The following is a 55670-nucleotide window of genomic DNA, read 5'->3' as shown; positions in this document are numbered from 1 at the left end:
ACGGCAGCGTGGACACCCTGCCCAAGCACGGCGCCCCCGTGCTCCACGACGGCGTGGAGGTCGGCTCCGTCGGCAGCTCCGCCCGGCACCACGAGCTCGGCCCGATCGCGCTGGCCGTGGTCAAGCGGACCGTGCCGGTGGACGCCACGCTGCAGGCCGAGGGAGTGGCGGCGACCCAGGAGGTCATCGTGCCGCCGGACGCCGGGCGTAACGTCACCATCGACCCGGCCCTGCGCCGCCGTATCCGCTGAGATCGCGCCGGCCACCGGAGCCGTGGTCCGGCCCGGCTCAGATCTCCAGGATCAGGGTGATCGGGCCGTCGTTGGTCAGGCCGACCTTCATGTCGGCGCCGAACACCCCGGTCTCCACGTGGGCTCCCAGCGTGCGCAGCTCGGCGCAGACGGCCTCCACCAGCGGCTCGGCGACCGGTCCGGGCGCCGCGGCCTGCCAGGTGGGGCGGCGGCCCTTGCGGGTGTCGCCGTACAGGGTGAACTGGCTGACCACGAGCAGGGGCGCGCCGACGTCCGAGCAGGACTTCTCGCCGGACAGGATCCGCAGGCCCCAGAGCTTGGCGGCGAGCCTGGCCGCCTCCGCCGGGGTGTCGGTGTGGGTCACCCCGACCAGCACCAGCAGTCCGGGCTCGTCGATCGCCCCGACCGTCGAACCGTCCACAGTGACCGAAGCGGAACTCACCCGCTGAACAACCGCACGCATGCCTCCCATCATCTCGTGGTCCCCGACCTCCTAGAATCCTCGCGAAAGGAGACAAAAGTGTCTGCTGAGTCGTTGCTTGTTGAGGTCGTCCGTTCGGGGTTCGTGGAATCCACCCATCGGGCGCGGATGCTGGCCGTCGGTGCCGACGGCTCCCCGGTGCGAGTGCACGGGGCGGTGGATGCTCTGGTGTCTCCCCGCTCGTCGATGAAGCCGTTGCAGGCGCTCGGCATGGTGCGTTCCGGGCTCGCCCTGGAGGGGGAGCTGCTCGCGCTGTCGTGTGCCAGTCACTCGGGGGAGCCGTTCCACGTCGAGGGGGCACGGAAGATCCTTTCCGGTGCGGGGCTGGACGAGGACGCCCTGCGCTGCCCGGAGGACCTGCCCGGGGACGTCGTCTCCCGTGACGAGGTGCTGCGCTCGGGCGGCGGGCGGGCCAGGATCTACATGAACTGCTCGGGCAAGCACGCGGCGATGCTCGCCACCTGCGCGGTCAACGGCTGGCCGCTGGAGACCTACCTCGACCCGGCGCACCCGCTGCAGAGGGCCATCCGCGACACGGTCGAGGAGCTGACCGGCGAGCGCGTCGCCGCCACGGGGGTGGACGGCTGCGGCGCCCCGCTGTTCTTCGTGTCGATGGTGGGTGTCACCCGCGCGTTCCGCTCTCTGGTCCAGGCCGAGCCGGGCACCCCCGAGCGCCGCATCGCCGACGCCTTCCGTGCCCACCCCGAGTGGACGTCCGGCACGACCCGCCCCGAGGCCCAGTTGATGCGCGCGGTCCCCGGTCTGATGGTCAAGGCGGGCGCCGAGGCGTTCGACGCCTTCGCCTCCGCCGACGGCCGCGCCGGGACCGTCAAGATCGAGGACGGCGGCCAGCGGGCCCGGGTCCCCGTCACGGTCGAGGCGCTGCGCGCCCTCGGCCTGGGGACGGCGGAGCTCGACGAGCTCGCGGTCGGCGTGCTGCTCGGCGGCGGCCGTCCCGTCGGTGAGGTCCGCCTGCGCTGAGGCGTGGCCGCCTGAGGCGACCCGTACGGAGTCCGGCCCGCCTCAGGCGGCCACGGTCGTCTCGGCGGACGGTGCCGTGGTCTTCACGCTCCCGGCTCCGGCCGTGGGCTTCTTGAGCACCAGCACGCTGAGGACGATCGCGGCGGCCAGGAGTCCGGCGCCGATGCCGAACGCCAGCTGGAAGCCGCCGGTCAGCGCGGACGCCATGCGCTGTCCCTCGGCTGCCAGGTGCTCCGTACGGGAGGCCGCCAGGGTGGACAGGGTCGCCACGCCGAGAGCCGCGCCGATCTGCTGGGTGGTGTTGTACAGGCCGGAGGCGACCCCGGCATCCTCGGGCCGGGCGCCCGACATGCCCAGCGCGGTGAGCGCGGGCATCGCCAGGCCGCCTCCGCCGGTCAGCAGCATCACCGGCAGCAGGTCCACGGCGTACACGCCGTCCACCGGCACGCGGACGAGCAGCAGGCGCCCCGCCAGCAGCAGCACCAGGCCGGTCAGCAGGACCGTCCGCTCGCCGAAGCGGGTGATGAGGCGCGCGGAGAAGCCGAGCGAGACCACGCCGATGGCAAGGGCGGCCGGGAGCATCGCCAGACCGGTCGCGGACGCCCCGTAGCCGAGCACGTTCTGCATGTAGAGGGCGATGAGGATCTGGAAGCTGAACATGGCGGCCAGCATCAACATCTGGATCAGGTTGGCTCCCCAGACATTGCGGGAGCGGAACACGCGCAGCGGCAGCAGCGGGTGCGCCGCGGTGGCCTGGCGGGCGACGGCCCCGGCGATCAGTGTGAGGGCGAGGGCGGTAAGGCCGAGGGTGCGTCCCGATGTCCAGCCGTACTGCTCGGTCTGGACGATGGCGTAGACGCCGAGCATCACCCCACCGGTGATCAGGGCGGCACCGAGGGCGTCGGCCCCCTTGCCGAGCCCGATCCCGCGGTCGCCGTCCAGGACGAATACGGCCAGCAGCGCGGTGGCCACGCCGATCGGCAGGTTGATGAGGAACACCCAGTGCCAGCTGAGCGCGTCGGTGAGGACGCCGCCGAGGACCTGGCCGATCGAGGCGCCGACGGAGCCGGTGAAGGCGAAGGCGCCGATCGCCTTGGCGCGCTCGCGTGGCTCGGTGAACAGTGTGACGATCATCCCCAGGCTGACCGCCGAGGTCATCGCTCCCCCGACGCCCTGCAGGAACCGGGCCGCGATCAGCGTCTCGGGGCTGCCCGCCACTCCGCACAGCAGCGAGGCGACGATGAAGACGGCAAGGCCCGTGACGAACACGCGTTTACGGCCGACCAGGTCGCCGAGCCGCCCGGCCAGGAGCAGCAGGCCGCCGAAGGCGAGCATGTAGGCGTTGACGGTCCAGGTCAGGCCGGAGGGGGAGAAGCGCAGATCCTGCTGGATGGCCGGCAGTGCCACGGTGACGATGCTGCCGTCCAGGACGATCATCAGCATTCCGGCGCAGAGTACGGCGAGGGCGAGCCGACGGGACCGGGGCGCGGGAGTGGGGGCAGGGGGCATGGGGGCGACTCCTGTCGAGAGGGACAACAGGAGAGACCGTAGCAGATAGTTTTTTAGTAGACGATCTCCTTCGGGCCTATTTTTTCCGCTGGCGCGCCCGCCGGACCGGTTGTGGGTTCTCGGCGGGGACGGACAGATGCCCTGCGGCCAGGCGGTTCATGGCCCGGAGGAAGATCTCGCGTTCGTCCTCGGGGAGTGCCGCCAGCACCTCCCTGTGCACGCGGTCCGCGATCTTCTGGCTCTGTTCGGCGACCCGGGCGCCGTCCTCGGTGACCGCGATGATCCGGGCCCGCCGGTCCTTGTCGGAAGGGCGGCGCTCGGCGAGGCCGGCCTTCTCCAGGGCGTCGACCGTCACCACCATCGTGGTCTTGTCCATGTCGCCGAGCTCGGCGAGCTGGATCTGGGTGCGCTCCTCCTCCAGGGCGTGGACCAGCACGCAGTGCATGCGCGCGGTGAGCCCGATCTCGGCGAGTGCCGCCGCCATCCGGGTCCTCAGGACATGGCTGGTGTGGTCCAGCAGGAACGACAGGTCCGGTTCGGTGCGTGCGGATGCCATGGCGGTCATGTCCGCCAGGGTAACAACTCGATCCCTGGCGGATTATCTGACAGAGGCCGTCTGCGGAGGTGTCGGACGGTCCGTGCCCGTGTCTGTCGCCCGGCTCCGCGTCAGGGCGGTCTCCGGCACGCTCCGGGAACGCTAGAGCGAGCGGAAGTGGCGGGTGGAGGAGATCGCGCCCGAGGTCGTCATGGTGAACGTCCGCATCGAGCCGGCGAACTTGGACAGGTCCCATTCGGCGGGGCCCTGATACCAGTACAGGTTGTCGGCATGCCGGCCGTCGTCGGTGACCGAGGAGACCACGCGTGCCCAGCGCTCGACGTTGTCGAAGATCACGGCATAGGGCAGGTAGCGGGAGAACAGCTCCACCCGCTGGGCGGCGGGGATGTTCTCGCCGACGTCATCGGAGGCCAGATAGTCCCGGAAGCCGAGAGTGTGGGCGAGGGCTCCCGCGCCCTCGGCGGTCTTGGCCGGCATGTAATGGCCGCCGACGGCCATGGCGGCGCCCGCGATGATCAGGGCCAGGCCGAGCAGGCCGTACGTGGTGAACCAGGCCAGTGCGACGGTGGCGAGGACCCCGGCCGCGGTGAACACCACGCCGAGGGTCGTCCAGTGGGTACGGACGGTGTCGGGGCGGCGGGCGAACCAGCCCTGGGTGACCACGTCGCGGTAGAGCGCGTCGCGGACCTTCCCGAGGTTGGCCGCGAACGAGCCCTGGAGCTGGGAGAGCAGGGCCGTGTCGCGGCCGTCGAAGATGGCGTCGTAGAGCGCGCGCTCGTACGGCAGCAGCGAACCGACCGGGGCGCCGGGCAGCCGGACCAGGGCCCAGTCGGGGGAGTCGTAGGTCTGCCGGGGCTGCTCGTCGATCCGGATGTAGCCCCGGACCGCCAGGTCCACGATCGTGGCGGTCACGTCGATCACGTCGGCCTGCTCGTCTATGAGCGTGCCGATCTGACCGGGGCGCACGCCGTTCGGCGGGGCGAAGTAGCCGTTCTCGGCCACGGCGGGCGAGCCGGGCCCGTTGCCGACCACGCGGGCGTCGCGGCCTCGCGTCCAGTAGAGCAGGCCGAGGCCGCCGAGCATCAGGACCAGCAGGCCCGCCAGCGCGCCGCCGGTGACGGTGTTCAGGGTGAAGGCGTTGGAGAGCTCGAAGCGGCGTTCCAGGATCGGGCCGCCCTTGGTGGCGCCCGCCGGGTAGCCGATGATCACGGTGAGCACCTCGCCCGGGCCCAGTTCCTGCTGCTCGAACTCCGCGGTGGTCCCGGTGTGGTCCGGTGACGCGGCGGTGCAGCCGATCGCGGAGCTCAGCACGCCCGCGAAGCAGGACAGGCTCTGGAGCCGGCCCGGACCGGTCACCGTGACCTTGGCCTGGGCGACCGGGACGGACCAGGCCCCCACGGCGTACCACCGCAGTTCCTGGGCGTCGGCCAGCGGGGTCACCGCGCCCTTGACGTCGTACTCCAGCTTGGCGTTGCCCGAGCCCTTCAGCGTGAGCGAGTCGCCCTGCAGCGTGGCGTCGCCCTTGAGGTTGACGATCTGGTAGACGCGGTCGCTGCCGTCGTCGTAGCGGGTGCGGTCGATCAGCTTCCGCGTCGGAGGGCTGCCTTCGAAGGTGACGCTCTCCGTGACGTGCAGCACGCCGTCCTGCCGTAGTTCGAGCGTGACGTTGTCATCGATCACCTGGTCCGCCCGGATGGCCGCCGTGCTCGCCGTACCGGCTGCGAGGGCCGGGGAGGCGCCCAGGGTCAGCGCCAGGGTGGCAACCGCGGCCACGACCCCGGCCGCTCGATGCAAAACAGATCCCGCCATGGCTCGGGAGCCTATCGAGAACCACCGGCTCTGACTGCCACCTCTTACCGTTATTTTCGGTCAATAAGCGGGTATAGGCGGATATCCGCTAGATTGCCGCCCGGAGATCAACACTCTGGAGAAGGCGGTCACATGCGCCCACGCGGATCGAGTCCTCTGATCTTTGGTGTCTTCGGTCTCCTGGCCATGACGTTCGCCGCGATCGTGGTGATCGCCGGTCTGGCCGGTGGGGAGGAGGCGGAGGTTCCGGCCGCCCCGGGGGCCGGTCCCGTGGCGACCAGAAATGCTGGACCACCGCCGGCCGAGGAAGCGGAGGTAACGCCGCCGAATTTCCGGCCGCCACCCTCGCTGCACCTCGGCTCGATGGGTGACTCCGAGATCGCGCTGGCCGCCCAGAAGAGCCTGAGCGTCGACCTCCGCAACATGCGGCGCTCCGACACCACCACCCGGCTCAAGCGCAATCCGCTGTACGGCACCGGCACCATGCGCCCCACCTCCTGCCGCGCTCCCCAGCCCTCCACCCGGCCCGCTGACATGTTCGCCTACCTCAACGCCGTCACCGGCTGCCTGGACCGGGCCTGGGCAGGGAAGTTCTCCCAGGCCGGAGCGGCCTTCCTGGAGCCGCGCCGCGTCTTCTGGTCGCGCCCGGGCCGCGGTCCCTGCGGCACCTACCCGGCCAGCGGCGCCGCCGCCTACTACTGCCCGTCCAACCGGGGCATGTACATCGGCCTGACCCACCTCATTCAGCAGTCCGACCGGGTCGACCCGGCCGAAAACCACGTCCCCTACCTGGCCGTGCTCGCCCACGAGTACGGACATCACGTGCAGGAGATGGCGGGGATCGGTGGTGCCTGGTGGTGGGAGGTCTACGACAGGTCCAAGGCCGCCCAGGAGTCCCACTCCCGCCGGAGCGAGCTTCAGGCGCAGTGCCTGGCCGGGGTCTTCGTCCGCACCGTCCGGACCTCGCTCGGCGTCACCGGCGCCCGCTGGAACGAGGTGCTGCAGATAGATTACGGACGGGGCGACGACCAGGGCCGCGGGGGCCCGCGAGACCACGGCACCGGCGACCACTACGCCGCCTGGCTCCACCAGGGATGGAAGTACGCCAGGGTCGGTTACTGCAACACCTGGGCCGTTCCCGCCTCACAGGTCAGCTGACCTCCGCGAAATCCCGCGATCCGTGGGCCGGCCGCCTCCGTCTGGGTAAAATGCCGACTTGCTCAAGACGATTCGGCAGCCGAGAACTCCCTCCGAGGTGGCATGCGCGGGCCCGTGTCTGGACGACCCCGAGTGAGCACGGTTGCTGTCCTTGTAGTGATTTGTTGCCTTATTTCGGGATGCTCCGTGACGGCCAGCGGGTCCGCGCCGACGGGCGACGGCAGGGGGGTCCGCCGGGGCCAGGGCTCCGCCCCGCTGGTCATGATCGTTGGAGACAGTTTCACCGTGGGGTCGGGCCCGGTCCAGCGGTGGGACACCTACGCCGCGAAGACCGCGCGCGAGCTGGGCTGGCAGCTCGTCACCGCGGGGGCGGCGGGGACGGGCTTCGTCAATCCCGGCCCGGTGAAACGGACCTTCCGGGACTCCTTCGCCAGAGAGCTCTCCTGGCGCCCGGCCCCCGACCTGCTGATCATCTCCGGCGGGCACAACGACCGCCGCACCGCCTCCGGAACGGTGAACCGGGCCGCCAAGCGCCTGCTCGAACTCGTCCGCACCCGCTGGCCGAACACCAGGGTCATCGTGGTCGGCCCCATCTGGATGACCAGGGCTCCCCGGTGGGCCTACGGGGTCAGGGACGCCATCGCGGCCGCCGCCCAGGAGGAGGGAGTGACCTTCCTGGACCCGCTCGGTGAGCGCTGGAGCCGCAGGCTGGTCCTGCCCGACGGCGTCCACCCCACCCTCGCCGGACACGCACGGCTCGCCCACTGGCTGGTCGCGGCGCTGCACGGGCAGGGGATCGGCCCGGAGGCCCGGTGACCTTTCCGGCCGTCCGGCGGCTCGCGGTCCTGCCCCTCCCCGCAGGCCGGCCCCGCCTGTAGTCGGTCTCAACCGAGTTTCAACTCCCGCGCAAGTCGGTTCCCCCAAGCTGACGGCGTAGGGAGAGGAGAGATCATGACGATCGGAAACGACCTGCGCCGCGCGGTCAGAGGACAGGTGCTGGTCGCGGGCGACGAGGGATTCGAGCAGGCCAGGCGGGCGTGGAACCTCGCCGTGGACCAGCCGGTCAGGGCCGTGGTGGAGGCCGAGGACGCCGACGACGTGGCCGCGCTGGCCGGCTACGCCCGACGCGCCGGGCTGACCGTGGCCGCCCAGCCGAGCGGCCACGGCGCGTCCGGTGATGTCGAGGGCGTGGTCCTGCTGCGCACCGGACGGCTCGGCGGCGTGGACGTCCGGCCCGAGACGCGGACGGTCCGCGTGGGGGCGGGCGTGAAATGGGGCGAGGTACTGGCCGCGGCGAGCCCGCACCACCTGACCGGGCTGGTGGGCAGTTCGCCCGCGCTCAGCGTGGTCGGCTACACCCTCGGCGGCGGCCTGAGCTGGTTCGGGCGCAGACACGGCTTCGCCGCCGACAGCGTCCGCGCATTCGACGTCGTCGACGCCGAGGGTGCCCGGACCACGGTGAACGCCGACTCCGACGCCGAGCTGTTCTGGGCGCTGCGTGGCGGTGGTGGCGACTTCGCCCTGGTGACCGCCGTCGAGTTCGACCTGTACCCGGCGCCACACCTGTACGGCGGGCGCGTCATATGGCCGGCGGAGCGGGCCCCGGAGGTGCTGGCCGTGTTCCGGGAGATCACCGCCGAGGCGCCCGAGGAGCTCACCGCCTGGTTCAATCTGCTGAACTTCCCCCCGCTCCCCGTCCTCCCCAAGTTTCTGCGCGGGCTGGCCGCGGTAACGGTGGACGTCACGTATCTGGGCCAGACCGACGAGGCCCAGACGCTACTGCGCCGTCTCGACAAGATCGACGGTGTGATCATGGATACCCGTGGTCCGCTCCGGCCCGCCGAGCTGGGAGGCGTCTGCGCCGAGCCGGTCGATCCGGGTCCCGACATGTTCCGCGGGGAACTGCTGACCGGGCTGGACGAGGCGGTGGCGGCGGCGCTGCTGTCCGGGCCCATCGATCCGCTGGTCAGCGTGCAGGTACGCCACCTGGGCGGGGCGCTGGCGCGCCCGGCGGCGGGCGGCGGCGCCTGCGGGCACCTTGCCGAGCCGTACCTGCTCGGCATGCTCGGCGTCCCGTCCGGCCCCGAGGTCGCGGCCGCCATCAGGGAGCGTCATGACGCCTTCACCGGCCTGCTCGCGCCTTACGCCGGCGGGCGTAAGCCGTACACCTATCTCGGCGCCGAGGAGAGTGCCGCGGCGGCCTTCCCCGGCGACGTCCTGGCCCGGTTGCGCGACGTCAAGCGCGCCCGTGATCCGCACGGCGTGTTCCGGAGCAACCATCCGGTCCTCGGCTAGCTCACGGGTGGGGGGACGGGCGGCGGCTCCGGCCGCCGCCCGCCGTACGGGGTCAGGAGATGGTGGGGGTGGGCGGGTTGCCGGTGCCGTTCCAGGTGCCGAGGAAGCCGTAGGTGGTCGTGCCGCCGGCGGGGATGGTGCCGTTCCAGGCGACGTTGGTGAAGGTGAAGGCGGTGCCGGAGGTGGTGAGGTTGGCGTTCCAGACCTGGGAGACGCTGACGCCTGAGGGGTAGGTCAGGACGCTCTTCCAGCTGGTGACGGCGGTGGTGCACTTGACGGTGACGTCGCCCTGGAAGCCGCCCGGCCAGGAGTTGGTCAGTGTGTAGGTGGAGGTGCAGCCGCTGCCGCCGGACTGGCCGGGGGTGGTGGTGAAGGTGGTGGCGCTGGAGGCGGGGGAGGTGTTGCCGGCGGCGTCGCGGGCGACGACGGTGGCGGTGTAGGTGGTGGAGGGGGTGAGGCCGGTCAGGGTGATGGAGTTGGTGGTGGAGGAGCCGAGTCTGGTGCTGCCGGAGTAGATGTCGTAGCCGGTGACGCCCCGGTTGTCGGTGGAGGCGGTCCAGGTGAGGGTCGCGCCGGAGGAGGTGATGGCCGAGACGGTGGGCTTACCGGGCTGGGTCGGCGGAGTGGTGTCGGGCGTGCCGCCGCCGCCGTAGATCGTGGCCTGGACGGAGGTCTGCGCGATGCCGTTCGCGCCGTTGAAGAGCCGCTGGCCCCAGGAGGTCAGGCTGGCGGCGTTGAAGTTGTTCACCTGGTCGAGATACTCGACGCCGCCGCCGTTGCCGCTCCAGGACCAGCCGAGGTAGCCGAGGCCCCTGGCCTGCGACTGGGCCATGATCGCGTCCTCGTCGGGGTTGCCGTCGGAGTGCTCGAACCCGAACTCGCCGACCACCAGGGGAAGACCCGCGGTCTGGAAGCGCTGCATGTAGTCGCTGACCTTGGCGGCGGTGTCGAACACCCCGTACATGTGGATGGAGAAGACGGTGTTGCGCTGCGAGTCGGCGGCGAAGACCGTGGCCGCGTTGTCCCGCATGGTGAAGCTCCAGTCCTGGCCCCAGTTGGGCGCGTCCACCATGATCAGGTGCTGGAAGCCGTTGCTGCGCAGCCGGGTGATCGCGGCGGAGGTGGCCTGGGTCCAGCCCGGGGTGGTCGCGTTGTTGCCGAAGGGCTCGTTGCCGATGTTGAGGACGACGTAGTCCTCCTGGCCGACGATCGCGCTCTTCACGCTGATCCAGTAGCTGACGGCCTGGTCGAGAGTGTAAGCGCCGCTCTGCTCGCCGTACCCGGTGGTGTCGTGGTTCTCCAGCACGCAGATGAGCTTGTTCTGCTTGCACAGTGAGACGACGTTCGCCACGTCGGAGACGCCGTTGGCGGTCCAGCGACCGCCGCTCAGCACCACGCGCACGGTGTTCGCGCCGAGGGACTTGATCCCCGCGAAGGAGGCGGTCTGGGTCGCGTACCAGGCGTGCGGGTGGCTGGTGCCGCGCATGACGAACGGGGTGCCGTTCGCCTCAACGATCTTCGTGCCGCTCACGTGCAGACCGGTGGCGGCGTGGGCGGCGGGCATCGAGATGAAGAACGACAGGAAGAGCGCGATGAGCATCGCGAATCGTGTTCTCATGATCTACCTCGGTCATGGGGGGGAAGGGGGCCGGCCGGGCGGAGGGGTCGTCGCGCCCGGCCGGGGCAGAGGGGGAGAGGAGGGGGCAGGTCAGCTCGCGGTGCAGGTCACCGGAGCGGGTACGCCGTTGGTGCCGTTCTGGTTCGCGGTGAAGCCGAAGGCCGCCGAGGCGTTCGGGGCGAGGCCGCCGTTCCAGTCCACGTTCCTGACCGACACGTCCGCTCCCGTCTGGGTGTGTGCGCCGTTCCAGAGCTGGCTGATCGTCTGGCCGTTGGGGAATCTCCAGGTCACGGTCCAGCCCCTGATGGCCGAGGTGCCCTCGTTCTTGACGGTCACCTCCGCCTGGAAGGCGCCCTGCCAGGAGTTGGTCACCGTGTACGTGGCGGTGCAGCCGCCGGCCGGGGCGGCGGTCGTGGTGAAGGCGGTGCTCTCGGAGGCCTCGGAGGAGTTGCCCGCCGCGTCCCTGGCCACCACGTAGACGGTGTAGGCGGTCTGCGGGCTGAGGCCGGTGAGGTCGAAGGTGTTGGTCGGGGCGGTCCCGACCTTGGCCGTGCCCCGGTAGACGTCGTATCCGCTCACGCCCACGTTGTCGGTGGAGGCCGTCCAGGTCAGCCTGGCGCTGCTCCCGGTGATGGCGGAGACGGCGGGCTTGCCGGGCCTGCTCGGCGCGATCCGGTCCTCCACCGGGGGCGGCTCGTCACCCGGGGGGTTGCCCCAGATCTTCGTCGTGCCGGCGTAGAGGGTCATGTTCGAGACGCGGACCGGCGTCGCACCGGGGGTGGTGGCCACGTCCCTGTACGACCAGTCGTTGGACGGGTCCCACGTGCCCGAGCTGGCGATGCGGAACTGGACCTCGCGCCGGTGCTGTGACTGGCCCGCGGGGGCGATCGCGGTGCCGGAGCAGTCGACGGTGATGTAGTAGGTCTTGCCGGACAGCAAGGTCGGCCCGGTCGGTGCCTTGCACTGGTTGTAGGCGGACGAGACGGTGATCTGGTTCGCGGTGGTGGTGCCGTCGAGGGTGAAGTAGTAGCGGAACGAGCCGTTGCTGAGCGTGCGCGCCGGCCAGGCGGACTGGTTCCTGATGATCGCCTTGATCTCGGTGAACGTCGAGCCGGAGGCGTTCACCCCGGCCTCCAGGAAGATCTCCGGGCCGTCGGGGGTCTCCGCGACGGGGAAGTTCGCCGCCGGGGCTCCGCCGTACTCCCGGTAGAGCCGGGCGAGCGCGCTGGTGAAGCCGGCGTTGTAGTCGGTGGCGACCTCGTTCATCACGTAGTCGTCGCGTCTGTCGGTGTACTTGTCGTCGGGGTCGGGCGGGCCGCCGACGAGCGCACCGTACAGGGTGTGGCGGGTCTCGACCGGGTTGGTCATCTGGTCGGTCCACGAGCCGTGCGCGGTGCGGTGATGCGGGTTCTTCGGCGGGTTGGCGCCGAAGCCGATCATGTAGGAGGAGTTGCGGGGGTTGTCGCCGAGCGCGTAGTTGATCTGCCTGACCGCGAAGTCGTGATATCTCGTCTTACGCGTCGCGTCGGTGATCGAGTCCGAGTGGACCAGTGCCGCGAACGAGGTGTTGGCCGCGTAGCGCAGCGACCCCCACCGGTCCAGTACGGCCTGGCCGCCCGGCGAGTACTTCACCCGCTGCCCGTTGACCCCGACCGTCCAGTAGTCGAGCCAGCGGTTGGCGTCGTCGAGGTACTTCTGCTTGCCGGTCAGCTTGCTCAGCAGCACGTAGGTGCCGTAGGACTTGTCGTCCCAGGCGATCGTCCACTTGTAGGACTTGGTCGTGGACTGCGGCTCGGTGCCGAGACTGTCGTAGTACGACTCCGCCTTGGCCAGGTAGGAGGCGTCCTGGGTGGCCCGGTACAGCCAGATCGCACCCCAGACCAGCTCGTCGTTGTAGCCGCTCCACGACTGGTAGTACCCGGACGCGTCGGTGATGCAGTCGCTGTACTTCTTCCGCACGGTGTCGGCGAAGGTGTAGAGCTGCTTCGCGTGCGTCACCAGGGTGTTGGCGTACGTCGGATCCGTCGGGCGGAAGACGATCGACGAGGCCGCCATCGCCGCCGCGGTCTCCCCGGCCAGGTCCGAGCCGCCGCAGGAGGCGTCGATCTTGTAGGCGGGCCGCTCCATCTGCATGGCCTCGGCCGGCCCCCACCAGGCGTGGTCCCTGCCGCCGTTGCCGACCTGCCCGTAGAGCACGTTCGCCGACGGGTGGGCCTTGATGAAGTAGTCGTTGACGGATCTCAGGTTGTTCAGCAGGGGGGTGAGCTGACCTGAGGAGGCGTAGGCGTCGCGGTACTCCACCGCGCCCCAGGCCAGCATCGTCGTGCTGGCCGCCATCGGCAGGCCGAACTTGACGTGGTCGCCCGCGTCGTACCAGCCGCCGGTCAGGTCGAGGCCGACGTCCTTGCCGTCGTCGAGCGCGGAGTCGCCGCGCCAGCCGACCCGGTTCCAGCTCGGCAGCTTCCCCGACTGCTGGGCCTCGTAGAACCACAGGGACTTCTGCAGGGCCTCGCCGTAGGCGAACTGCGGTGCCGCGGCGGCCTGGACGGCGGGCACCGGTACGGCCACCAGGGCCAGCAGGGCGAGCGCCGCCAAGGATTTCTTCATGGGGGGTGCCTCTCGGAGGTGGTGCTCGGGGCGTGGCAGCAGGTCAGGGGTACCGCCACGCCCCGAGGTCTCGGGGGAGGGCCTGGCTGATCGGCCGGTCAGCCGATCAGCCGGTCAGGCCGGTCAGGCCGGTCAGGGGAAGAGCCGGCCGTACTCCGCCAGGGCGACGGCCACGTCGACCTGGGCCCAGAACCGGTGGTAGTTGAAGGACGGCGCGGGGCCGGTGCCCTTCAGGAACGCGTCGACCTTCGGCCAGTCCGGGTCGTTCCTGTAGAAGGACCGGATCGACATGAAGGTGGAGCTGGAGTTGATCGCGTCGCCGTTGGGCATCTTGCCGGTCCAGCCGGCCGGGACGTAGACCGGGTCGTTGAGGCGGCGGTAGTCGGCCTTGGTCTCGGACACCGAGACACCCTTGGTGTCCTGGTTGTTCTTCCAGATGCCGTCCAGCAGACCCTTGGCGATGGTCTTGGCCGTGGCGTTACCGGACTTGGCCGCGTAGTACATCAGCACCTTGGCGTAGGAACCCGCCACGCCCACGTCGGTCGTGTAGTCCCTGATGCTGACGTGCAGCCCGGTGTTGGCGCTCGGGTTGGCCGGGTTCCAGGTGTTGGGCTGGCCGGTCCACACCAGGGTCGAGGGGATCTGGTAGGTCCCGTCGGCGTTGACCGTGGTGTTGTCGGTCGCCCACTTGACCCACTTGTCCAGCAGCAGCTTGGCGTCGGCGTTGCCGGTCGCGTAGTAGAGCTCCGCGACCCGCTCCATTGACCAGGCCTGGAAGCCGAACCACTGGTTGGACGGCGGGTCGTGGTAGACCGGCTGCCAGTCGTAGGCCATGCCGTAGAAGGTGGGCGACCCGGACGGCGGGGACGCGTAGTGGCCCTGCCAGCTGTTGGTGGCGCCGCCCGCGATCGCACCCTCGGACGACTGCAGCCAGCGGTAGAACTCCAGCTGCCGCTTGGTGCTGGTGGTCCAGTCCTGTACGGCGGTCGCTCCCTTGGGCTTGAGCACGTCCACGTTGGACAGCGCCCAGGCGGCCATCGGGTTCTGGTATCCGGAGTGGTTGTGGCTGGAGCCGATCCGCCAGGCCCAGCCCGCGGAGCTGTCGTTGGCGCCGCCCCAGGCGTAGTACCAGCTCAGCAGGTAGGCCGCACTGTCCTTGCCGGTGCCGGCCGCACATGAGGTGCTGGTGCAGCCCTGCTTCTTGAAGTACTTGTCGTACATCGCGTAGCGCAGGTAGTCACCCATCTTCGCGGCCTTGGCGACCGAGGAGGCGACCTGCGACGCCTTGCCCTGCTCGGTGGCCCAGGTGTGCGCCCAGTAGGCGACCTGGACGGCGCGGGCGTCGGCGTCGGGGGCGTTGGTGTACTTCCACTGCTTGGCGTAGGAGCTGTCCCCGGTGAACAGGTCGAGGTAGCCGTTCGGGCCGCCGTGCTTGAAGGTGTCACAGGACGGCTGGGGGATGGTCTCGAAGACCGACTCCTCCGGGCCGCGCTGGTAGGTGTTGATGTAGGCGGGCTTGGTGGTGCCGTCGCCGCAGCGGCCGAAGCCGTAGGTGTTGTCCACGTCGAGCAGCCAGTGCATGCCGTAGATGTCACCGGTGCCGTAGGTGCTCTTCAGCTCGTTGGCGAGCGGGTCCACACCGACGGAGACGTTGCCGTCCAGCTTGGACGGGTACTGCCTGATGTCGTCCCACTCACCGGCGTAGGTGGCGGGCTTGGACGGGTTGTAGAAGGAGTTGGTCGGCTGGTCCGCCGTGGAGGGGATGATGTACTTCTCCATCGAGGCCCAGGCGTCGTTGAACCTGGTCCAGTCGCCGGTCACCTTGCCGTAGGCCGCCTCCAGCCACAGGTAGTAGCTGTAGGCCTCGGAGGTGGTCTCGTGCCCGTGGTCCGGAGCCTCGACCATCAGGGTCTCCACCGAGTGGTACGGCACGCCCTGCGGCGAGAAGTAGCCGTTCGCCGGGTTCTTGAGCTTGTTGTACAGCGTGGTGAACCGCTGGATGTACTCGTTGTCGCCGATCTTGACTGCCGTCGCCTTGGCCGAGGTGTGGCCGGGGGCGGTCGAGGTGAACTCCGCGCTGCCCGAGGTCTGGTCGCTGTTCAGGGCGGCGGCGATCCTGACCGTCTGGGCGGTGTTCCAGTTGGTGGGGGTGAAGGTCCGCGTCCCGCCGGTCGTGACGGTCAGGTCGGTGTCACCGCTCGTCCTGGTGGTCGTCACCGTGACGTTCGCGGTCGGGGCCTTGGAGAGCTTGACCGAGAAGTCCGCGGTCCCGCCCTTGGGGACGGGGAGTACGGCCGGGGTGAGGAGCACCGCGGGGGCGGCGTTGGCCTGGACGCTGATCCCGACCGGGGCGGAGGTCGTGGTGGCGCCCTTGTCGTCGGTCGCTCTCGCGGTGAGCGAGTAGTCGCCGGCGGCCACGTTCGTCCAGCTGTAGGTGTACGGCGCGGTGGTGTCGGTGCCCAGCAGGGTCGTGCCGTTGAAGAACTCGACCTTGGTGACCGTGCCGTCGCTGTCGGCGGCGTTCGCGGCGATGTTCACCGTGGCGGGCGCGGTGAAGATGGCCCCCGCCGCCGGGCTGGTGATGCCGACGGTCGGCGGCTGGTTGACGGTGGTCCCGCCGCAGGTGACGCCGTTGATCGTGAAACTGGTCGGCTTGGGGTTGGACCCGGACCAGCTCCCGTTGAACCCGATGTTGGTCGAGGCCCCGGTGCCCAGGCTGCCGTTCCAGTCGAGGTTCTTGGCGGTGACGTTCCGGCCGCTCTGTGACCAGGTGGCGCTCCAGCCCTGGGTGACCTGCTGCGAGGTGTTGGGGAAGGTGAACCCGAGCGTCCAGCCGTTCAGCGGGTCACCCAGGTTCTTGATCGACATGTCGGCGGTGAAGCCCCCCGGCCAGTCGTTGGTCGAGTAGGTGACCTCACAGGAGATGGCCGCGTGTGCGGGTGAGGCTGCCAGCGCGGTGACCGTTCCGGCCGCCAGGCTGAGCAACGCCAGCGCGGCGACCCGTCTCCGGAAGCGTGGGAGCGCTCCCGCTCTGATCGGGAATTGAGGCATCGAAATGGTCCTCCAGGGATGGGGCCGACACAAAACCGCTGGTAGAAGCCTCGTGCCGGGGAGGGCGGGGAAGAGAGGGGGTGGGAGCGCTCCCAAACACGATTCTGGAGACAGTCCCCGAGATGTCAATGGCGTGTGGCCCGGGTTACGCCCGCGTTTCGCCCGCCATGCCGTCAGGCTGCTGCGATCCGCGCGGGCGAATTCCCGGAACTTGAAACTTTCACGATTCAGTTCCTCATCGAGCCGAGCGCTTGCTTTGTTGGTCGCCGGAGCCTCTCCCCGGATCGGGAGCCTCTCCGGGGATCGGGAGTCAGGGGCCGGGAGTCAGAAGCCAGGGGCGGGAAGGCCGGAAGGAGAGCGGAGAGAGGGGGCGGTCGGGAGTCGGAAGTCAGGGGGGAGGGGGATGCCCGGGAGCCGGGAAAAGTGCCTGCCTCAGGAGCCGGAGCAGGTGACGCCGGTCGGCTGACCCTGCGGGCCGTTGGCGGTGAAGCCGATGATGACCGACTGCCCGGCGGGGAGGTTCTTCGCCCAGTCGGGACCCTTCGCCGTCCAGGTGGTCCCGCTGGTCGTGACGGTGGCGTTCCAGGCGCTGGCGAGTGTCACGCCCGACGGCATCGACCAGGTGGCCGTCCAGTTGTTGAGCGCCGAGCCGCCGGTGTTCTTGAGCGTCAGCTCGCCCTGGAAGCCGCCCTGCCAGGAGTTGGTCAGCTTGTACGACGAGGTGCAGGAGGCCGGGCTCACCGTCGGGGTCGGGGTGGGCGTCGGGTTGCCACCGCCACCGCCGACCGGCGGGATCAGGTAGGGCTGCAGGATGTTCTGCTTGTTCTGGTCGATCGTGGTCCAGTCGTCCTTGGCGATGCCGCCGGTGTCACCGGAGTTGGGGTTCCACGCCCAGTAGGTGAACGACATCCCGTTCACCCCGGTGCCCGTGTACTTCATCAGCTCCTGGAGCCAGGTCTTGTCCACGGCCGCCTGGAGGGTGGTGCCGAACTCACCCATCATGATCGGGGCGATGTTCTGCTTGTACAGGTAGCCCCAGTACCTGTCCCAGATCGCGGGCATGTTCGCCGGGTAGTTCGGGGCGTCGAACCACGCCTGGTGGTAGACCGAGGTGGCGTACTCGTGGGGGGAGTAGACCAGCCGGTTCGCCACGTTGAGCCGCACCGGGAACTGGCCGGCCTTGGAGAGGTTGCCGCCCCACCAGCCGCAGTCCTCGTCGTTGCTGGGGTCGTTGTCCCAGATGTTGGACAGGCCGCCGCTCGGGCAGCTCACGCCCTCCACGAAGATCAGCCAGTTGGGGTTGACCGACAGCACCGCGTTGCCCGCCCGCTCGGCGGCCAGCCGCCAGTCGCGCGTGGTGTCGCCGCAGCCCCAGCAGGCGCCGGTGGCGGCCGGGTTGGTGCCCTCGGCGTGCGGCTCGTTGTGCAGGTCGGCGCCGATGACGGTGGTGTTGCCGGCGTAGCGCTGGGCGAGCGCCTTCCAGTCGTTGATCCACGTGCTCTCCGGCGTCGCGCCGACGTACCAGAGGGCCGACTGCCCGGCGGCGGTGGGGCGGTGGCGGTCGAGGATGATCCGCATGCCCTTGCTGCCGGCGTAGTTGATGACCTTGTCGAGGATCTGCAGCGGGGTGTTGCCGACCAGGTCGGGGTTTACGTAGTCGTTGATGCTGGTGGCGACCGCGCCCGGCTTGAGCGCGTCGTTGGAGAACGGCACGCGCAGGGTGTTGTAGCCGAGCGAGGCCATCTTGTCGATCTGGCCCTTCCACGGGTTGCTCGACCACAGCCCGTGGAACGTCTTGTTGTCGGTCTCCATGCCGAACCAGTTGATGCCGGTCAGCCGGACTGTCGCCCCCGTACTGTCAACGATCTTGTTGCCGGAGGTGTGCAGGTAGCCGGTGCCGGTTCCACCCGCCGCAGCCGCGGGGGAGGAGCCGATCGCGACCGCCAGCGCCGAGGCGGTCACGAGCGCCGCGAGCGCCGCCGACCACCTGCGAACACGCAGGACTTTCATCAAGATGCCCTTCGGGGATGGGATCTGGTCGCGGGGTGGGTTCCCCGCGATCGAAAGTTGCGGCCGGTCGCGTCTTTCATGCTTCGGCGCACACGGGGTTACCGTCAACCACCCCGCCGGGCGGTCCGGGTCCGTCGAGGGCGCGCGACCCCCTCTAGCTCGGCCTTGTACGGCTTCCGCCCCCGTCGTGTCCCGTGAAAGTTTCACGTCCCACCCGGCCGTTCGACATCGCCGGAAGCGGAGATCACCCACGTCGAGCCGCCGCTTCCGTGCGTCCCGATTCCGTGCGGCGTTCCGCTCATCCGGCCCGGGCGACCGCCACGAGCTTGAGCTGCGTCTCCAGGGCCAGGCGGAACTCGTCGGACAGCGCGCCCTCGCGGTGCCGGTCGGCGATCTTCCCCTGGATCGAGGTGAGGTCGCGGGAGCAGCAGAGGCTGTTGGCCAGCACCTGCCGCAGGTCCAGCGCCACGTCGGGACGGATCCCGCCCCGGCCCTCCCCTTCGGCCAGCAGCGCGTTGAAGCGCCGCACACTCTGGCTGAGCGTCGGCAGCGACGACCGGACCGTCTTCACCCAGGGAGGTGTGCGCGGGGCGTTCTCGGTCTGGACGACCTGAGGGGTGGCCAGGTCACGGCCCCCCTCCGGGGGCGTGGCCGGCGCGAGGGGCACGGGGGAACCGAGGGCCGGGGCCGGGACCGGGGTGAGGGTGGGGGTGGGGGTGATGGCCGAGGTGGCTCCGAGGGCCGTGCCGGGGTCCGGCCGCCCTCCGGGGGCGGCGGCGAGCTGGTTCCACGCCAGGGCTCCCAGGAACAGCACCGCGACCACCGTGACCGCCGTCCAGCGCAGGAGCAGGGCGGCCGTGGTGCCGTGGGCTCCGGCCAGCGCGGCCGTGAGGCCGTTGGCCATCTCCTGCGCCTTCGGCCGGGCCTCCGGTTCCTGAGACAGACAGCTCCGGCACAGCGCGGCGACCCCGGCGGGCAGCCCCGGAGCGCAGACGGCGGGCGGAGGTCCCACCCGCCGGACGTTCTCGATCTCCTCCCAGGTCCGCTCCGGGTACGGCGTGCTGCCGGTGAGCATCTCGAAGAGCAGCACGCCGAGCGCGTAGACGTCGCTCGCCGGGTCGGCGGTCATGCTGGTCAGCCGCTCGGGCGCCACGTAGGGAGGCGTGCCGTAGTCGGAGGCGTCGTCGTCGCCGTCCTCCCCGATGAACGCCGCGATGCCGAAGTCGAGCAGCTTGGCGCCGTCCGCGGTCAGCAGCACGTTCTCGGCGGTGACGTCGCGGTGGACGATGCCCCGCTCGTGGGCGGTGGCCAGCACGTTGGCCAGCCGGGCGGCGATCAGCGCCGCCTCCGCCCACGGCAGCGGGCCCTCGGAGATCCGGTCGGACAGCGGGCGTCCGTCCAGCAGGCGCATGACCACGTAGGCGGCGAGGCGGCCGTGCGAGGTCACCGTCTCCCCGTAGTCGTACACCTCGATCGCGTCGGGATGGATGAGCCTCGCGGTGGCGCGGGCCTCGCGGCGGATGAGGTCACGGCGCCCGCGGTCGGCGCCGAGTTCGCCGTCCAGCAGCTTGACCGCGACCACCCGCTGCAGGGACTGGTCGAAAGCCCGCCAGATGACGCTCATGCCGCCCCACGCGATCGGCTCGAGCAACAGGTATCTGCGGGTGAGCAGCTCTCCCGCGCGGAGTCCGCCGGGCTCAGGCGGACTCACGGACCACCAGCTCAGTGGGGAGCGTCGGGTTGTTCTTCATGAGTTCGGTCGAGGTCATGGAGAGCAGCAGCAGCCGGGTGGCGAGCGCGGAGAACTCCTCCACGGGCTGGCGGACGGTGGTGAGCGTGGGGGAGGTCCGCCGGGCGATGGGGGCGTCGTCGAAGCCGATCACGGCCACGTCCTCGGGCACCCGGCGCCCGGTGCGGCGCAGGGTCTGGATGGCCGCCGCCGCCATCACGTCGGAGGCGGCGAACACGGCGTCGACGTGCGGCATCCGGCGCAGCAGCCACTGCATACCGTGCACCCCCGAGGAGTGGGTGAAGTCGCCGTAGGCCACCGGCACGCCGGTCATCCCGGCCATGGCGAGCATCTGGACGAAGCCGTCGAGCCGGTCCCGTGCCGCGGGCAGTCCGGGCGGTCCCGCGATGACGCCGATGGCCCGCCGGCCGCCGAGGAGGAAGTGCTCCGCGGCCTGCCTGCCGCCGTCGCGGTTGTCCATGTCGACGTGGGGGAGGTCGATGCCGTCCGGCGGTCGGCCCGCGCTCCGCACGGGAATGCCGGACGCGGCCAGGGTCACCGCGAGGGGATGCCGATCTCGCGCGCCGATCAGCAGGACCCCGTCCACTCCTCCGGCGACGAGTGGTGGCGTGGCGATGGTGGAGGTGGCGGCGGTGGCCGTCATCACCGTGAGCGGCACGCCGTGGCTGATGAGCACCTCCTCCGCCGCGGTGATCATCCTCGCGTAGAAGGGTTCGGTGAACAGTCGATGCGCGGGCTCGCAGACCACGATGGCCACGACCTGGTCGGACCGGCGGCCGGCCCCGCCCCGGGGCGCGCGGTGCCGTACGTAGCCGAGACGCGAGATCGCGTCATGCACCTGTCTGCGGGTCGATGTGCTGACCCGGACTGAACCGGTGATTACCCGGGAGGCGGTGGCAGGGGAGACCCCTGCTTCTGCCGCGACCTGGGCAAGTGTGGGTAGATCAGGCATAACTTCCTCCACACCAAGATTCCGCACAGGTGGGAGCGCTCCCAGTGAACGTAGCACTGTTTCGGAAGTGCCAAAAGATGTTTCCTTAAAATCGCTACATGTAAGTCAAATGCTTCTGACAGTCCAGTCAGGAGCGAGCACCGACATGATGATCGAATCGTGCCACCGGCCGTCCTGGCGCAGGGCGTCGCGGCGCACGCCCTCCTCGACGAAGCCCACCTTGCGGTACACGTGGGCGGCCCGGTCGTTGAAGTCGAACACCTCCAGGCCGACCCGGTGTAGTTCGGTGGTGGCGAAGACGTGGTCGAGCAGCAGGCGGATCGCCTCGGTGCCGTAGCCTCTGCCGAACGCGCGAGGGCCGACCAGGGCGATGCGGAGGTTGCAGGAGAGGTTGTGCGGGTCGAGTTCGTTGAGCACGATCTCGCCCACGTAGGTGTCGTCGTCGGCGGCGCAGATCGCCAGGTCCAGCCGGTCGTCGTGGTCGCCGCGCGAGCCGTACCAGATCTTGGCCGTCTCGTAGTCGATCGTCCCGTGCGAGCCGGTCAGGCGTTTGCTCTCCGGATCGCTGACGAGCTCCCAGAGCCCGTCGACGTGCTCGGGGCCGACGGGGCGGAGCGTCACGCGCTCCCCGGACAGGGTGGGCTTGTTCGTGAACATCACCCGGAGTGTCTATCCGGGCCGGCCGCGCGCGGGCAAGCCCATTGTTTCACCAGGGGCCGTAGGGGCCCTGGTTGCCGCCCTTGCCGATCTCGCTGACGGCCGGCTTCACGTCGGCCAGGTAGATGCCCGAGGCGATGACGGAGGCGATCGTGAAGATGCTCAGCACGCTGACGTACTGCACCGCGGCAGCGAACCCGAACAGCGTCGCCAGGCCGAGAATGATCAGCCAGCGGTTCTTGCTCTGCTTCCCGGTGACCGCGAACGCCCGCGCCGGGGTTCTCAGGGCGTGCAGAAGAGCCCAGGCCGACAGGGCGAACACGCCGATGGCCAGGACCCAGAAGATCAGGTTCAGAACGCCGTGGATCTGGATCATCTTCTCTCCAACACGCTCGCCTCGCTGCTGCCTGCCAGCCTAATGCCGAAAGCACCCTTCGCGTCGTCCTCGATCCCGTGCGTGCTCGCCGTACGGCGCGGGCGGAGGGGGAGGCGGACGGAAGGGAACCCGCCCCGGCGTCGCCGGGGCGGGTTCTCCGCGGGGTGAGCGCCCCACCGGGTCACGTGACGTCCGCACGTGCCGGCCGGAGCCATGCCATGCGGGCGCACCTGAAGGCCCCGGCTCAGGACTTCCGGGTGGAGGTCCTCTTCGGGGCACGGCTGTTCTTCCTGGTGGGCTCGGCCGTCTCGGAGACCTCCTCCAGTTCCAGAGCCGCCTCGCTGCTGGCCTTGGAGACGGCCTTGCGGCCGCGGCTGGCGAACTCCTCGTAGAGCTTGACGGCCCTGCCGGTGAACTGGTCGGCGTAGCCGCGGGCCTTCTCGGGCAGGTCCTTGGCGTAGCCGCGGGCCTTCTCGGGGAGGTTCTTGGCGTAGCCGCGGGCCTTCTCGGGCAGGCTCTTGGCGGCCTCGCGGATCTCCTCGCGGTGTCCCTGCAGCCTATGGATCTGCTCAGGAAGTTCGCGGAGCTTCTCCGCGGCGAGGTCGCCGACGCCGGCGGCGGCATAGAACGGCTTGGAGTCGGCGAGCTTCTTGACTTCGGTAGCGAGAGTCATGGATTCAACCTTCCTTGGATTCCGATGTGACGGGACCGCTGTCCGCGGGGGCCGCGTAGGGCTTCAGCGCGGTGAGATACTCCTCGGGCAGCGGTGCCTCGTCGTCCGGTGAAGAGCCGGTGTCGCCCCCGTGGGACTCCGGCGCGGGATGGGTTTTCCGGGAGGTCTGCGCTTCCGCTTCCGGAGTCCCGTTCTGGTTCTCCTTGCGGAACGACTCGTAGATGTCGATCAGCACCTGGCGCTGGCGCTCCGTGAGGAGGTGGTCGGTCCTGATCGCGGTCAGCACGTCGCTGTCCGGCTCGCGCTCCTCGATGAGCCCCGCCTGGACGTACAGCGCCTGTGAGGAGATGTGCAGTCCCTTGGCGATCTGGTTCAGGATCTCCGCGCTGGGCTTGCGCAGTCCCCGCTCGATCTGGCTGAGGTAGGGGTTGGAGACCCCCGCCGCGCTGGCGAGCTGACGCAGGGAGATCTTCGCCTGCGTGCGCTGCTCGCGGATGTATTCGCCGATCGAGCCGACCTTGGGTAGTGCCATGCCTTCAGTCTGCACCACACTGCTTGCAACTGCAAACAGGGTGATTAACAACTGCAAGCAAAGAATGGGTTAATGCGGGATCAACCAGAGCAGCGGGGCGGAGGCGGTCAGTACGACGGAGAAGGCGACGATGCCGTAGCGGATCCGGCGGGACAGGTCCGGGCCCGGAGTGATGAGGCGCTCGACCCGGGCCATCACCGCCGAGGAGGAGCCGGCCGCGCCCAGCGCTCCGTTCGGGGTCGGCACGGAGCCCGCCGTACCGAAACGGAGCAGGGCGGTGGCCAGGTGGCGGGGGGAGCAGTAGCGGCGGGCGTAGTCGTCGGCGGCCATCTCCACCAGCAGGCTGACCTCGTCCTGCACGGTCGCAATAAGCCGCGACCAGGGCAGCGCCCGGCGCAGCGCGGCGAAGGGGAGCAGCACCAGGTCGTGACGCTCACGGACGTGCGCGGTCTCGTGGGCGAGCACCGCGGTCAGCTCCTCGGAGGAGAGCAGCTTCAGGGTGCCCGCGCTGACGACGACCTGGGAGCGGAGGCCGGGCACGCAGTAGGCGGTGGCGCCCGGGTGGTCGACCACCAGCACCCCGGGGATCTCGGGGTCGTCGCGGGCGATGAGGGTGAGCAGGAGGCGGTGGCGGTGCCGGGCGCGGAGCGTCTGCGCCCCCGCGCTCAGGAGCACCGTGACAAGCACGGCGAGCGCGGTCAGTCCGGCGACGAGGGCCACGATCCTCGGCAGGTCGTAGGGTTCGAGCGGGCCGTCCCCGTTGCCGCTCGCGGAGACGGCGAAGGCACGGAGACCATGCAGCACGCCCTGACCGTAGGGCTCCAGGGCATAGGCGAGCAGCGCGCCGGTTCCGGCCAGGCCCCAGGTGACGCCGAGCGCCTGCCACAGGACGATGGCCACGTGCGGAGCACGGTAGGTCCACCGTGCCCGGGTGAACTGCCAGGCTCCAGCCGCGCAGACCAAGGCGAGTATCGCCAGGGCTGCCGCGGTTATCACTCGTCCTCCAGCTCCGTCAGGGCTCTGCGCAGAATCTCGGCCTCGTTTCCGGAGACGGCCTGGGCGAATCGGGTAAGGGCGGCCGACCGGTCCCCGGTCAGATCGAGTGCTTCAAGCATAAGCTCCGCGATGTATGCGTCGCGGCTCTCCGCCGGTTCGTACCGCCACGCGCGCCCGTCGCGGGTGCGGTGCAGGAACCCTTTGCGGGTCAACCGGTCGAGCACGGTCATCACGGTCGTGGGCGCGAGATCGCGGTCGGCGATGAGACGCCCGACCTCGCGCGCGGTCACCGCGGAGTGCTGTGCCCAGATGACGTCCATGATGCTGCGTTCCAACTCGCCGAGACCCTTCACGGGAACAAGCCTAGCTCCCACACCACGAGGGGTAGTACTACGGGCTGTCGAGTTTCCCGGACCGGTGGAGATTCCCAGTGTTAGACGGCGTTCCGACGCCGGAGGCCCGTCCGGCGAACGGGGTGAGGCCGAGATCCGCCATGGAGCGCAGTCCGGACATGGGCTGGCTTCATCGGGACAAGCCTGACATATCGGAATCAGCGGGGGCGACGGCCGCCCAGGGGAGCGTGAGCTCGCCGAGCCTCCAGCGGGCTGGCCCGCCGAGCGGAGGGCGGTCCACCACGGGCCAGGTCCCGGAGAGCGTCCGCACGGCGGCGACCCACCGCTGGCGGGAGCCGTACGGGCCCAGGGGGGCGTTGACCGCCCACGCGTGGTCGAAGTCGCGCAGGAAGGCATGGACGGGCTCGCCGGGGACGTTGCGGTGGATCAACGTCTTGGGCAGCCGTTCGGCCAGGTCGGAAGGGCGTTCGAAGGCGTCGAACCGGGCGGAGAAGGTCAGCGTCCGGGGACCGGAACCGTCGAGCCCGGCCCAGACCGCGCGGTGACCCACCTCCGAGCAGGTGCCCTCGACGATCGCCCCGCCCGGCGCGATCCGCCTCCGGAGCATCGCCCAGTAGTCCCACGCCTCGGCCTCGCCGTACTGCCTGAGCACGTTGAACGCCCGGACCAGCAGGGGCGGCCGGTTCACCGGCAGCTCGAATCCGCCCAGCGCGAAGGAGAGCCCCGGGCGCTCGTACGGCCTCGCCGCCGCCACCCTGGCCGGGTCGATCTCGATGCCGGCGACCTCGACCGTGGGACAGACCTTCCGCAGCCGCAGGAACAGCTCCAGAGTCGTGGTGTGCGAGGCCCCGTAGCCGAGGTCGACCACCAGCGGACGGTCCGCCGAGCGCAGCAGACGGCCGTGGACGGCGGTGGTCCACCGGTCGGCCCGCCGCAGCCGGTTGTGCCCCGTCGTCCCCCTGGTGATCGCCCCGATCGGTTTCGGCATGTCAGACGCGGTGGATCTTGTGCTGGGCGGCCTGGGCGCGGGGGCGGATGACCAGGCGGTCGATGTTCACGTGGGCGGGGCGGGTGACGCACCAGGCGATGGCGTCGGCCACGTCGTCGGCGGAGAGCGGGTCGGGGACGCCCTGGTAGACGCGGCCGGCGGCGGCGGAGTCGCCACGGAAGCGGTTGAGGGCGAACTCCTCGGTGTGGACCATGCCGGGGGCGACCTCGATGATCCGGACTGGCTCGCCGCACAGCTCCAGCCTGAGCACCTCGGTCATGGATGTCTGGGCGTGCTTGGCCGCGTTGTAGCCGCCGCCGCCCTCGTAGGAGACCAGGCCGGCGACCGAGGTCAGCATCACCAGCACGCCGTCGCCCGACGCGATGAGACGGGGCAGCAGCGCCTGGGTGACGCGGAGCGCGCCCAGCACGTTGACGTCGTACATCTTCTGCCAGTCGGCCACGTCCCCGCTCGCCACCGGCTCCAGGCCGATCGCGCCGCCGGCGTTGTTGACCAGCACGTCGCAGCGGTCCAGGGAGGCGGCGAGCTCGTCGACCGACTCCTGGGAGGTCACGTCCAGGGTCACCGCGCGGATCCCGGGCACCTCGGCGGCCAGCCTGTCCAGCCGGTCCCGGCGCCGCGCGGCGGCCACCACGTCGAAGCCCTCCGCGGCCAGACGGCGGGCCGTCGCCTCGCCGATCCCGCTGCTGGCACCCGTCACCACTGCTGTCCTGTTCATGGCCCTCAATCCTGCCAGGACCTCGTTCTGCCCGGTCCGGTGCGTCCACATGACGGGAATATTACGAAGTCGGGGAGGGTTAAATCCCCCTCGGAGGTGGTGTCGGTGAGGCGACGGCGGGTCAACCGGGTCGCGACGATCAGCATGCACACGTCCCCCCTGGACCAACCGGGGACCGGAGACGCGGGCGGCATGAACGTCTACATCGTGGAGGCGGCCAAACGTCTGGCCACGCTTGGCGTGGAGGTCGAGATCTTCACCCGGCAGACATCCCGTGACCTGCCACCGGTCGCCGAACTCGCCCCCGGCGTCTCGGTCCGCCACGTCACCGCGGGGCCGTACGAGGAGCTCGACAAGGGCGACCTGCCCGGCCAGCTCTGCAGCTTCGTCTCGGGCGTGCTGCGGACCGAGGCCATGTACGACCCGGGCCACTACGACGTGATCCACTCCCACTACTGGCTCTCCGGCCAGGTGGGCTGGCTGGCCAAGGAGCGCTGGGGCGTGCCGCTGGTGCACACCATGCACACGATGGCCAAGGTCAAGAACCTCCTGCTCGCCGAGGACGACAAGCCCGAGCCGACCGCCCGCGTGCTGGGCGAGGAGCAGGTCGTCCAGGTGGCCGACCGGCTGGTGGCCAACACGCCGACCGAGGCCCAGGAGCTCATCGACCTGTACGGCGCCGACCCCGGCCGCGTCCAGGTCGTCAACCCCGGGGTGAACCTCACGGTCTTCCAGCCCGCGTCCAAAGGCGCTGCCCGCCACCGGCTCGCGCTGCCGCAGGACGCCCACGTGCTGCTGTTCGTGGGCCGGGTGCAGCCGCTCAAGGGCCCCGACGTGCTGCTGCGCGCCGCGGCCCGGATGCTCGTCGACGACCCCTCGCTCCGGTCGAGGCTCGTCGTCGCCTGCGTCGGCGGTCCCAGCGGCAACGGCCGGGCCCGGCCCTCCTACCTCACCGACCTGGCCGTCTCCCTGGGCATCCCGGACGTGGTCAGGATCGTCCCCCCGGCACCCCAGCACGAACTGGCCGACTGGTACCGCGCGGCCGACGTGACGGTGGTCCCCTCGCACAACGAGTCGTTCGGCCTGGTCGCCCTGGAGTCCCAGGCCTGCGGCACGCCGGTCGCCGCGGCGTCCGTGGGCGGCCTGCGCACCGCCGTACGCGACGGTGTCTCCGGCGTGCTCGTCGAGGGCCACGACCCGTATGACTGGGCGCGGGTGCTCGGCCGGTTCGTGCACCGGCCGGCCTGGCGGGACTCGCTCTCGGCGGGGGCGGTGGCCCAGGCCGCGGCCTTCGGCTGGTCGGCCACCGCGGCCCGCCTCGCGGACGTATACGCGGAGGCGATGGCGAACGTGCACCGCACCCCGATCGCGGTCTGCTCGTAGGCTGGGCGCATGCGTGAAGTGATCAGGGCGGCGCTGGAGGGCGCGGAGGTCTCCTACGAGGAGCCCAGACCGGGGGCCTTCCTGGCGAAGCTCCCCGGCCAGCACAAGCTCGCGACCATGACATGGCTGATCGTGGGCGACCACGCCCTGCACGTGGAGGCGTTCTTCTGCCGCCAGCCCGACGAGAACCACGCCGAGTTCTACCGCTGGCTGCTGACCAGGAACGGCTCCACGTACGGCGTGCACTTCGCCCTCGACCCGATCGGCGACGTCTACCTCGTCGGCCGTGTCCCGCTGGCGGCGGTCTCCGAAGACGAGATCGACCGGCTGCTCGGCTGCGTGCTCACCTACTCCGACGAGGGCTTCGACCGGGCGCTGGAGCTGGGCTTCGCCTCCTCGATCCGGCGGGAGTGGGAGTGGCGTGCCAAGCGCGGGGAGTCGCTCGCCAACCTCCAGGCATTCGCCCGGTTCGCCGACCCCGGGCGCTGAGGTCGTCCGGTCTGCCGCCCCGGGCACCGGACGGACCGCCCACTAAGCTTGTCCGCATGGCGACTTTGGTGCTGCTGCGGCATGGTGAGAGTGAATGGAACGCCAAGGGCCTGTTCACCGGATGGGTGGACGCGGGGCTCTCGGTCAAGGGCGAGGAGGAGGCGCGGCGCGGCGGACGGTTGCTGCTCGAAGCCGGAGTGCGGCCCGACGTGGTTCACACCTCGGTGCTGAGCCGGGCGATCCAGACGGCCAACCTGGCGCTGGGCGCCGCCGACCTGCTCTGGCTGCCCGTCACCCGCTCCTGGCGGCTCAACGAGCGCCACTACGGCGCGCTGCAGGGCAAGGACAAGGCGCAGACGCGCGCCGAGTTCGGCGACGAGCAGTTCATGCTCTGGCGCCGCTCCTACGACACCCCGCCGCCCCCGCTCGCCGACGACGACGAGTTCTCGCAGATCGGCGACCCGCGCTACGCGTCGCTGCCGGACGAGCTGCTGCCGAGGGCCGAATGCCTCAAGGACGTCGTCGACCGCATGCTGCCGTACTGGTACGACCAGATCGTGCCGGACCTGTCGGCGGGCCGGACCGTCCTGGTCGTCGCGCACGGCAACTCGCTGCGTGCGCTGGTCAAGCACCTCGACGGGATCGGTGACGACGAGATCGCCGGGCTCAACATCCCCACCGGCATCCCGCTCCGTTACGAGCTGGACGACGACTTCCGTCCGGTCACCAAGGGCGGCCTGTACCTCGACCCCGAGGCCGCCAAGGCCGCCATCAAGGCCGTGGCCAACCAGGGCAAGTAGACCGGGCCCGGGTACCGCGACCCGGGTACCGCGAGAGGAAAGGGCCCGCCGGAGCCGGCAGGCCCTTCCTTCTCCCTGATGGCGCGTCTTCGCAGACGGCCCGTCGTCGTGTCCGGCGGGCCCTCATCGGCCCGCCGACCTCACCGGAAGTCGACGTCGTGTGTCCGGGAGCCGGTCACCAGGTAGACCACGTCCTGGGCGACGCGGACCGCGTGGTCGGCGTAGCGCTCGTAGTAGCGGCCGATCAGCGTCACGTCGATGGCCGGCTCGACGCCGTACTTCCAGTCGTCGGCCATCAGGACCTTGAACAGCCTGCGGTGCAGCCGGTCCATCGCGTCGTCGTCCGCCTCCAGCTCCAGGGCGGACTCCACGTCGCGCGAGGCGATGCAGCTGCCCGTCTTGGTGATCAGGCGCTCGGCGATCTGACCCATCTCCAGGATGGTGGAGCGGATCTCCGGGGGGATCGCCGACTCCGGGTGGCGCAGCCGGGTGACCTTGGCCACATGCTCGGCCAGGTCGCCCATCCGCTCCAGGTCGGTGCCCATCCGCAGGGCCACCACGATCGTCCGGAGGTCCCCGGCCACCGGCTGCTGCCGGGCCATCAGATCGAAGATCGACGCCTCGATCTCCGCGAAGATCCGGTCGACCTCCTCGTCCTGGGAGATGACGCTCTCCGCGAGCTGAAGGTCGGCGTCGAGCAGGGCCGTGGTGGCCCGGGAGATCGCCGATCTCACCAGGCGGGTCATCTCGACCAGCCGGTCAGTGAGGGCATCGAGTTCTTCGTGGTAGGCGTCGCGCATGGTCCTTAACGTACGCGCGCGACAGTGAACGAACCTCGACCGTAGAGTGAACTTTGTGGGAAAGGCAATGGTCATGCCCTTTTGAGCAGCCTGAACGGCGAAACCCGCGCCTACCATCGAGGGCGTGAAGCCGACAGGAGGATCACGTGAGTGAGCTGATGGCGAGCTTGGCCGCGCTGGCCGGTTTCGTCGTGGGGGCGCTGGCCGTGCTGGTCGTCCGCCAGAATACGGGCCAGCGGAAGATGATGACACCGGTGGACGATGTCGAGCCCGGTGCGCTGCCGCAGGGGGTCGCCTCGGTGCTGGCCGTACTGCCGTCCTCGGCGGTCGTGCTCGACAAGGAGGACCGGGTGCTGCGGGCCAGTTCGGCCGCACGGGCGTTCGGCCTGGTCAAGGGGGAGCACCTGATGGTGGCCGAGCTGCTCGCGATAGCCAGGCGGGTGCGCAGGGACGGTGAGATCCGCGAGAGCGAGATCGAGATGGCCGGGCACAAGTTCGGCCAGGACTCGACCAACTTCGCGGTCAGAGTCGCTCCTCTGGGGTCCTACGGCCAGGTTCTCGTGCTCGCCGAGGACCAGACCGAGCACCGGCGCGTCGAGGCGGTGCGCCGTGACTTCGTCGCCAACGTGAGCCACGAGCTCAAGACGCCGGTGGGCGCGCTGTCGCTGCTGGCGGAGACCATCCAGGACGCCGCCGACGACCCCGAGGCGGTGACCCGTTTCGCGGGGCGCATGCAGCACGAGGCAGCCCGCCTCACCTACCTGGTCCAGGACCTCATCACGCTCTCCAGGATCCAGGGAGCCGAGCCCATCCCCACTCCCTGCCCGGTCCCGGTCGACGACGCCGTGCACGAGGCCATCGACCGCTGCAACACCACGGCGGCGGCCAAGGACATCACGCTCGTCGCCGGCGGCGCCGAGGGCCTGCAGATATGGGGCGACGACGAGCTTCTCGTCACCGCGCTCCGCAACCTCATCGACAACGCCGTGGCCTACAGCCCCGAGCACACCCGGGTCGTGGTCAGCGCGCGTCCGGCGGGCGCGCACAACGAGTCCGTCGAGATCAGCGTGAGTGACCAGGGGATCGGCATCCCCGAGGGCGCCCAGGAACGGATCTTCGAGCGCTTCTTCCGCGTCGACGCCGCCCGCTCACGTGCGACCGGTGGCACGGGCCTCGGCCTGGCCATCGTCAAGCACGTCGCCGTCGTCCACAACGGTGAGGTCACCGTGTGGAGCAAGGAAGGCTCCGGTTCCACCTTCACCCTCCGCCTGCCCGCCTTCGGCGGCATGGCGGTAGCCGTACCCGGTACCACGATCCCTCTGGAGGCCGCGCAATGACTCGCGTACTTGTTGTCGAGGACGAGGAATCGTTCTCCGACGCCCTGTCATACATGCTGCGCAAGGAGGGTTTCGAGGTCGCGGTCGCGACCACCGGCCCCGAGGCGCTGGACATGTTCGACCGCAACGGGGCCGACCTGGTGCTGCTTGACCTGATGCTGCCCGGCCTGCCCGGAACCGAGGTCTGCCGCTCCCTCCGCCAGCGTTCCAACGTCCCTGTGATCATGCTCACCGCCAAGGACAGCGAGATCGACAAGGTCGTCGGGCTCGAACTCGGCGCGGACGACTACGTGACCAAGCCGTTCTCGTCGAGAGAGCTGGTGGCGCGGATCCGCGCGGTGCTACGCCGTCAGGGCGACGTGGAGGAACTGGAGACGGCCGTACTGAGCGCCGGGCCGGTCCGGATGGATGTGGACCGCCACATCGTCGCGGTCCGCGGTGCGCAGATTCAGCTCCCCCTGAAGGAGTTCGAGCTGCTTGAGGTACTGCTGCGCAACGCCGGCCGGGTGCTCACCCGCGGCCAGCTCATCGACCGGGTCTGGGGTGCCGACTACGTGGGCGACACCAAGACCCTGGACGTGCACGTCAAGCGGCTGCGCTCCAAGGTCGAGTCCGACCCCTCCAACCCGCGCTGCATTCTCACCGTCCGAGGACTGGGATACAAGTTCGACCCCGTCGAGGACTGAGGCTCCCTGGGTGAGGGGCTTTCCGGGTGAGGGGGTACGGCCCGCGGGCCGTACCCCCTCACCTTCCGCGTCCTACTGGTCGCCCTCGGCCTGCTCCGCGGTGGCGGAGGGCGCCGGCGCGGCGCTCGGAGCCTGCGGGAGCTGAGTGAACTCACGGCTACGGGTGACGACCGGGATCGTGAGGGGGACGAGGCCGGCGTTGGCGAACTGCAGCTGCACGTCGATGCTCTCCCCGCCCGCGAGGGGCTTCTGCAGCCCCTCGATCAGGATCGTGGGGGTGGGCTTGCCGATGCTCACCAGCTTCTGGAAGGGGAGGTCGACCGGTTCGGTGACCTTCGCTGTGCCGACGGCCGGGTCGACGCCGACGCCGAGGAGCCGGTCATCCGCCTGGTTGGAGTTCACCAACGAAAGGTAGAGCGGGGTCGCCCCTCCAGCGGGGAGTGTCGCGCCGGAGTCAGGGCCCAGGAAGAACGCCTGGGCGACGTTGATTCCCTTGACCTTGGCGGTGAGCGCCTCAGTGGGGGAATAGGGCGTGTTGGTAATCGCGTCGAATCCGGCACCACAGCCGGCCAGAACCGGGGCGGCTGCGAGGAACGCGGCGGCGGCGATCGCCCAGTGACGGCGGTTGCGGGTCACGGCGTGCATTCTCCTTGTCACACATGAGGTAGGGCAGTACCAACCCTATCCGTGACCTTTGCCAGGTTTTCCGGCGGGCCACTGATCATCGGGAGCCGGGTAACGCAGGTCATGAACCCTTTTCTCCTCCTTGATTCATAGAGTCCGGTCCTTGTCAAGCCCTTAAATGCCGCTTTGACCTGCAGTTATGGTGATTTCACTGTTCCGAGAGGCTGTGGATACGTGGTACTCTTGAGTACAGCGGAAGGGGTACTTGTCACATGACTTTCCAGGTCGGCGACACTGTCGTCTACCCCCACCACGGGGCTGCTCGGATCGAGGCAATTACGACCCGAACCATCAAAGGTGAGGAAAGGACCTACCTGGTTCTCAAGGTCGACAAGGGCGACCTGACCGTCCAGGTGCCGGCTGACAACGCCGAACTCGTGGGTGTTCGCGATGTCGTTGGCCAAGAGGGCCTGGAGCGCGTTTTCGACGTGCTCCGCATGCCTCACACCGAAGAGCCCACGAACTGGTCCCGCCGCTACAAGGCCAACCTGGAGAAGCTGGCGTCCGGTGACGTCAACAAGGTGGCCGAGGTCGTTCGCGACCTGTGGCGACGAGACAAGGAACGCGGGCTCTCCGCAGGAGAGAAGCGAATGCTGGCCAAGGCCCGGCAGATCCTGGTCAGCGAGCTCGCGCTCGCCGAGAAGACCAACGAGGACAAGGCCGAGGCCCTACTCGACGAGGTTCTCAACTCCTGAACACGACATTTCCACGGGTGGGCGTCGGAGTCGACGTCCACCCGTTCGCATCCGGGCGCGAGTTGCATCTCGCGGGCCTGCACTGGCCAGGCGAAACGGGCCTTGACGGGCACTCCGACGGCGACGCCGCCGCTCACGCCGCCTGCAACGCGCTGCTGTCCGCGGCGGGTCTGGGCGACCTCGGCGGGGTATTCGGCACCTCCGATCCTCGCTGGGCAGGGGCCTCCGGCGCCACCCTGCTGGAGGAGACCGCCCGCAGAGTGCGCGCAGCCGGCTTCGAGATCGGCAACGTGGCCGTCCAGGTCATCGGGAGCCGGCCGAAGATGGCACCTCGCCGCGCGGAGGCCGAGAAGGCGCTCAGCGCCGCCGTGGGGGCACCCGTGAGCGTCAGCGCCGCCACGACCGACGGTCTGGGTTTCACCGGACGTGACGAGGGCGTGGCGGCCGTTGCGACCGCGATCGTGGTGAACCAGAACCCGGCTTCAGGCGTCTTCTCATAAGGAACGCGGAAGCGTTCCGGCGGGCGGTGTGGAATGCTCGCCGACACATTCGAGGCGGTGGCCTGTTACTGGCGCGGTACGGGCCACCTCCTTTTTCTGAATGATCTATGAATGTCCTGGGTAACTCCCTGTTGACCATGTCTCGTCACTGGGGGAGCAAGGCATGATTGGATCGATTATCTCCGCGATCATTATCGGAGCCATCATCGGGGCGTTGGCACGCCTCATCATTCCCGGGCGGCAGAAGCTTTCGATAGGTATGACGCTCGTTGTCGGCATCGTCGCCGCGCTCATCGGCACACTCATCGCGGGCCTGCTCGGCCTCGTCAACGCACGAGGCATCAGCTGGTGGGAGCACCTCATCCAACTCGCGCTGGCGGTGATCGGAGTGCTGCTCGTGGTGCAGATGCAGGCGAAGAAGGCGCACTGAGTCGAAATTTTGCCATTACCAGGAATATCCCTGACCTGGAGGGTAGTCATCTCCTCGTGAGAGTGAAGGTCACCTCACGGGGAGGTTGATGACATGACCATCGCATCCGTGCTGGGCGCCATCGTCATCGGCGCCGTCATCGGCGCTCTCGGCCGCCTTCTGCTTCCCGGGCGGCAGCCGATCGGATGGATACTGACCATCATCGTCGGTATCGTCGCCGCCCTCATCGGTACCGCGATCGCCCAGGCCTTCAACGTGGCCACCACCGACGGCATCGACTGGATCGAGCTCGTCATGCAGGTCGTCCTGGCCATGGTCGGTGTCGGCCTCGTCGCCGGCCTCAGGCGGTCCAAGGCCTAGACACCGGAGTGAACCACCCCGGTGACTCCACCGAGGCTCTGCATGCCGGTCGGCGGGGGCACCGGCGATGTCCCCGTCTCCCAGGAAGACCCGCTCGATCTCCGGCCGGAGACCGAGCGGGTTCCGGCCGGATGGCCACGTTCGGACGGCGCCGGCAGTCCGCCGCGCGGCGGCTCACACCTCCGGCGGGGTGGGCGTGCTGCGTACCCGCATCGAGGGCGGGGGCGTCGTGTCCTCGCCGTTCGATCCGGAGCCGCCATCCGTCTCCCCTGCTTGCTCGGCCTGAGGTTCCGGCCTGGCGGTCACCCGCGCGGGGCTCTCCTCGTGATCGGCGGCCTCGGCGCCGTGCACCGGATCCGGTGATGCCCCGCCCGGCGGCTGCTCCGACACCATCTGCTCCGACACCATCTGTTCCGACACCATCTGCTCCGGCGTCGTCTGCTCCGACATCGTCGGGATCGGCTGAGTGTCGACGTCGCGGTCGTCGATCTCGCCCTTCCGCTTCCGATCTCTCTTCCGCGAGGGCCCTGTGCTCCCCCGTGAGGGCTGTACGCCCTTCCGCACGGGCTCCGTACCCTCCCGTGAGGACTCTGCGCCCTTCCGCGCGGGTGCCGCGTCCTCCTGCGAAGGCTCTGCGCCCTTCCTCGCGGGCTCCGTGTCCGCGTCCCAGGTCTCCACCCGCTCGCTGACCCGGCCCTCGGGCCCGGGCCGTCCCTCCCGCACCGCTCCCCCTTGTACGGCGGGGCGGGGCGGATGGACGAGCAGATCTTCCTGACTGGGCCGGACCAGGTCGCCCCAGCGCACGGGCTTCTCCCGCAGGGGAGTGTGTTCAGGAGCGGGTTCAGGAGCAGGAACCGCTTCGGGCGTGGCGGGGTGCTCAGTGGTCGTACGGCGTTCAGAGGATGCGGGGGCGGCAGGGCGCTCGGGAAGCTCGTCGACCTCGGGAGTCTCCGGGGCGGCGGTGGGACCGACCACCGGCACGCCGGGCGGGAGGTCGTGGTGGGGCGCTGACTCCAGGGGAGGGGCGGCCTGGGGGTCGAGCACGACCTCGGCGTGGGAGAGCTGGACGGCCGGGGCAGAGTGTGCCGTCGCCGGAGCGGTGGTCTGGACGGCCTGGGCGGGCTCTGCCGCTGGGCGCGCGGGCCGGCCGCGATGGGCCGGGTACTCCGCGGTCGGCATGTCGGCGTCCGAGAACGGCACGATGTCACGGCCGTGGCTCGCTGTCGCCGCGTCGGCGGCGACCCGCCGGGTGGCGGCATGCTTGATCAGCAGGAGCCAGAGCCACAGGGCCAGGGCCAGCATCGCCCACGGCGCCACGGCCACCACGACAGCCGCCTGCCGTACGTCCACCGTGGCCCGCAGTGCCGTGGTCACCTCGACGGCGGCCGCGGCGACGAGCAGCAGCGTCAGGATCACTCCCGCCTGCAGGCGGACCGGCCACCGGCCGCCCCGCAGCAGCAGGACACTGATCATCGCAATGGCGAACAGCGCGTCGAAGGCCGCCGGATAGAGGTAGGCGAGTCTCTGGTCTGCTTCGCCGGCGACGGCAAAGGCACGCAGGTCCTCAAAGGACAGCACGCACGCGGCGGCGGTGAGCGCGGCCACGCCGACTCCGGCGGCGGCGATCCCGGCGCCGCGCAGGGCGCGGGCGACCCGGTCCGGCTCAACGGGTGGGGGCGGGTTCGAGGACGGGCGGGAGACCGGGTCTGCCGCCGCGGGGGATTTGACGTCCATGGCCTCTTGAGCCTACATAATCGGCACTTAACATGATCGATGGAGCCAGATCTGACCGTGCGCCTCACCGCCGAGCGGGTCTACCTGCACAGTTGATCATTCACGGGTCCCGTGGCACGGTCCATCCCATGGATGATCAGTAACGATATTCACCGTTAATGATGACAAAAGACATCCCAGGGCAACTTCAACGTGTCGCAACCCGGCTTGTGAGGTGAGGCGAGGCGTTAGCCTTTCTTTCGTGAGCCTGCACCTATACGACACCAGCGTACGTACGATCCGTGATTTCGTTCCGGTCGAACCCGGCCGGGCGTCGATCTACCTGTGTGGTGCCACCGTGCAGGCTCCTCCGCATATCGGGCATATCCGCTCCGGCGTCAACTTCGACGTGTTGCGCCGCTGGATGATCCGCTCGGGTTACGAGGTGACCTTCTGCCGGAACGTCACCGACATCGACGACAAGATCATTAGGGTCGCGGCGGCCGAGGGTGTGCCATGGTTCGTCGTCGCCGAGCGCAACCAGCGCGCCTTCAACTGGGCCTACGAGGTGCTCGGCTGCCTTCCGCCGACCGTCGAGCCGAGGGCCACCGGCCACGTGCCCGAGATGATCGAGCTGATGGAGCGGCTGATCGCGGCCGGCCACGCCTACGCCGCCGACGGTGACGTCTACTTCGACGTCATGTCCTACGCCGACCGGTACGGCTCGCTGTCCAACCAGAGGCTCGAGAACATGCGGGCCGCCGGTGACACCGACACCGACTCCTGCAAGCGGGACCCGCGCGACTTCGCCCTGTGGAAGGGCGAGAAGCCCGGCGAGCCGACCTGGCCCACGCCCTGGGGCCGTGGACGTCCCGGCTGGCACCTGGAGTGCTCCGCCATGGCGACGAAGTATCTCGGGCCGACCTTCGACATCCACGGTGGCGGCGTCGACCTGATCTTCCCGCACCATGAGAACGAACTGACCCAGTCGCAGGCGGCCGGTGACGGTTTCGCGCGCTACTGGATGCACAACGGCATGCTCAAGATCGGTGCGGAGAAGATGAGCAAGTCGCTCGGCAACTCCCTGCTGATCCCCGAGGTGATCAAGAAGGTCCGCCCCGTCGAGCTCCGCTACTATCTCGCGGCCCCGCACTACCGCTCGGCGATCGAATACTCCGAGGAGGCGCTGTACGAGGCCGCCTCGGCCTACCAGCGCATCGAGGGCTTCGTCACCCGGGCGGCCGAGGTCATCCACGATGTGGACGCGCACGCCCCGCTGCCCCAGGCGTTCGTGGACGCGCTCGACGACGACCTGGGCACCCCGCAGGCACTCGCCGTGGTGCACGAGGTGGTCCGCGAGGGCAACGTCGCTCTGGCGGACGGCAACAAGGAGCAGGTCGCCAGATTGCTGGCCGAGACGCAGAACATGCTCGACGTGCTCGGTCTGGACCCGCGTTCGGAGCAGTGGCACTCCTCGGGCGGTGACGCGGGAGGCCTGCGCTCGACCATCGACGCGCTGGTCAGCGTGGCTCTGGAGCAGCGTCAGGCGGCCCGCGGCCGTAAGGACTTCGCGGCGGCCGACAGCATCCGCGACCAACTCGCCCGAGCCGGGATTCTCGTGGAGGACACCCCCCAAGGTCCCCGTTGGGAACTGTCGAGGTAAAAGCAGGCCGTACTCTAGACAGCATGGCTGGTGGGGGTAGAGGGTCCGGGCGACCCGCGAAGAAGAAGAGTCCGACCAAGGGCACCGGCGGCAACGTCCGCCGTGGTCTGGAGGGCAAGGGGGCGACCCCGCCGGCGCACATGCGGCACTGGCACAAGGACAAGGCACGCACGGAGCGGATCGATCGCGAGGAGAGGACCGGCGGCCGGTCCTCCTCGGCCTCGCCGCGCACCCCGGTCCGCGCCAGGCGGAGCGAAGACGCCCCCGAATACATCGGTGGCCGCAACCCCGTCGTGGAGGCGCTGCGGGCCGGTGTGCCCGCCAGCACCCTCTACGTCGCCCTGCGTATCGACAACGACGACCGGGTCAAGGAATCCGTCCGGATCGCCGCCGACCGGGGCATCGCGATGCTGGAGGTCGGCAGGGAGAAGCTCGACCGCCTCACCGAAGGGGCGATCCACCAGGGCATGGCCCTGCAGATCCCGCCTTACGAATACGCCCACCCCGAGGACCTGGTCACCATCGCCCAGGACGCCGCCGAGGTGCCGCTGATCGTGGCCCTCGACAGCGTCACCGACCCGCGCAACCTCGGCGCCATCGCCCGCTCCGCCACCGCCTTCGGCGCGCACGGGCTGCTCATCCCCTCCCGCCGTTCGGCGGGGGTCACGGGCGGCGCCTGGAAGACCTCCGCGGGAACGCTGGCCAACATGACGGTCGCCCGCGCGGCCAACCTGACTTCGGCCCTGCGCGACTACCGCGAGGCCGGCCTGTTCGTGATCGGCCTGGACGGCGAGGGCACGGTCGAGCTCGGCGACGCCAACCTCCTCGATGGTCCGTTGGTCGTCGTCGTGGGCTCCGAGGGCAAGGGCCTGTCCCGCCTGGTCCGCGAATCCTGCGACCTGGTCGTCCGCATCCCCATGAGCGCCGCCGCCGAGTCCCTCAACGCGGGCGTCGCCGCCGGCATCGCCCTCTACGAGGTCTCCCGCCACCGCCGTCGTTAGGACGTTGCTCCGTGGTTCCCCACCACGGAGCACGCCCCGCCCGTCCGGCTTACCCTTCTCGATCCGTCACCTCGGTGACGGGCGGGCCATAAGCCGACTAGAATCATCAGACGACCATGCCGACGTAGCTCAATCGGCAGAGCATCTGTCTTGTAAACAGAAGGTCAGGGGTTCGATTCCCCTCGTCGGCTCGCAGGTGAAAGGCCCTCCAGGGTGATCCCGGAGGGCCTTTTCTCGTCCGTACAGCAGCGAAATACAGCAACGAGGTCAGCCGTCGCCGTCCAAACTCTGATTGAGCCGGTCGAGCGCTTTGCGGGTCTCCGGTGAGGGGATCTGCGTGTAGACGTTCATGGTCATGGAGATCTGCGAGTGTCGGAGGATGCGCATCGCGACCCGGGGGTGAACGTCGAGGGCGGCCAGGAGCGAGGCGCAGGTGTGCCGGGTGTCGTGAACGCGGATGCGAGGGACACCGGCCTTACGGCAGTGCGCGTCGAACGCGCGGTTCAGGTTGCGCGGTTCGATGGGGGTGCCGTTCCGCGTGGTGAAGACGAGATCGGAGTCCTGCCACTTTTCACCCGCGGCCTCGCGGGCTTCCCGCTGGGTGCCCTGGCGATGCCGGAGAGCCGTGATGCACAGCCCGAGCAGCGGCAGTGACGCCGTCGAGTCGTCCGTCTTGGTCCTGTCGCGGTGGAGGAGCTGTCCGCTCACGCGTGTGAGCTGGTGGGAGATGTGCAACTCCTCGCTGTTCAGGTCGACGCAGTCCCAGGTCAGGCCGAGCACCTCGCCGCGGCGTAGGCCGAGGCTGAGGATCAGCACGTAGGCCGCATACAGGGGGTCGTCGGCCGTCCTCAGGTGTTCGAGGAACCGCCGGGCCTCGTCGACGCTCCAGACCGGATACTGCCGCTTCTTCTTCGTCTTGCTCGCACTGGGCAGGGTCGTCAACGCCGCCACATTCTTGGAGATCACCTCTTCCTTGATCGCCTGGTTGAGCGCGGCGCGGAGCGTACGGCGGATGCCCGCGATCGTGCTCCGGGACGGGTAGCCCTTGCAGCACTCTCCCTTGGAGCAGCACCGCCGCTTGGCTTCTGGCCGTCTGTGGTCCTTCTTCTGGTCACAGCAGGTGCATAGGGTCGGCAAGGTGTTCAGCCAGGTCTGAACGTCCCGGACCGTGAGCTTGTCGAGCCGCTTCTTGCCCAGGCCGGGGATGATGTAGAGCCGAATGAGCGGCTCATAGGCGACGTAGGTCGTCGGCTCCCGGTTGGGTTCGACCACCTCGGCGAGCCACTGCGTCAAGTACGTGGCGAGCGTCGGGTGTTTGGTCGGCACTGGCCCCTTGCTTGTCAGCTCGTGGAGCTTGAGCCACTTCTCATGGGTCTCCTCGCGGGTCTTGCCGTAGGCCCATTTCCGGGTCTTCTTGCCTTCAGGGGTGACGACCCAGACGTAGCCGGCCCAGCCGTCTTTGTAAGGGAAGACCGAACCCTCACCGTTCGAGCGCTTACCCATCAGGCGGCCTTTCCACAGAGTCGCGTCACATAGTCGTTCAGGGCGGATTCGGGGATGCGGCGACAGCGCACGTTGACCACGATCGAGTCGAGCTCGCCAGAGCGGATGAGTGCGTAGAGCGTCCACCGGCTGACCTGGAGAGCGGCCATCGCCTGCGGAACGGTGAGCAACTTAGGACTCATGGCGGCCTCCCGGATCAACGAGACGGTTTCCGGTAAGAGCGCTTACCAGAAGGGCGTCACCGGCCGAGTGGCCCTGTCCGGCGTACTCCCAGTGGGAGATGACGAGGACGGTGTCCTCGTCGAAGAGGGGAAGGCGGCCGGTGGTGATGGCTTCGCCGCGCATGTGCTCAGTCCGGGCGGCGCGGAGGGTGCCGAGGGTGGTGGAGTAGCGGCGGCTCTTGGTGGAAAAGTGGCCGCGGAAGCCGAGCATGTGAGCCCACTGGACAAGGCGGAGGTCGGCCAGCTCGTCGAGGGCGCCCAGGCGCAGGCACTCGGTGATGAGGCGTCGGGGATGGTCGCGCAGGTTGAAGGCTTCGAGGTCGTCGAGGGGGTTGATCCGCCGGTCCAGGGTGCCGACGCATTCGGCGGCTTTGGTGGCGTACTTGGCGATGTAGGCGGCTACGGCCTGTTCGGTGAGGTCACCGGTCATGGTGATCTCGCGGATGTCGAGTTGAGCGCCCCAGCGCAGCACCCGCGCGGGATCGTCGCCCGCTGCCGGGACGGTGACCGCCACGGCCGAGGCGGCATGCCGTACGGCGTCGGCCAGGGCGTCAGCCGTCGCCCAGGCCGGGGGAGGTGAGGCGGGTCCGTCCGGGCCGTCGAGGCGGATCACGGCGTGGAAGTGGACGACGCCGCGCCGCTGGTACTCGGCGACCTTGGCGAAGGAGATCACGGCCTGCTCGCGGAGTTCGCGGAGCGTCAGCCCGGCGAGTTTGGCGACGCGCCGGCGGAGGGCTTCGGTGAGGCGCCGCCATAGTTCCGGGGACATGGCGTTGAACAGCACGCTTCCGGCGTAGTCGTAGCAGTCCGGGCAGAGCGGTTCGCCAAGGCATCCCTCGTCGGAGCCGTGCCGGGCGGTGCAGGACATGACGCGCCCGTGCGGGCAGGTGGCCGCATCGCGTCGAGCGTGGCAGGGCAGGACGGTGCCGTTCTTCTCTTGCCGGGTGTGGACGGTCCCGAAGGACGGCGCGGTGAGGGTGACGAACAGGCAGGGGTGAGCGGTGACCGAGTCCGGGACACCCTTGCCCCCGACCAGGCCCGCGCGGATGAGTTGGTAGGTGTCGGCCCGGTAGGTCTCGGCGCAGGCCGGGCAGCGCGAGGCCCGCCGGGTCTTGCACGGGACGCGCAGGATGCCGTCCGGTTCGGTGGCGGTGCTGTAGGTGTGCAGGCGTTGGCCGGTGGCGGGGTCGAGGTGGGAGACATGGCCACGGAGATGGATGGGCTGTCGGCAGCCGCCGGTCCGGCGGATCTGCGAGGCCCACCGGGCGTATTGGGGATCATGGAGCCGGGCGATGAGTCCGGCTACCGCGTGGGTGCTTGGCATGATGGGGGTGTCCCTTCCGGGCTCTTGCGGTTCGGTCGTGGGATGGCCCCCGACGTGACGGACGTCTTGGCGGATGTGTGGTCACGCCGGGGGCGCTGAGGGTTCAGCAGAAGCCGAGGCCCTCGCAGTGCTCGCAGGTCTGGCCGTAGCTGTCGACGCCGGTGCCTCCGCAGTGGCAGCACACCCAGCGCTGCGGGGCCAGGACGACGAACGGGGCGCGGTCGTCAGGGCTGTCGGTCACGTGATCCACCTCCCTTCGTCGCGGTCGGGCGCGGTATCGATGAACACGCGCCAGGCGTAGGGGCGTCTGCGGCGAGGTCGGATCGGCGAGATGGAGCCGACCGGGAGGATCGTGCGGATCTTGTTGACGGTGTAGGCGAGTTCGGCGTAGGTGCCGTCGAGGCGGATGCGCATGGGGTCTCCTTCGTTTTCAGGCGGGTTCGGGGCTGTCGCGCAGGGTGCGCAGCAGGTCGGAGGCGAGCTGAGTGGACACCCCGAGCCGGGCGCGCAGGGTGTCGCGGGTGATGGGTGCGCCGTGCCGGGCGTGGTGTTCGTCGGCGACGCGGCGCGCGTAGTCGAGGAGCTCGCCCGTTGCTCCGGTCTCGTTCTGGCCGTTCTCGGCACGGTTCTGGCCGGGTATGGCGGAGCCGGAGGAGGGGAGGAGCGCGGCAGGTTCAGCCGAGGTCTGCGCTACGGCGTCCGGGACGGGAACGAGTGTCGGGGACGGTTCGGATCGGGCTTCGGAGGAGCGTCGTTCCAGCATGGAGACCGCGATCAGGAACGCGCCGGCCGGGGTCGCCGCGGTGATCCACCCCCAGGCCGACGGTTCGGCCTGAGCGAGGTTCGCGGCCAGCGACAAGACGATCCCGCCGACGAGAACGAGGGTCGGCCAGGAGATCCAGCCGTCTCGGACGCGGCCGTTCTTCCTGTCGCGCTGTCGTTCCCGCGCGGCCATGACGCAGGTGAGATCGACGCAGACCGCCACGGCCCAGGCCATCCAGCCGGACTGCCCGTGTTCGATGGCGGTGTCGCGGATGTGGGTGAAGCTGCCCGCCCCGGCGATCGCCGCGAGGATCAGCATCGGTCCGGAGTCGGCCAGCCGTACGGCCAGGCGGGGTGCGGTCGTGGTCACGGTGGGGTCCTCCTTCCAGGGGGTCGCGAGGGGTGTTCAGGCGGCGAGTTCGGGGGTGTCGTCGTGGTGGGGCGGTAGCTCGTGGCCGAGGCCGGAGGCGGCTACCTGGTTCCAGGAAGGGGTGATGTCGGCGTAGGTGCCGGCGGCCTGTTCGGCGGCGGTGGTGGAGACGTAGCCGGACCGGGCGCGATACCACCGGCCGTCAGAGCCGGTGATCACCGCCACACCGGGCAGTTCCGGGGCGATGGACCGGGCGGCGACCAGGGCGTCGGGGTCGAGGTCGCCCAGCGTCATCACGGCGGTTTCGGGGTCATTGACCCGGTGACAGACCCGCCCGCCGATCTGAGCACGCAGCGCGGTGACGCCGGGGCCGAGGTCGGAGCCGATCCGCTGACCCGACAGCACCAGGTGGATACCGAACGCGCGGCCGAGCTGGGCGATGCGCAGCAGCGCGGTAGCCGTCCGAGTGACCTGATCCTTCTCAGCCTTGTCAGCGGTCAGGAACAGCTCGGCCAGCTCATCCACCAGGACCACGACCGGGATCGGGCGAGCAGGGTCGGGGAGTTGCCAGATGTCACGCACCCCGTAGCGGCGACAGGCCAGCATCCGCGCGCCCATCACCGCGATCAGGTCGCTCAGCAGATCGAGGCACTCGGCGCGGGTCGTGGCCAGCGCGGTCAGCCGGGCGGCGTAGGCCGACAGCTCCACCCCGCCCTTGAGGTCGAAGCCGACCAGGGCGACCGGTTGCGGGGCCAGCCCGACGATGAGCGCGTTGATCAGGTTGGACTTGCCCGATTGTGTGGCGCCCGCGTTCATCCAGTGCGGGATCAGCCGCAGGTCCATCCGCCAGGCCGCGCCGGTCTCCAGCACCCCGACGACCGGCCGGAGCAGGTCCTCGGCCCGCCAGCCGTCACGCGGCTCAGCCGGGGGCATCGCGGGGGCGACGTGGGTCAACGGGTCTTGGGTGATCCCCTGAAGGGTGACGCGGCCGGGCCGGGAGGCGACCACGCGGACCGCCTCGATCCGCCAGGCGTGCGCGAGCCGTTCGCAGACCTTGGCGTAGTCGTCGGGCACCTGGCCGTCGAGGAGATGGAAGGTGATGCGGAAGCCGTGCCGTACGGGCCGGGGCAGGCCCATCCAGGGCTTGGTGTCGACCGCGACCCGCTGGAAGCGCCGCTTGACCTGCACGACACCGGTCGAGGCGACCAGACCGGGGACAGTGGTGAACCACCACCGGTGCCGCTTCTTGGTCAGCCCGCAACCGGAGGCCACGTGCCGCCAGGTCCAGCGCAGCCACAGGGCTTTGCGCGGGAAGACCAGGACGTACCAGTAGGAGGCCGGAGCCCAGCGCCGCCAGGCGAGCAGCACCAGCAGGGCGGCGAGGACCTTGAGTAACGGGTGGCCGAGGTCGATCACAGCTCAGCCCCCGTTCTGACGGAGCCGGCGGAGCCGGCGGGGCGGAAGGACGCGGCCCGGTAGGAGATGCCCCAGCGTCCGCCCTGTTCCCAGACGTAGCCGACCAGGCCGACCGGGACGATCTCCTCACCGACGATGACCTGCGGTTCCGGTGTGGTGCTGACCTTGACCAGCTCCATCCGGCCGAAGTCGTCTTCGAACAGCAAGGTGAGCTCGTACATGACGTTGCCGTCCTTGTCGCGCTTGATCTCGCCGGTGTCCTTGTTGACGAGGCGGGGCTTGGCAGCCTTGACGCAGGTGATCTGGAGCTTGGTGACGTCGACGGGGATGGGGATGGTCCGCATGATCGTTCCTCTGCTAGATGGAAGCCTTGGAGTACATAGAACACTTGGAATTCTATGTTGTCAATGAGTGCTTCGGCGGCTTGGTTGGTTTCTTTGCGGAGGTGTGCTGAACTGGAAACGAAGCAAAACGAAGCAAGATGAAACAAGACGAAGCGAGACGAAGCAGATGGTGGAGAAGACCGGCCGGCCGGCCTACTTGCAGATCGTTGACGAGCTACGCGGCCAGATCCGCGCCGGCTCACTCACGCCTGGTACGGCTCTGCCGTCCATCGCTCAACTGGGCGAGCGGTTCGACGTCTCCGCCAGTGTCGTCAAGGCCGCGATCAGCGTGCTGCGCACCGAGGGACTCGTGATCGGCCAGCAGGGCAAGGGCGTCTTCGTCCGCCAGGCCCCCGCCGAGACCCCCGAACCCGCGGCCCCCGAGGTGAGCACCGAGATCCTGGCGCAGCTCGCGCAGATGCGTCACTCCCTCAAGGAAGTGGGCGATCGGCTCTCTGCTCTGGAGACGGCAGTCTTCGAAGGGCCACGCTGATCTCACCGAGCCGGCACGCCAACTCGTCCAGCTCTGCCCGAATTGCGGTCAATTCCCAGATAATCCGCTGGGGGTCCACGTTCATCGCCTACTCCCTTGCCCTACGGTGTCTTTCGCCTTTCGAGGTGACCTAATTCCACCGTGAGCTGCGAGTTTCCGGTATCACGTTGAGCTGGTTAAACTTCTTCAGTTGCTCTCAACGACTATTTACATAAGCGTTTTCACATGCACGACCGCACACCGCGCACCACCCCCACAGCGTGAAGGCGAAGGTATGCAATTGAAGACGACCCAGCGCCCCGGCTGGACCCCCTCCCGCCTGCGCGAACACCGCGAAGCCCACGGCCTCACACTGGAGGCCGCAGGCGAACGGCTCCGCCAGGCCGCCACCCGTCACGGCCTGGACGTCCCCGCGGCCAACCTCCAAACCCTGTGGGGACACGAGCATGGAACAACGTTCCCCGGCCCGCATTACCGGCGTGCTTACTGTCTGCTTTACCGGGCCACCGAGCCCGAACTAGGCTTTCGTCCCGCCCTGCCCGGTGAATCACAGAAAGCGGAAATCGTGATTTCCGATCTGCCTGCGCCCGCTGATCCCGCAGCCGACAACGCCGCCGCCCAGGTCATCGAAGAGGCCTTTACGAAGGTCTCCATCGGAGGCATTACCTCGGATGACTCCCCGCAAGCCCTGTTACGTGGCCGGGTGGTCGACGCCTGGCGCAGACGCCACGGCGGAGGCAGCCCCCGACCCATCCTCGTCCTCGTCGGCGGATACGCCGGATCGGGCAAGACTGAGTTCTCCCGCTTCCTATCCGACATCACCGGCTGGGCCTTCCTGGACAAGGACTCCCTGACCCGAGCCATCGTCGAGCGGCTGCTCGTCTCCCTCGGCGGCGACCCCCACGACCGCCATACCGACCTGTACCTCAAAGAGGTCCGCCCGTTTGAGTACCGGTGCCTGATGGAATCGGCATGGGACAACCTCGACGTCGGCACCTCGGCCATCTTGTCGGCGCCGTTCATCGCCGAGCTCAAGGACGAGGCGTGGTTCACCCGTCTGGAGAACCGGTGCGCGGCCAAGGGCATCGACGTGGCCGCGATCTGGGTCCGCTGCGACACCGAATCCATGCGCGAGTACATCGAATTCCGCGGAGCGGCCCGAGACGCTTGGAAGCTGGACAACTGGGAGCAGTACGCCGAAGGACTTGCCGTCGAGACCAGCCCGCCGACCGCCCACGTCACGATCGACAACCGGCTTGGCGCGGCGATCAGCCTTGCCGACCAGACCCGCGAGGCGCTCAAGCGGATCCTGTCGTGAGAGCACAAGGCATCGTGCTGTACGGCCCGCCCGCCAGCGGCAAGGACACCGTCACCGCCGCTCTTACCCGGCTGGATCCGCGGTTCGTGCTGCTTCCCAAGCTCAAGGTCGGCACCGGCCGGGCGCACGGGTATGAGTTCGTCAGTGCCGAGCACCTGGGCAAGCTGAGGGAAGCGGGGCGTCTGCTGGTCGAGACCCGCCGCTACGGCAACGTCTACGCCGTCGACCACCAGACGATCGAAGACCGGCACGCCGCCGGCTACGTGCCCGTCGTACATATGGGTAACATCCGTGATCTGCGTCGGCTTATCGGCAGGGTTTCCGACTCCTGGCTTCGTGTGCTGTTGCGGGTGCCGCGCGAGGTCACCGAGCAGCGGTCCCGAACCCGGGGGGACGTCGACACCGGCAAGCGCCTGGCCGCGTGGGACGAGACCCTTGCTGACCTGGAGGCCAACACCGATGCCGGATTCTTTCACCTGCGCCTCCACACCGACCGCATCGGCGCCGACGCCGCAGCCGAGGAGATCATGAGCGCCTACGATCGGCTCCGCACGGCCGGGCTCGCTCACTCGGAGGAGTGCCACCGCTGAGCCGGGCCGCGACGCCCGGCGGAATCAGATCCAGCCGCCACCAGGTCCCGCACCCGTCGCACTTCGCACCCGTCCACATCCCCTCCGGGTTCGAGGTCCACGACACCGAGCCATGCGAGCAGCCACCGAAGGAGAGCCGGCCTGTCACACTTGCCTCCTCTCGGTGTCGCCGCCGGACCGTCGCGTGGTCCATGCCTCCCCCGCCCCCTTTTCGGACCGCCGCACAGCCGGTGTCTGCGTTCCTCGGTGCCGGGCTCCATCTACGGGGGCGCGCAGAGCACTGTCCGACGGGGGCGACGGACAGCGCTCTGCGGAGGCCGGCCCCGAGGCCGAGTCACCGCCGGGGCAGTCCATGGGGGCGGGGGAGGCATGGGCCGGGAGCCGCGTGGGATGGCCCCCGGCAGGCGGGGCGGCAGGTCCCTCCAACCCGCGCCGCCCCGCCCGTCTCAGCAGGCGCGCCCGGACAGCACCGCCGTCCAGGTCGCCTGAGCTTGACTGATCGACATCAGAGCGGTCTCGTGCACCTGGGGCGTGCCGCGGAGCTGTACCGTCCGTCGCAGGAACGCCCGCCCTCCACCGATGCACAGCTCATACACGGTGGCCCGGCAGAAGCAGGTCCACGCCACCGGCCGCACCCGCAGCAGCGACCGGCACGGCGCCCGCCACACCAGCCGCACAGGGTCGCGTTGCAGCATCGCCACATGCGGACTCAGGCACTCCTCCACCGCGGTCACGACGCGTCCTGCCCCGTCCGTGCGTGCTCCCGCCGCAGATCGGCATAGCGCAGGGCGACCCGCCGCGCGGCCTGGACAGGCTCCAGCGCCGGATGCCAGGCATAGATAGGGCGGTACTGGCGAGGGTTCCACCCGGTGCGCCACCAAAACCGCCGCCCGTCGCACCAGACGATCAGACCGACCCACACCGACACCAACGCCAGCCCGTACCCGTCGTGGACGTCCGCGGTGATCTCATGCTGAGCCAGGGCATCGCGGAGTTCCTCAGCCGCGTCCACTGCCCCCGCTTCATCGGACGAGGTTGTGACCATGATTTACCTCCCGTCGGCGTCGCGCCCAGCATAAACAGCTTTTACTACCCCTGCCTACCCCTCAACACTTTTTCCTACTCCTGACGACCAGTACGCCCCGTAACGTCTGTTGACCTGGGGCTACCGGTCGCTTCCTATCGTTTTTACTGTGATCCACTTCCGGCCTGATCAGCCCAAGTCAGAGCAGGTCCTCACCGAGATGCGTCGGCGCATCCAGACTGGCGACTACAAGCCCGGGTACCCCGTCCCGGGAGAGCCCCGCATGGCTGAAGAATTCGGGATCGCCCGACGAACCGCCCGTAAGGTGATCAATGCCCTTATCGCCGAAAGGCTGGTCTACACCGTCCGCAACATCGGGACCTTCGTGGCCGACCCCCAGACCGGCGGGCCACCCGAGCGCATCGAACCCGGAGACGACGACCAGGACCAGCCCGAAGAGTCAGCCGTCCCCGACTGAATGAGAACTTTCTCTACGGTTTCAAGGCGGTCCGCCTTCGGCGGCCCGCGCGCGTCGGACGGTCGTCGGCCGCGCTGCGGCTCTTCGGCCGGTCGCGACCGCCGCCGCCCACGCGCTGAGGGTCGCCAAGCGGCACCAGAGCGAGAAAGCTTCCGGAAGTCTTGGATGATCTGTCCGTAAGGCTGCCGCGCGGCTTCCGTTCCTCGGGCCTGGCGGCCCTGCGGTACGGGTCCACTTGCCATCGAATGACGAGGTGAGCCACCGCCGAAGTCACGTAGGGCGGAAGCTATGCGCGAACGCCCCGGTAAGTCGGAGCAGGCCCGGGATATCGCCGAGGCGCCCGAGCCCGCTCCGAAGCGTCACTTACAGCAGAGTCGGGGCGTCGGGAGACTCGGCGGCGGGAGGCTTACGGGCAGTGGCGGGGACGGGGAACACGTCCCTCTGCTCCAGCTCGGCCACGGTGACGAGCGGGCCATCACAGATCCGCTCCAGTAGATCGGCCTGCTCAGGCTCCAGTTCCACACAGAGGGTGAGCACGTGGAGGAGTTGGAGTAGTTCGGTGGTGAACTCAGCGGGCCATTCCTCGGTGTGAATGTCGTCGAGCGGTGACGACTTGCGGCCCGCCGGCTTCTGCTTCCGGTAGCCGAACCACTTCTTGACGATCTTCATGCCGGAGACCTCGTACGCCCACACCTCCGGGCGCATCGGGGATATCTGTCCGGCGCCGACGTGCAGGGTCATGGTGTCCGGGTCATAGGTGATCTCGTTCGGCATGGAGTCGGCGTCGCCCGGGATGGCCCGTTGGACTTTGGCGCGGTCGGTCGAGGGGCGCGGAGGCCCGGCGGGACGGCCCTCGGAGGGGTCGGCGAAGCGTTCACCGTAGGTGTGCAGCCACAAGACTCGTCGGCCGAGCCGTACGGCTTTCGCCCACAGCTCCGGGTCGGCGGTGAGCGGGATGCGCACGCCGGGGGTGCGGAGTTCCTCGGCGAAACGGGCGGTGTAGCCGCCGTGCGCGGTTACCGCGGCAATGTAGGCCAGCACATCGGAAGCGGAGACCGACAGTTCGAGGCGCTGGGCGAGAATGCGGACCAGACCGGGCGCGAAGTTGGCCACCCCGGCCGCACGGTCCCGATACAGCGGAAGTACCCGGCCACCCGCGCTTCCTTTGAAGTGGTCCATGTCCGGGACATAGGCGCTGAAGACGAGCCCCGGCCCAGCTCCGAGCGATTGGGCATGTTGCTCGATGGTGAATACTTGGCTAGAGCTACGAACTTGCCATAGTGGGGGGCGGGCGTAATCAATCACACGCGAGTCATATATGACTTTCTGCCTGTCGAAACTCCTGTAGGCCACCGTTTCGAGGTGAACCTCCAGTGAAGCTTCTTGTGAAATAGGTAACTCTGACGTTCTACCTTCCGGTAGAGAGCTGGCAAGGAAATTGATAGTCCGGTCGCGTGTTTCCTTGAACAAAGCAGCTTTGTTGTTGACGTTAGCCTTCGTTAGCCTTTCCCACCTCGTGAGAAGTACATTGGGATTTGGATCATAGACCCATGTTCTGTTGGGCTTGACGCCCGGTGCCTGCCAGGGCATCAGATCACCAATGGTCGGGTAACTAAGCCAGTCATCCCCGCCGGGCGGTTGAAGCCGGTCCGGCCAGCCGGTCGCGCAGTTGGCCCACTCTGAGCTGTCGAGGCGCAATTGTGTCAGGGCCGCGAACTTCTCGGATCGGCGCCCCGACAGGCTGACGTGGTGGACCAGCGCGGGGGCCTCCCGGTCGCCGTTGCCGTACCGCACGAAGACCCCGATGCAGAGCGGTTGCTGAACGCCGGGGAAAACCCGAGTGGGTACGTCGGGCTGATGACCTTCCGGTGACAGGTCGATGATCCAGCCTTCGTCAGCGGTTCGACGCAGGTACTCCCGCATGCCGGCGAAGCCGGGACCGGTCGTGTATCCCGAGGTGGTGATGAAGGCGACGATGCCCGCGGGCTGTTCGGGGTGAGCGTCGAAGACCTTCCACGTTGCCCACCGCCAGAAATACACGTACAGGTTCGACAGTACATATTCGTACTTCCCGAGCCCCTCGGCCTTGAAGGCTTTCAGCGGAATGCCGTGGCCGGAGTTCTCCGCGCCCTGCTCGATCCAGCCGCCGAAGCCCTTGGCGCGCTCGCGGTAGGGCGGGTTGCCGATGACCACCTGAACCGGTGTGTCCCGCTTGACCCGGTTGGCCTCACGACGGGACCGCACGATCGGCTCATACATCGAGCCCAGGTCCAAGCGCGTGTTCTCAAACGGACTGTCCAGGGTGTCGGCGACGTAGAGCTTTTGGTCCTTCTCGGCGATCTCCGCGCCGTGCTCGGACTTGAGCGCCTGATTCAACCGGAGCTCAGCCACCGCGTACGGCCCAGCCTGCCGTTCCATCCCGATGAGACGCCCGAACAGCTTCTTAAGCTGGCCGGGAACAGCCCCCTTGCCCTCCTCTTCCTCCACAGTCCGGGCGACGTTGTTGACGATGTTGAGCAGGTAGGTTCCCGTCCCCATCGCCGGATCGACAACCATCACGTCATCAGCGGCGAAGCCGCCTTCCCGCCCGAACTTGCTCCGCAAGATGTCGTCAACAAAGCGGACCATGAACGAGACCACCTCGTTGGGGGTGTAGTACGACCCACTCTCTCTCCGAAGGCTGGAGTCATACATGTCCAAGAAGTGCTCGTAGAGGTGAAGGTAGGAGTCCGCCGAGCCGTCACTGATCTTGTCCCAGTCCACCGCGCCGATGACCCGTTTCAGGGTCTCCACGACGACGCTGCGGCCTTCCACCGCGTCATGGGTGAGCACGGCCAGGGCCTTGCCCATGAGCGAGTGGTTCTTGCCGAGCTGGGCGGCGATCTGGCCCAGGGTACGGCCCTCGAAGGCGATGCCGTCCACGCGGGCGAGCAGCAAGGCGAAGGTGACGGTCTGGGCGTAGGCGTCGGCGAACTCCTCATGCGTCAGCCCGGGAAACAGCAGCTTGCGCCAGTCCTGACTGAGTTCGGTGAAGACTTTCTGCTTCTCCTCACCCCGTCGTTCGCGACCGATCGTCTCGATGACCTCTGTCCGCAGCAACTTGCAGAGACCGGCCACCGCGCGTACGAGCTGGCGGAGGTTTCGAGGTGGGTTCGGCTTCCACAGCAGGAAGTCGGAGATGACACGGGCGAATTCCCCGTCAAGGGGAGTGAGCTTGCTGCCTGCTTTGCGAACGTCCCCGTTCATCCGAGCGACTTGCCCGACCAACTCCCCATCGCGGTACAGCGCCCACAAAGCACCGTCGGTGTAGAGCACGTTCGGCAGCAGCCGGAGTTTCTCCCACTGGTTCTTCTCGTGTTTGTTGGGAGTCCACGTTGTCGGCACACCGCGGCCAGGGGCCTTGAGCTCCACGTAGCCCACCCGAGCGCCGGCCACATCGACGGCGTAGTCAGGTCGCACTCCCAGCGTGGCCAACGAGGTCTCACCGATCATCGCCAGGGTGATGCCCAGGCCCTCGGCCATGTCCTCGAAAAGCCTCTCCAACGGCGCCCTAAGCTGGTCCTCGGGTTGACCACCGCCGTTCAGCTTGACGGCAGCAGACTTACCGAAACGCGCCACCGCCTCTACGGCCTTGTCGAGCAGCGGCTTAGGGGGGTTCGTCGCGGCCATATGCGTCCGTTCAATGCGGAGTTGTTGAGCCGGATCAACTGATGAGACGCCACTGATCCGATATGTCAGTTTCACACGGTCCAAGATCTTTTGGGAAGGGATCGAGGAAACTACGGATCTTCTTATTGTCGGAGATAACGGCCACGTAGAATGCGCCGATATGCAACGGCTAGCGCTCTTTGACCTGGATAACACACTTATAGACCTAGATGAGGATTTCCTTGTATGGGCCGAAGAGTTCGCCGAGGAACACGCCCTTGGTCCCGAGGCAACCGGTTGGCTACTCGCCTTGGACCGGGCCGGCTACCCGCATCGCCAAGCCTTCTTCGCCAAAGTGCGCGATCACTTCGCCTTGCCCTGGTCGGTCGACGAGCTATGGAGCTGCTACCGCGAGCGCATGCCGTACCTCGTTCGCTGTCGACCCGAAGTGATGGATGGCCTGTCTCGGCTCCGCGCGACCGGGTGGAAGGTGGCTATCGTCACTAACGGGACGGCGGACAACCAACTCGGGAAGATCCAGCGGACGGGGTTGGCTGAAGCCGTTGACGCCTACGTGCTCTCCGGAGCCGAAGGCATCCGCAAGCCAGATGTCGGCCTGTTCGAGATCGCCGCCGGGCGCTGCGGCGTGACCCTCGACGGGGGAGGCTGGGCGATCGGCGACAATCCCGTCACCGACATCGCCGGAGGGCGCGCGGCCGGTCTGCGAACGATCTGGATCGACCGCGGAACCTCGACGGGCCATGACCACCAGGCCGACCACGTCGTCACCGATGTACTTCAGGCCGTGGAGATCCTCCAAGTACAGCAGTGATCGAGCGGCAGCACCCCAACTCAACGGGAGTGCTTGTGCAACACGGCTTCCTTGCCGAAGGTGATCGCCTAGAAGCGCCAGGCCATACGGGAATCTATATCTTGTGTCTCGGCTCTGGTTTGGCACTACATCTTGTGGATGTTCAGCTTGTCTTCAAGGGAGGGTCATGCTCTACTTGGATCGGTAAAAGATCAGGCCCCATCCGGGGCCATGACAAGAGGTCGGGGCCGTACGGGGGATGGGGCCTGGATGCGTTGGTCGCGCTCTAGGGACCATATAGGAACCGCTCGTCGCTCTTAAGGCGGGGGTCCTCTACTCGTGTGACCTCACCTCAGAAGTGAGGAGAAATGGCAGGTCAGGCCAACTCGCGCGATGTCGTGCGGCGAGATGACGGAACATGGGCGGTTACGAAGCCGGGAGCCGCGCGCGCGAGCGTGAGGCTGGAGACTCAGGACCAGGCCATCCAGCGCGCCACCGAGATCCTCGGCAACGATGGCGGGGGAGAGCTGCGCATCCACGGCAGGAACGGGCAGGTGCGTGATCAGCGGACGATCGCGCCGGGGAACGACCCTTACCCGCCCAAGGGCTGAGCGCACGACCACCCGATGATCGGGGCCGCCTTCATAAGGGCGGCCCCGATCCGCAGAATCTCCCGCTGATCTGGCTCAGCTCCCAGCTCCGCTCCGTTCCTGATCAATCGTGCTCATCTGCGGCTGCCCGTCTCGCGTGAAGCGATGGGATGGCGGACGCTGGTATGCGAGATGACAGGTACCGCATTGGTGGCAGTCGCGTGTTATTTCCCGTGAAGGGTGGATCATGGCTGGAAAGCTCTACCCGACCGTGCACAACCGGCGCGACTCCTACGGGTTAGCGGCCTACAAGATTCGCTGATGTCCTCAATGGATCTTGCTAACGCCAGTGCTAACAACAACCCTGGACAACCACGGACGGCTGTGGAATCTCCGAGGCCGGACACTCCTCCTGAGCAGGCGTTTATGACAACGGTGGACGCCCGTGGGCATCCCTGATCTTGCTACGGATCAGAAGGTTGTATGGGTTGGAGAGGACTTAGCTCATTAAAGTCGGCGTTGCCGATTGGATCCTCGGCGATCGCTACTAGGTAGGACAAAATATGCTTTTTCGACGCTCCATAATCCCGAACTAGCGTAGTTGGGGCGCGCAGTAGGTGTAAATCGTACCTGAGTGTCTATTTTGGGCGTCTTGAGAAGTTGTTTCGTGTTTAGGGATTTCCTGTGTAGCGGAAGGAGTCGTTTGTGTATCGATTGAAAATTGCAGGATGAGTTGATCTATCTTGGATGAATAACCTGCTTGTCCCTACTAGATCCGCAGGTGAGCGCATGAGTGAGCAGTCGGCACAGGTGATCGTCGGTGAAGAGCAGGTCTCCAACCCTCCCGGTACCGCGAAAAAGACCGACAGTTCCGGCGGCAAGAAGCCTCCCGCTGCGCGGGCAGTTCCCAAATGGGAGACGGACGCACGAGACCGAGTCCGAACGGCCGTGCGCCGCTACTCCAAGCCGCTGGCCGATCTGGTGGCCCGTGATGCCAACGAAGGAGACACGCGGCTTCTGATCACAGACTTCCTGTGCGAAGGGCTGGGCTACGACAAGTACGAGGACCTCACCACTGAGTACCAGGTCAAGGGTGAGTTCGCTGATTATGGCATTCGCATCGACAAGCAGTTGGTTGCCTTCATCGAGGTGAAGCGGTGCAGCCAGAAGCTCAACACCAAGCACCTGCGCCAGGTGCAGATGTACGCCGTCAACGAGGGCGTCGAGTGGATGATCTTGTCTAACGGACAAGTCTGGCAGGCTTACCACATGACCGCTGGCCTTCCCGTGGTCATCGATCTCGCCCTTGAGGTCGACCTTCTTGGAGACACCAGCTTGGCGACCAAGGTCGATGGGCTCTTCTACCTGACCAAAGAGTCGTTCAAGCGCCGGTTGATGGATGACCTGTGGAGGGCCCGCGCCGCGACGTCGCCGAAGTCCTTGGCGCAGGTACTTCTGTCGGAAGTGGTGGTCGATGCCGTGCGCAAGGAGCTTCGACGCCAGACGAACTACAACGCCGACTCTGCTGAGGTCCATCGCGCTTTGCGTGACGAGGTGCTACGAGCGGAGATCTTGTCTTAACCGCAGGCGCCTCGAATGAGCGTCCCGAATGGCTTGGCCGGTTTGGGACGCTCCATCATCTGTCGGCTGTTCAGGTGACAGCAGCGCTGACAGCAACGTCCCCACACGCGGACTCACTTCGGCCACCGTCCACCACCCTCTGACCATGGTTTCCGCTACCCGACCAGGGTGATTGGTCCGGGCTCGAAAATCGGTGAGTTAGTGGGCAGGCGGCAGCGAACCCTGGCCAGTGATGTCGGGGCAGGGTCTGCGGGGTGGGAATTGGGGTCAGGCGG

The 55670-nt window shown here is 68.5% G+C and carries 55 protein-coding genes and 1 tRNA gene (1 of these 56 running past the window's edge); 24 read left to right on the top strand and 32 right to left on the bottom strand.

The genetic code is table 11. The annotated features are described in order from the left end of the window. A protein-coding gene (locus ACIN94_RS13290) for a YgfZ/GcvT domain-containing protein (protein WP_400704251.1) crosses the window boundary here: on the top strand, nucleotides 1-251 show its 3' end. The gene continues 736 nt to the left of window position 1, outside the view; the window shows 251 of its 987 coding nt (coding positions 737-987); its start codon lies beyond the left edge, outside the window; the stop codon is at nucleotides 249-251. Nucleotides 252-288: 37 nt separating this feature from the next. Here ACIN94_RS13290 and dtd read toward each other — a convergent pair whose 3' ends face one another. Then, entirely contained in the window at nucleotides 289-714 is a 426-nt protein-coding gene (dtd, locus tag ACIN94_RS13285; RefSeq protein WP_400704248.1) for a D-aminoacyl-tRNA deacylase, read from the bottom strand. 57 nt (nucleotides 715-771) lie between these two features. On the opposite strand from dtd, the gene ACIN94_RS13280 reads away from it, so the two are divergent. Continuing rightward, a complete protein-coding gene (locus ACIN94_RS13280; protein WP_400704245.1) occupies nucleotides 772-1713 on the top strand; it encodes an asparaginase in 942 nt (313 codons plus the stop codon). A 42-nt stretch (nucleotides 1714-1755) separates the two neighbouring features. Here the strand turns inward: ACIN94_RS13280 and ACIN94_RS13275 are convergent, their stop codons facing one another. From ACIN94_RS13275 to ACIN94_RS13265, 3 genes are all read right to left on the bottom strand, one after another. Next, complete coding sequence (locus tag ACIN94_RS13275; protein ID WP_400704242.1) at nucleotides 1756-3222, bottom strand: MFS transporter; 1467 nt, start codon at nucleotides 3220-3222, stop codon at nucleotides 1756-1758. Between the two features lie 76 nt (nucleotides 3223-3298). Further along, the gene (locus ACIN94_RS13270) at nucleotides 3299-3787 is read right to left on the bottom strand and encodes a MarR family winged helix-turn-helix transcriptional regulator (RefSeq protein WP_400704239.1); all 489 of its coding nucleotides are present in this window, start codon (nucleotides 3785-3787) and stop codon (nucleotides 3299-3301) included. Between the two features lie 132 nt (nucleotides 3788-3919). Beyond that, entirely contained in the window at nucleotides 3920-5587 is a 1668-nt protein-coding gene (locus ACIN94_RS13265; RefSeq protein ID WP_400704236.1) for a DUF2207 domain-containing protein, read from the bottom strand. A gap of 132 nt (nucleotides 5588-5719) precedes the next feature. On the opposite strand from ACIN94_RS13265, the gene ACIN94_RS13260 reads away from it, so the two are divergent. The 3 genes from ACIN94_RS13260 (at nucleotide 5720) to ACIN94_RS13250 (ending at nucleotide 9040) form a co-directional block, all read left to right on the top strand. Next, nucleotides 5720-6745: a neutral zinc metallopeptidase gene (locus tag ACIN94_RS13260; protein WP_400704233.1), complete on the top strand. Its 1026-nt coding sequence runs from the start codon at nucleotides 5720-5722 to the stop codon at nucleotides 6743-6745. 186 nt (nucleotides 6746-6931) lie between these two features. Then, complete coding sequence (locus ACIN94_RS13255; protein ID WP_400704230.1) at nucleotides 6932-7561, top strand: SGNH/GDSL hydrolase family protein; 630 nt, start codon at nucleotides 6932-6934, stop codon at nucleotides 7559-7561. A gap of 135 nt (nucleotides 7562-7696) precedes the next feature. Then, a complete protein-coding gene (locus tag ACIN94_RS13250) occupies nucleotides 7697-9040 on the top strand; it encodes an FAD-binding oxidoreductase (protein ID WP_400704227.1) in 1344 nt (447 codons plus the stop codon). A 52-nt stretch (nucleotides 9041-9092) separates the two neighbouring features. Here the strand turns inward: ACIN94_RS13250 and ACIN94_RS13245 are convergent, their stop codons facing one another. From ACIN94_RS13245 to ACIN94_RS13180, 14 genes are all read right to left on the bottom strand, one after another. After that, complete coding sequence (locus tag ACIN94_RS13245; protein ID WP_400704224.1) at nucleotides 9093-10658, bottom strand: cellulase family glycosylhydrolase; 1566 nt, start codon at nucleotides 10656-10658, stop codon at nucleotides 9093-9095. Nucleotides 10659-10748: 90 nt separating this feature from the next. Then, nucleotides 10749-13265 (bottom strand): glycoside hydrolase family 9 protein, encoded by a 2517-nt coding sequence (locus tag ACIN94_RS13240; protein WP_400704221.1) that lies wholly within the window; start codon nucleotides 13263-13265, stop codon nucleotides 10749-10751. 132 nt (nucleotides 13266-13397) lie between these two features. After that, the gene (locus ACIN94_RS13235) at nucleotides 13398-16316 is read right to left on the bottom strand and encodes a glycoside hydrolase family 48 protein (RefSeq protein WP_400704218.1); all 2919 of its coding nucleotides are present in this window, start codon (nucleotides 16314-16316) and stop codon (nucleotides 13398-13400) included. Nucleotides 16317-16748: 432 nt separating this feature from the next. Beyond that, on the bottom strand, nucleotides 16749-18326 hold the full coding sequence (locus tag ACIN94_RS13230) for a cellulase family glycosylhydrolase (RefSeq protein ID WP_400704215.1): 1578 nt from the start codon (nucleotides 18324-18326) through the stop codon (nucleotides 16749-16751). A gap of 298 nt (nucleotides 18327-18624) precedes the next feature. Continuing rightward, a complete protein-coding gene (locus ACIN94_RS13225; protein ID WP_400704212.1) occupies nucleotides 18625-20037 on the bottom strand; it encodes a protein kinase in 1413 nt (470 codons plus the stop codon). Beyond that, the gene (locus ACIN94_RS13220) at nucleotides 20024-21028 is read right to left on the bottom strand and encodes a LacI family DNA-binding transcriptional regulator (RefSeq protein ID WP_400704209.1); all 1005 of its coding nucleotides are present in this window, start codon (nucleotides 21026-21028) and stop codon (nucleotides 20024-20026) included. The genes ACIN94_RS13225 and ACIN94_RS13220 overlap by 14 nt, the downstream gene beginning before the upstream one ends. A 105-nt stretch (nucleotides 21029-21133) precedes the next feature. Then, the gene (locus tag ACIN94_RS13215) at nucleotides 21134-21685 is read right to left on the bottom strand and encodes a GNAT family N-acetyltransferase (protein WP_400704206.1); all 552 of its coding nucleotides are present in this window, start codon (nucleotides 21683-21685) and stop codon (nucleotides 21134-21136) included. Between the two features lie 49 nt (nucleotides 21686-21734). Continuing rightward, the gene (locus ACIN94_RS13210; protein ID WP_400704203.1) at nucleotides 21735-22061 is read right to left on the bottom strand and encodes a DUF2516 family protein; all 327 of its coding nucleotides are present in this window, start codon (nucleotides 22059-22061) and stop codon (nucleotides 21735-21737) included. 244 nt (nucleotides 22062-22305) lie between these two features. Further along, entirely contained in the window at nucleotides 22306-22734 is a 429-nt protein-coding gene (locus ACIN94_RS13205) for a hypothetical protein (RefSeq protein ID WP_400704200.1), read from the bottom strand. 4 nt (nucleotides 22735-22738) lie between these two features. Continuing rightward, complete coding sequence (locus ACIN94_RS13200) at nucleotides 22739-23266, bottom strand: helix-turn-helix domain-containing protein (protein ID WP_400704197.1); 528 nt, start codon at nucleotides 23264-23266, stop codon at nucleotides 22739-22741. A gap of 69 nt (nucleotides 23267-23335) precedes the next feature. Further along, nucleotides 23336-24262 carry a M56 family metallopeptidase gene (locus ACIN94_RS13195; RefSeq protein WP_400704194.1) on the bottom strand — a complete coding sequence of 309 codons (927 nt, stop codon included), beginning with the start codon at nucleotides 24260-24262 and terminating at the stop codon, nucleotides 23336-23338. Next, on the bottom strand, nucleotides 24259-24615 hold the full coding sequence (locus ACIN94_RS13190) for a BlaI/MecI/CopY family transcriptional regulator (protein ID WP_400704191.1): 357 nt from the start codon (nucleotides 24613-24615) through the stop codon (nucleotides 24259-24261). Before ACIN94_RS13190 ends, ACIN94_RS13195 begins: the two co-directional genes overlap by 4 nt. A 169-nt stretch (nucleotides 24616-24784) precedes the next feature. Further along, complete coding sequence (locus ACIN94_RS13185; RefSeq protein WP_400704188.1) at nucleotides 24785-25603, bottom strand: class I SAM-dependent methyltransferase; 819 nt, start codon at nucleotides 25601-25603, stop codon at nucleotides 24785-24787. 1 nt (nucleotide 25604) lies between these two features. Then, nucleotides 25605-26342 (bottom strand): SDR family oxidoreductase, encoded by a 738-nt coding sequence (locus ACIN94_RS13180; RefSeq protein WP_400704185.1) that lies wholly within the window; start codon nucleotides 26340-26342, stop codon nucleotides 25605-25607. 99 nt (nucleotides 26343-26441) lie between these two features. Between ACIN94_RS13180 and mshA the strand changes: the two genes are divergently transcribed. The 3 genes from mshA to ACIN94_RS13165 are packed head-to-tail and all read left to right on the top strand — an operon-like array spanning nucleotide 26442 to nucleotide 29014. Then, a complete protein-coding gene (mshA, locus tag ACIN94_RS13175; RefSeq protein WP_400704182.1) occupies nucleotides 26442-27725 on the top strand; it encodes a D-inositol-3-phosphate glycosyltransferase in 1284 nt (427 codons plus the stop codon). Between the two features lie 9 nt (nucleotides 27726-27734). Continuing rightward, complete coding sequence (locus ACIN94_RS13170; protein WP_400704179.1) at nucleotides 27735-28214, top strand: YbjN domain-containing protein; 480 nt, start codon at nucleotides 27735-27737, stop codon at nucleotides 28212-28214. 56 nt (nucleotides 28215-28270) lie between these two features. Next, on the top strand, nucleotides 28271-29014 hold the full coding sequence (locus ACIN94_RS13165; protein WP_400704176.1) for a phosphoglyceromutase: 744 nt from the start codon (nucleotides 28271-28273) through the stop codon (nucleotides 29012-29014). A 140-nt stretch (nucleotides 29015-29154) separates the two neighbouring features. Here the strand turns inward: ACIN94_RS13165 and phoU are convergent, their stop codons facing one another. After that, on the bottom strand, nucleotides 29155-29814 hold the full coding sequence (gene phoU / locus ACIN94_RS13160) for a phosphate signaling complex protein PhoU (RefSeq protein WP_400704173.1): 660 nt from the start codon (nucleotides 29812-29814) through the stop codon (nucleotides 29155-29157). A 158-nt stretch (nucleotides 29815-29972) separates the two neighbouring features. On the opposite strand from phoU, the gene ACIN94_RS13155 reads away from it, so the two are divergent. Both ACIN94_RS13155 and ACIN94_RS13150 read left to right on the top strand, forming a co-directional pair. Next, a complete protein-coding gene (locus ACIN94_RS13155; protein WP_400705070.1) occupies nucleotides 29973-31151 on the top strand; it encodes a sensor histidine kinase in 1179 nt (392 codons plus the stop codon). Further along, the gene (locus ACIN94_RS13150; RefSeq protein ID WP_400704170.1) at nucleotides 31148-31837 is read left to right on the top strand and encodes a response regulator; all 690 of its coding nucleotides are present in this window, start codon (nucleotides 31148-31150) and stop codon (nucleotides 31835-31837) included. The genes ACIN94_RS13155 and ACIN94_RS13150 overlap by 4 nt, the downstream gene beginning before the upstream one ends. 72 nt (nucleotides 31838-31909) lie before the next feature. Here ACIN94_RS13150 and ACIN94_RS13145 read toward each other — a convergent pair whose 3' ends face one another. After that, nucleotides 31910-32482 (bottom strand): copper chaperone PCu(A)C, encoded by a 573-nt coding sequence (locus tag ACIN94_RS13145; protein WP_400704167.1) that lies wholly within the window; start codon nucleotides 32480-32482, stop codon nucleotides 31910-31912. A 251-nt stretch (nucleotides 32483-32733) separates the two neighbouring features. Between ACIN94_RS13145 and ACIN94_RS13140 the strand changes: the two genes are divergently transcribed. From ACIN94_RS13140 to ACIN94_RS13125, 4 genes are all read left to right on the top strand, one after another. Beyond that, a complete protein-coding gene (locus tag ACIN94_RS13140) occupies nucleotides 32734-33216 on the top strand; it encodes a CarD family transcriptional regulator (protein ID WP_012887713.1) in 483 nt (160 codons plus the stop codon). Nucleotides 33217-33233: 17 nt separating this feature from the next. Continuing rightward, on the top strand, nucleotides 33234-33716 hold the full coding sequence (ispF, locus tag ACIN94_RS13135) for a 2-C-methyl-D-erythritol 2,4-cyclodiphosphate synthase (RefSeq protein WP_400704162.1): 483 nt from the start codon (nucleotides 33234-33236) through the stop codon (nucleotides 33714-33716). 163 nt (nucleotides 33717-33879) lie between these two features. Beyond that, the gene (locus ACIN94_RS13130; protein ID WP_400704159.1) at nucleotides 33880-34146 is read left to right on the top strand and encodes a GlsB/YeaQ/YmgE family stress response membrane protein; all 267 of its coding nucleotides are present in this window, start codon (nucleotides 33880-33882) and stop codon (nucleotides 34144-34146) included. A gap of 93 nt (nucleotides 34147-34239) precedes the next feature. After that, on the top strand, nucleotides 34240-34506 hold the full coding sequence (locus ACIN94_RS13125) for a GlsB/YeaQ/YmgE family stress response membrane protein (protein ID WP_400704156.1): 267 nt from the start codon (nucleotides 34240-34242) through the stop codon (nucleotides 34504-34506). Nucleotides 34507-34680: 174 nt separating this feature from the next. On the opposite strand, the gene ACIN94_RS13120 is transcribed toward ACIN94_RS13125, so the two are convergent. Continuing rightward, nucleotides 34681-36240, bottom strand: coding sequence for a hypothetical protein (locus ACIN94_RS13120; protein ID WP_400704153.1), 1560 nt, complete (start codon nucleotides 36238-36240; stop codon nucleotides 34681-34683). 241 nt (nucleotides 36241-36481) lie between these two features. On the opposite strand from ACIN94_RS13120, the gene cysS reads away from it, so the two are divergent. The 3 genes from cysS (at nucleotide 36482) to ACIN94_RS13105 (ending at nucleotide 39074) form a co-directional block, all read left to right on the top strand. Next, the gene (gene cysS, locus ACIN94_RS13115) at nucleotides 36482-37882 is read left to right on the top strand and encodes a cysteine--tRNA ligase (RefSeq protein ID WP_400704150.1); all 1401 of its coding nucleotides are present in this window, start codon (nucleotides 36482-36484) and stop codon (nucleotides 37880-37882) included. Between the two features lie 23 nt (nucleotides 37883-37905). Then, complete coding sequence (gene rlmB / locus ACIN94_RS13110; protein WP_400704147.1) at nucleotides 37906-38883, top strand: 23S rRNA (guanosine(2251)-2'-O)-methyltransferase RlmB; 978 nt, start codon at nucleotides 37906-37908, stop codon at nucleotides 38881-38883. A gap of 118 nt (nucleotides 38884-39001) precedes the next feature. Next, a tRNA-Thr gene (locus tag ACIN94_RS13105) sits at nucleotides 39002-39074 on the top strand. Nucleotides 39075-39150: 76 nt separating this feature from the next. On the opposite strand, the gene xerC is transcribed toward ACIN94_RS13105, so the two are convergent. From xerC to ACIN94_RS13065, 8 genes are all read right to left on the bottom strand, one after another. Further along, nucleotides 39151-40386, bottom strand: a complete 1236-nt coding sequence (gene xerC, locus ACIN94_RS13100; protein ID WP_400704144.1) for a tyrosine recombinase XerC — start codon at nucleotides 40384-40386, stop codon at nucleotides 39151-39153. Beyond that, on the bottom strand, nucleotides 40386-40568 hold the full coding sequence (locus ACIN94_RS13095; RefSeq protein WP_400704141.1) for a helix-turn-helix domain-containing protein: 183 nt from the start codon (nucleotides 40566-40568) through the stop codon (nucleotides 40386-40388). The genes xerC and ACIN94_RS13095 overlap by 1 nt, the downstream gene beginning before the upstream one ends. Then, nucleotides 40558-41931 carry a replication initiator gene (locus tag ACIN94_RS13090; RefSeq protein ID WP_400704138.1) on the bottom strand — a complete coding sequence of 458 codons (1374 nt, stop codon included), beginning with the start codon at nucleotides 41929-41931 and terminating at the stop codon, nucleotides 40558-40560. Before ACIN94_RS13090 ends, ACIN94_RS13095 begins: the two co-directional genes overlap by 11 nt. Before the next feature lie 103 nt (nucleotides 41932-42034). After that, nucleotides 42035-42172, bottom strand: a complete 138-nt coding sequence (locus ACIN94_RS13085) for a hypothetical protein (protein ID WP_400704135.1) — start codon at nucleotides 42170-42172, stop codon at nucleotides 42035-42037. Beyond that, nucleotides 42169-42345, bottom strand: a complete 177-nt coding sequence (locus ACIN94_RS13080; RefSeq protein ID WP_400704132.1) for a hypothetical protein — start codon at nucleotides 42343-42345, stop codon at nucleotides 42169-42171. Before ACIN94_RS13080 ends, ACIN94_RS13085 begins: the two co-directional genes overlap by 4 nt. 16 nt (nucleotides 42346-42361) lie before the next feature. Next, a complete protein-coding gene (locus ACIN94_RS13075; RefSeq protein WP_400705067.1) occupies nucleotides 42362-43012 on the bottom strand; it encodes a DUF2637 domain-containing protein in 651 nt (216 codons plus the stop codon). 87 nt (nucleotides 43013-43099) lie between these two features. Next, complete coding sequence (locus ACIN94_RS13070) at nucleotides 43100-44479, bottom strand: FtsK/SpoIIIE domain-containing protein (RefSeq protein WP_400704129.1); 1380 nt, start codon at nucleotides 44477-44479, stop codon at nucleotides 43100-43102. Further along, nucleotides 44476-44823, bottom strand: a complete 348-nt coding sequence (locus tag ACIN94_RS13065) for a hypothetical protein (protein ID WP_400704126.1) — start codon at nucleotides 44821-44823, stop codon at nucleotides 44476-44478. The genes ACIN94_RS13070 and ACIN94_RS13065 overlap by 4 nt, the downstream gene beginning before the upstream one ends. A 166-nt stretch (nucleotides 44824-44989) precedes the next feature. Between ACIN94_RS13065 and ACIN94_RS13060 the strand changes: the two genes are divergently transcribed. From ACIN94_RS13060 to ACIN94_RS13050, 3 genes are all read left to right on the top strand, one after another. Further along, complete coding sequence (locus ACIN94_RS13060) at nucleotides 44990-45355, top strand: winged helix-turn-helix domain-containing protein (RefSeq protein WP_400704123.1); 366 nt, start codon at nucleotides 44990-44992, stop codon at nucleotides 45353-45355. Nucleotides 45356-45629: 274 nt separating this feature from the next. Next, complete coding sequence (locus tag ACIN94_RS13055; protein ID WP_400704120.1) at nucleotides 45630-46673, top strand: AAA family ATPase; 1044 nt, start codon at nucleotides 45630-45632, stop codon at nucleotides 46671-46673. Further along, on the top strand, nucleotides 46670-47263 hold the full coding sequence (locus ACIN94_RS13050) for a guanylate kinase (RefSeq protein WP_400704117.1): 594 nt from the start codon (nucleotides 46670-46672) through the stop codon (nucleotides 47261-47263). The genes ACIN94_RS13055 and ACIN94_RS13050 overlap by 4 nt, the downstream gene beginning before the upstream one ends. Nucleotides 47264-47709: 446 nt before the next feature. Here the strand turns inward: ACIN94_RS13050 and ACIN94_RS13045 are convergent, their stop codons facing one another. Together ACIN94_RS13045 and ACIN94_RS13040 are read right to left on the bottom strand one after the other, a co-directional pair. Further along, nucleotides 47710-47997 (bottom strand): hypothetical protein, encoded by a 288-nt coding sequence (locus tag ACIN94_RS13045; protein WP_400704114.1) that lies wholly within the window; start codon nucleotides 47995-47997, stop codon nucleotides 47710-47712. Continuing rightward, complete coding sequence (locus ACIN94_RS13040; protein WP_400704111.1) at nucleotides 47994-48308, bottom strand: hypothetical protein; 315 nt, start codon at nucleotides 48306-48308, stop codon at nucleotides 47994-47996. The genes ACIN94_RS13045 and ACIN94_RS13040 overlap by 4 nt, the downstream gene beginning before the upstream one ends. Before the next feature lie 148 nt (nucleotides 48309-48456). On the opposite strand from ACIN94_RS13040, the gene ACIN94_RS13035 reads away from it, so the two are divergent. Beyond that, the gene (locus ACIN94_RS13035; RefSeq protein ID WP_400704108.1) at nucleotides 48457-48765 is read left to right on the top strand and encodes a winged helix-turn-helix domain-containing protein; all 309 of its coding nucleotides are present in this window, start codon (nucleotides 48457-48459) and stop codon (nucleotides 48763-48765) included. A gap of 363 nt (nucleotides 48766-49128) precedes the next feature. Here the strand turns inward: ACIN94_RS13035 and ACIN94_RS13030 are convergent, their stop codons facing one another. Further along, on the bottom strand, nucleotides 49129-52509 hold the full coding sequence (locus ACIN94_RS13030) for a type ISP restriction/modification enzyme (protein WP_400704105.1): 3381 nt from the start codon (nucleotides 52507-52509) through the stop codon (nucleotides 49129-49131). A gap of 85 nt (nucleotides 52510-52594) precedes the next feature. Here ACIN94_RS13030 and ACIN94_RS13025 point away from each other — a divergent pair, with 85 nt between their 5' ends. From ACIN94_RS13025 to ACIN94_RS13015, 3 genes are all read left to right on the top strand, one after another. Then, complete coding sequence (locus tag ACIN94_RS13025; RefSeq protein ID WP_400704102.1) at nucleotides 52595-53245, top strand: HAD family hydrolase; 651 nt, start codon at nucleotides 52595-52597, stop codon at nucleotides 53243-53245. A 347-nt stretch (nucleotides 53246-53592) separates the two neighbouring features. After that, on the top strand, nucleotides 53593-53835 hold the full coding sequence (locus tag ACIN94_RS13020; RefSeq protein ID WP_400704099.1) for a DUF2188 domain-containing protein: 243 nt from the start codon (nucleotides 53593-53595) through the stop codon (nucleotides 53833-53835). Between the two features lie 768 nt (nucleotides 53836-54603). Beyond that, nucleotides 54604-55395, top strand: coding sequence for a type I restriction enzyme HsdR N-terminal domain-containing protein (locus tag ACIN94_RS13015; RefSeq protein ID WP_400704096.1), 792 nt, complete (start codon nucleotides 54604-54606; stop codon nucleotides 55393-55395). The last annotated feature ends 275 nt before the right edge of the window (nucleotides 55396-55670 follow it).

Source organism: Streptosporangium sp. NPDC087985, from assembly GCF_044741965.1.
In the GTDB taxonomy this organism is placed as follows: Bacteria; Actinomycetota; Actinomycetes; order Streptosporangiales; family Streptosporangiaceae; genus Streptosporangium.
This window is presented reverse-complemented; position numbering and strand designations above follow the sequence as displayed.

Coding starts and splice junctions, on each gene's coding strand:
- ACIN94_RS13140 (WP_012887713.1), top strand. CDS start 32,734: ATGACTTTCCAGGTCGGCGACACTGTCGTCTACCCCCACCACGGGGCT.
- phoU (WP_400704173.1), bottom strand. CDS start 29,814: ATGCGCGACGCCTACCACGAAGAACTCGATGCCCTCACTGACCGGCTG.
- ACIN94_RS13210 (WP_400704203.1), bottom strand. CDS start 22,061: ATGATCCAGATCCACGGCGTTCTGAACCTGATCTTCTGGGTCCTGGCC.
- ACIN94_RS13040 (WP_400704111.1), bottom strand. CDS start 48,308: ATGGTCACAACCTCGTCCGATGAAGCGGGGGCAGTGGACGCGGCTGAG.
- ACIN94_RS13090 (WP_400704138.1), bottom strand. CDS start 41,931: ATGCCAAGCACCCACGCGGTAGCCGGACTCATCGCCCGGCTCCATGAT.
- ACIN94_RS13215 (WP_400704206.1), bottom strand. CDS start 21,685: ATGTTCACGAACAAGCCCACCCTGTCCGGGGAGCGCGTGACGCTCCGC.
- ACIN94_RS13065 (WP_400704126.1), bottom strand. CDS start 44,823: ATGCGGACCATCCCCATCCCCGTCGACGTCACCAAGCTCCAGATCACC.
- ACIN94_RS13145 (WP_400704167.1), bottom strand. CDS start 32,482: ATGCACGCCGTGACCCGCAACCGCCGTCACTGGGCGATCGCCGCCGCC.
- ACIN94_RS13150 (WP_400704170.1), top strand. CDS start 31,148: ATGACTCGCGTACTTGTTGTCGAGGACGAGGAATCGTTCTCCGACGCC.
- ACIN94_RS13080 (WP_400704132.1), bottom strand. CDS start 42,345: ATGCGCATCCGCCTCGACGGCACCTACGCCGAACTCGCCTACACCGTC.
- ACIN94_RS13095 (WP_400704141.1), bottom strand. CDS start 40,568: ATGAGTCCTAAGTTGCTCACCGTTCCGCAGGCGATGGCCGCTCTCCAG.
- ACIN94_RS13165 (WP_400704176.1), top strand. CDS start 28,271: ATGGCGACTTTGGTGCTGCTGCGGCATGGTGAGAGTGAATGGAACGCC.
- ACIN94_RS13265 (WP_400704236.1), bottom strand. CDS start 5,587: ATGGCGGGATCTGTTTTGCATCGAGCGGCCGGGGTCGTGGCCGCGGTT.
- ACIN94_RS13200 (WP_400704197.1), bottom strand. CDS start 23,266: ATGGCACTACCCAAGGTCGGCTCGATCGGCGAATACATCCGCGAGCAG.
- ACIN94_RS13170 (WP_400704179.1), top strand. CDS start 27,735: ATGCGTGAAGTGATCAGGGCGGCGCTGGAGGGCGCGGAGGTCTCCTAC.
- xerC (WP_400704144.1), bottom strand. CDS start 40,386: ATGGGTAAGCGCTCGAACGGTGAGGGTTCGGTCTTCCCTTACAAAGAC.
- ACIN94_RS13015 (WP_400704096.1), top strand. CDS start 54,604: ATGAGTGAGCAGTCGGCACAGGTGATCGTCGGTGAAGAGCAGGTCTCC.
- ACIN94_RS13275 (WP_400704242.1), bottom strand. CDS start 3,222: ATGCCCCCTGCCCCCACTCCCGCGCCCCGGTCCCGTCGGCTCGCCCTC.
- ACIN94_RS13230 (WP_400704215.1), bottom strand. CDS start 18,326: ATGAAAGTCCTGCGTGTTCGCAGGTGGTCGGCGGCGCTCGCGGCGCTC.
- ACIN94_RS13205 (WP_400704200.1), bottom strand. CDS start 22,734: ATGACTCTCGCTACCGAAGTCAAGAAGCTCGCCGACTCCAAGCCGTTC.
- ACIN94_RS13025 (WP_400704102.1), top strand. CDS start 52,595: ATGCAACGGCTAGCGCTCTTTGACCTGGATAACACACTTATAGACCTA.
- ACIN94_RS13245 (WP_400704224.1), bottom strand. CDS start 10,658: ATGAGAACACGATTCGCGATGCTCATCGCGCTCTTCCTGTCGTTCTTC.
- ACIN94_RS13220 (WP_400704209.1), bottom strand. CDS start 21,028: ATGCCTGATCTACCCACACTTGCCCAGGTCGCGGCAGAAGCAGGGGTC.
- dtd (WP_400704248.1), bottom strand. CDS start 714: ATGCGTGCGGTTGTTCAGCGGGTGAGTTCCGCTTCGGTCACTGTGGAC.
- ACIN94_RS13260 (WP_400704233.1), top strand. CDS start 5,720: ATGCGCCCACGCGGATCGAGTCCTCTGATCTTTGGTGTCTTCGGTCTC.
- ACIN94_RS13235 (WP_400704218.1), bottom strand. CDS start 16,316: ATGCCTCAATTCCCGATCAGAGCGGGAGCGCTCCCACGCTTCCGGAGA.
- ACIN94_RS13075 (WP_400705067.1), bottom strand. CDS start 43,012: ATGCTGATCCTCGCGGCGATCGCCGGGGCGGGCAGCTTCACCCACATC.
- ACIN94_RS13055 (WP_400704120.1), top strand. CDS start 45,630: ATGCAATTGAAGACGACCCAGCGCCCCGGCTGGACCCCCTCCCGCCTG.
- ACIN94_RS13270 (WP_400704239.1), bottom strand. CDS start 3,787: ATGACCGCCATGGCATCCGCACGCACCGAACCGGACCTGTCGTTCCTG.
- ACIN94_RS13240 (WP_400704221.1), bottom strand. CDS start 13,265: ATGAAGAAATCCTTGGCGGCGCTCGCCCTGCTGGCCCTGGTGGCCGTA.
- ACIN94_RS13185 (WP_400704188.1), bottom strand. CDS start 25,603: ATGCCGAAACCGATCGGGGCGATCACCAGGGGGACGACGGGGCACAAC.
- ACIN94_RS13155 (WP_400705070.1), top strand. CDS start 29,973: ATGGCGAGCTTGGCCGCGCTGGCCGGTTTCGTCGTGGGGGCGCTGGCC.
- ACIN94_RS13130 (WP_400704159.1), top strand. CDS start 33,880: ATGATTGGATCGATTATCTCCGCGATCATTATCGGAGCCATCATCGGG.
- ACIN94_RS13020 (WP_400704099.1), top strand. CDS start 53,593: ATGGCAGGTCAGGCCAACTCGCGCGATGTCGTGCGGCGAGATGACGGA.
- ACIN94_RS13125 (WP_400704156.1), top strand. CDS start 34,240: ATGACCATCGCATCCGTGCTGGGCGCCATCGTCATCGGCGCCGTCATC.
- ACIN94_RS13120 (WP_400704153.1), bottom strand. CDS start 36,240: ATGGACGTCAAATCCCCCGCGGCGGCAGACCCGGTCTCCCGCCCGTCC.
- ACIN94_RS13060 (WP_400704123.1), top strand. CDS start 44,990: ATGGTGGAGAAGACCGGCCGGCCGGCCTACTTGCAGATCGTTGACGAG.
- rlmB (WP_400704147.1), top strand. CDS start 37,906: ATGGCTGGTGGGGGTAGAGGGTCCGGGCGACCCGCGAAGAAGAAGAGT.
- ACIN94_RS13180 (WP_400704185.1), bottom strand. CDS start 26,342: ATGAACAGGACAGCAGTGGTGACGGGTGCCAGCAGCGGGATCGGCGAG.
- ACIN94_RS13250 (WP_400704227.1), top strand. CDS start 7,697: ATGACGATCGGAAACGACCTGCGCCGCGCGGTCAGAGGACAGGTGCTG.